This window comes from Streptomyces sp. NPDC050546, from assembly GCF_044457425.1.
Taxonomy (GTDB): domain Bacteria; phylum Actinomycetota; class Actinomycetes; order Streptomycetales; family Streptomycetaceae; genus Streptomyces.
Genome location: NZ_JBITGX010000021.1, coordinates 112,999 through 153,734, shown reverse-complemented (window position 1 = coordinate 153,734; position 40,736 = coordinate 112,999). Strand labels below are relative to the sequence as shown.

Sequence of the window (40,736 nt, the reverse complement as noted above, 5' to 3'; positions counted from 1 at the left end):
AGACTTCCTCCACGCCTACAACCACCACCGCTGCCACACCGCACTCGCAGGTCAGCCACCCATCAGCCGTGTGAACAACCCCGCGGGTCAATACACCTAGATCCCTGAGAAGTCCGTGAGGAAGGCGGAGGGCTCGCTGGTCAGCGGGGCGGATTCGGCGAGCGGGGGCTCGCTGGTGAGGGGCTCGGCGTCGGGGAGCGGCGGCTCGCTGGTGAGCGGGGGCTCGGCGCAGGTGTTCTCGGAGCTGAAGACGCAGTAGTGGGGGTCTTCGTAGCGCGGGTCGTCGTAGTGGGGGTCGAGGTCGGCGGACGTGTCCGCCACGGGTTTGGACGGGGCCGGGAGCGGAAGGAAAGTCATCGCAGCCACGGGGGCCTCCTTGTAGAGCTTGTCGCGTTCAACTTTCGAAGGGTTACCGCAGCCCTACCCAGTCGACGCGATGGCAGACGTCCCAGGCCGAACATCGTGCTCCTGCTCACATTCCACTCCCCTCCACTCTGTCAAGTTTCCGGTAAATCGGTCACAACGGCCACTCCCGTTGACACCTTCACCGGGCGGGTGGTGGGCTCGTCGTCCCGGTCGGCACATCTGGCGGACATCTGTCGTATCTGTCGGACACATCTGGAGGGGGACTGTGGGACTGCGGCGTGGAAAGCGGGCGGTGGCCCTCGCGGTCGCAGTCGTCGCCGGAAGCCTCGGCGCCCCGCCCGTCGCGGTGGCGGATCCGCCCGCCCCCGGCCGGAGCTCGACACCGGCCCCCGACACGGCCGGACCCGGCCTCTCCGTCTGGCCGCGCCCGCAGTCGCTGCGCGCCAACGGCGCCCCGGTCGCGGTCACCGACGAGGTCGCGCTGCTCACGGAGCCGTCGGCGGATCCCCACGCCCTCGATGCCCTGCGCACGCTGCTGCGGCAGGCCGGTGCCCGCCGCGTCACGGACTCCGCCCGGCCCGGCGCCCTGGTCGTGCGGGCGGGGACGGAGCCAGTCCGGCGGAACGACCGCCGCGCCCTCCCCTCCGGGGGCTATGAGCTGACCGTCGGCCGTGGCGCCGTCTCCCTCACCGGAACGGGCGAGGACGGACTGTTCCACGCCGTACAGACGCTGCGGCAGCTGCTGCGTCCCGACGGCACGATCTCGGCGGCCGTCGTACGCGACTGGCCCGGCACCGCCGTACGCGGCATCACCGAGGGTTTCTACGGCACCGCGTGGACGCACCGGCAGCGGATGGCGCAGGTCGGCTTCATGGGGCGCACCAAGCAGAACCGTTACCTGTACGCCCCGGGCGACGATCTCTACCGGCAGGCGCGCTGGCGTGAGCCGTACCCGGCGAAGCAGCGGGCCGAGTTCCGGGAGCTGGCCGAGCGGGCGCGGGCCAATCACGTGAAGCTCGGCTGGGCGGTGGCCCCGGGCCAGGCGATGTGCTTCGCGTCGGACGCCGATGTGCGGGCGCTGACGCGCAAGCTCGACGCGATGTGGGCGCTGGGCTTCCGGGCCTTCCAGCTCCAGTTCCAGGACGTCAGCTACAGCGAGTGGCACTGCGACGCGGACGCCGACCGGTTCGGCTCCGGCCCCGAGGCTGCCGCGCGGGCGCAGTCCCGGGTGACGAACGCGGTGGCCCGGCACCTGGCGGAACGGCACCCCGGCGCCGGTCTGTCGCTGATGCCGACCGAGTACTACGAGGACGGCACGACCGACTACCGGCGGGCCCTGGCGAGCGAGCTGGCCGAGGACGTCGAGGTGGCGTGGACGGGCGTCGGGGTGGTGCCCCGCACGATCACGGGCGGGGAGCTGGCCGACGCGCGGGAGGCGCTCGGGCACCCGCTGGTCACGATGGACAACTACCCGGTCAACGACTACGACCCCGGCCGTATCTTCCTCGGCCCCTACCAGGGCCGTGAGCCCGCCGTCGCGACCGGCTCCGCCGCCCTGCTCGCCAACGCGATGCAGCAGCCGGAGGCGTCCCGCATCCCGCTGTTCACCGCCGCCGACTACGCGTGGAACCCCCGCTCCTACAGCCCCGGGGAGTCCTGGCGGGCCGCGATCGCCGACCTGGCGGGCGGGGACCGGCAGCGCGAGCAGGCCCTGGCGGCGCTCGCGGGGAACGACGCGTCGTCGGTGCTGGACGACGAGGAGTCGGCGTATCTGCGCCCGCTGACCGAGGCGTACTGGCGGGACCCCGCGTCGGGCGGCGACGCCGAGCGGCGGCTGCGCGAGGCCTTCACCGTGCTGCGCGAGCTGCCCCGGCGGCTCGCGGACACCGCCCTCGCCTCCGAGGTCGCCCCCTGGGCGGAGCAGCTGGCCCGCTACGGCGAGGCGGGCACGGCCGCGCTCGACATGCTGGACGCGCAGCGCGCCGGGGACACGGCGGCGGCCTGGACGGCGTACCGCAGGCTGGGCACCCTGCGGGCCGGTCTGGAGTCGGCGCGGGCCGAGGTCGGTACGGACGTCCTGGACCCCTTCCTGCAGCGGGCGCAGAAGGCGTACGCGGCCTGGTCGGGCATCCAGCACGAGCCGCCCCGCAACCCCGGCGGCCCCTCGGACGACCGCACCCTGCGCTTCCCCCGCCCCCGCCCGCTGACCGCCGTGACGGTCCTCACCGACCCCGGCACGGAGGGCGCGGTCGAGGCACACGTACCGGGCCAGGGCTGGCGCCCGATCGGCAGGTTGTCGGGGTCGGGCGCGACCGAGGTGGGAGTGCGGGGCCAGGACGCCGCCGGGACCGCCGGTCCGGGCGCGGGCGAGGCACGGGTCGACCCGCCCGTGGACGCCGTGCGGGTCGCCGGACCCGCTCCGGCCCGGGTGCGCCACCTCGTCCCCTGGTTCGACGACTCCCCCGCGACCTCCCTGGAGCTGGAGCGCGACGAGGTGGACGCCGAGACCGGCCGGGCCCTGCGGCTGACGGCCGGTCTTGGCTCGCTGCGGCCCGCCGACGCGCGCGGCAGGCTCACCGTGGAGGCGCCCGAGGGCGTACGGGTCCGGGTGCCGAAGGGCGAGCTGACCGTGGAGCGCGGAAGGCGGGTGGAGGTCCCCGTCGAGGTGACCGTCGAGCGCGGCACGCCGATGCGGTCGTACGACATCCGGCTGGGCTTCGCGGGAGCGACCCGCACACTCACCGTCCGCGCCGTCCCGCCCACCGGCGGCCCCGATCTGGCCCGCACGGGCACGGCGCGTTCCTCGGGCGACGAGACGCCCGACTTCCCCGCGTCGGCGGCGAACGACGGCGACCCGGAGACGCGCTGGTCGTCCCCCGTCGACGACGGCGCCTGGTGGCAGGTCGAGCTCCCCCGCCCGGCGCGCCTCGGGCAGGTCGTGCTGCGCTGGCAGGACGCCCACCCCTCCGCGTACCGCGTCCAGGTGTCGGCGGACGGCCGCCGCTGGCGCACGGCGGCGACGGTACGGGACGGCAAGGCCGGCCGGGAGAGCGTCCGCATGGACGAGCGGGACGTGCGGTTCGTACGGGTGCAGGGCGACAAGCGGGCCACGCAGTTCGGGTATTCGCTGTGGTCGGCGGAGGCGTACGCCATCACCGAGTGAGCAGCCGCGCACATGCGGCCCGCATTTTCTTTTCACTGATCACTATTCACTCAGTACATGTACTCAGTGCATAATGATCGGCATGAGCACCCGCCACATCCTGCTGGGCCTGCTCGCCTCGGGTCCGAGCCACGGCTACGACCTCAAGCGACGCCACGACGACCGCTTCCCACAGGCCCGCCCCCTGGCCTACGGGCAGGTCTACACGACCCTCCAGCGCCTCGTCCGGGACGGCCTCGCCGAGGTCGAGGGCACCGACTCGGACGGCGGCCCGGAGCGGACGATGTACCGCGCGACGGACGAGGGGGCCGGCGAACTGGCCCGCTGGGCCCGGGAGATCGCACCGCCCGCCCCCTTCGTGACGAACGAGATCTTCGCCAAGGTCGTCGTCGCGATCCTGTCGGGCGGCGACCCGGCCGGGTATCTGAGCGCCCAGCGCGCCGCCCACATGGAGCGGATGCGGGAACTGACGGCGCTCAAGGCCGCCAAGGGCGCGGACCTGGCGACCGTGCTCTCGGCGGACTACGCCGTCAACCACCTCGACGCCGACCTCCGCTGGATGACCACCACGGCGGCCCGGCTCACCACCCTGACCGCGGAGGTCGACGCAGCATGAGCAGACCCGTGCCTCTTCTCACGGCTCGTGGCCTCACCAAGGCGCACGGCAGGACACCCGCCCTGCGCGGCGCGTCGGTCGAACTGCGCCGCGGCGAGATCCTCGCCGTGACCGGCCCGAGCGGCAGCGGGAAGTCGACGCTGCTGCACTGCCTCGCCGGGATCGTCCGCCCGGACGAGGGCTCGGTGACGTACGACGGACGGCGCCTCGACGACCTGCCCGAGAAGCGGCTGAGCGAGCTGCGCCGCACCGAGTTCGGCGTGGTGTTCCAGTTCGGGCAGCTCATCCCCGAGCTGACGGCCCTGGACAACGTCGCCCTGCCGCTGCTGCTGGCCGGCACCGACCGCGCCCGGGCGCGGGCCGCGGCCGGTGAGTGGCTGGAGCGCTTCGGGGTGCGCGGTCAGCAGGATCTGCGGCCGGGCGAGCTGAGCGGCGGCCAGGCCCAGCGGGCCGCACTGGCCCGGGCCCTGGTCACCGGCCCGAAGGTGGTCTTCGCCGACGAACCGACGGGCGCGCTGGACTCACTGGCGGGCGAGCAGGTCATGACGGCCCTGGTGCACACGGCCCGCGAGTCGGAAACGGCGGTCCTGCTGATCACCCACGACGCCCAGGTGGCGGCGTACGCGGACCACGAGGTGCAGCTGCGGGACGGCAGCGTGGCCGCGGCGGGGGTGACGGCATGAGCTCCCCGCGCTCCCCGCGACCCCTGCGGTCCCCGCACTCGCCGCCCTCTCCGCACCCCTCGCACTCCCCGCACGCTCCGCGCTTCCTGCGCTCCGCGCACTCTCTGCGGGCCGACCTGCGCCTCGCCTGGGAACTCACCCGCGGTTCCGACCGCGGCGAGTGGTGGCGGGTCACCCTGACGGCGACGGGCGCGGCGCTCGCGACGGGCTTCGCCCTCTCCGCCGTCGCCCTGGCCTCGCTGCGGGGCTCCTACGACGTGCCTTACGCCGCCGGCCTGCTGGACGAGCCCGGCACCCGGTCCGGTGTGATCGTCAGCCTGCTGCTCCTGCTCGTGCCGGTACTCGGGTTCCTCGGCCAGTGCGCCCGGATCGGGGCGGTGCACCGCGACCGGCGGCTGGCCGGGCTGCGGCTGGCCGGGGCCACGCCCTGGCAGGTGCGGCGGATCGCCGCGCTGGAGACCGGGCTCGCCTGTCTGCTGGGCTCGGCGGTCGCCACCGTCTTCTCGGTGCTGCTCCTGCTGCGCCTGTGGGACCGGCCGACCGCCCTGGCCTGGGCGGGGATCGCCCTGGTCGCCGTCGCCGTACCGGTGCTGGGCGCGACGGCGGGAGCGCTGGCGCTGCGCCGGGTGGTGGCCTCGCCGCTCGGCTGGGTGCGCCGGGTCGGACCGCGCGGCGGCAGGGGGCCCGGGCTGCTGTTCGTTGCGGGAGTGCTGATCGTCGGGGTGATGGCGCTGGCGGCCGTGACCACGACGTCCACGAGCGCCTCCAATCGGCCGATCGGCGGGCTGCCGCTGCAGATGACGGGCGTGGTCCTCGCGGTCGGCGCGGGCGCGGTGTGGCTCTCCGGGGCCACCGCGAAGGCGACCGGGCGGATCCTCGCGGTCCGGGCCCGCTCGGCGGCGACGCTGATCGCGGCGGAACGGCTGCGCGACGACCCTTGGTCGGCCGCCCGCACCCACGCGGCGGTGCTGCTGGTGACGGTCGTCGGGACGGGCTTCATGGGCATTCGGCAGGTGCTGAGCGATGTGGTCCACACCTCGCGCAATTTCGGCGAGCCCGCGTCCTACTACATCACCGGCCTCGACCTCACCGGCGCCGCCATCGCGATCGCCTTCGCGATCACGCTGTCCGGACTGGCCGTCGGCACCGCCGAGTCCCTGGCCACCCGCCGCCGCGGCCTCGCCGCACAGACCGCCGCCGGAGTGCCCCGCACCGTGCTGGGCCGGGCCCTGCTGCTGGAGACCGCGCTGCCCCTGGCCCCCGCGGTGCTGCTCGCCGGCCTGGGCGGCATGGCCATCGGCACCTGGTACGCCCTGCTCTCCGGCCGTCCGGTGCCCTGGGCGCCCGCCCTGGTGCCCCTCGCCGTCTACGCCGCCTGTCTGCTGGCCGCGGCGACCTCCCTGCCCCTGCTGCGCCGCACGGTGCGCCCGGGGGAGCTGCGGTACGCGTAGGAGCACCGCCCATGACAGGCCGACCCGGGGGAACGGGGGTTCCCCGGGCCGGTCCGGCCGGCCGCACGCGGCAATACGAAGGCCCGGATCGTCAGGCGGGAATGCCGTCGATCCGGGCCATGGCGTCGTCCGCGCCGTACGGCTGCAAGTACGGCAGCCAGCGCGGGTCCCTGTGGCCGGTCCCGATGATGCGCCAGGCCAGACCGGAGGGCGGAGCGGGTTTGTGACGCAGCCGCCAGCCGATCTCGAAGAGATGTCGGTCGGCCTTCACGTGGTTGCAGCGGCGGCAGGACGCCACCACGTTGTCCCAGACGTGTTTGCCCCCGCGGCTGCGCGGGATGACGTGGTCGACGCTGGTTGCGACGCCACCGCAGTACATGCACCGGCCCCCGTCGCGGGCGAACAGCGCCCGGCGGGTAAGAGGAACGGGCCCCCGATAGGGAACCCGGACGAATCGCTTGAGCCGGACCACGCTGGGTGCGGGGACTGTGACGGTCGCGCTGTGCAGAAAGGCGCCGGACTCCTCGAGGCATACGGCCTTGTTCTCGAGGACGAGGACGAGCGCGCGGCGGAGCGGTACGACACCTAGCGGCTCGTACGACGCGTTGAGGACCAGGACATGCGGCACGGATGCCTCCTTGGACGCCGGCGGCGCGTGGCTCGCGCCGGGACGATTCGTAGTCAGTCTCTCCTCATGCCTGGTGGAAGCGCCACCATGTCCCGGTAACGGGCTGGGAGTGTTTTCGACCACATCTGATTCATCCCCCAGATCATGGCCTGTTCAAGCCCAGGTGAGCACGGTCTCTCCTTCACACATTCCGAGGGAACACACACAATGCCCCGTTAGTGTGGTGGTTCTGCCCCTTCGGTGACCCAGTCGTGACCTTGACTCCCCGAAGCCCCCGAACCACCCCACCGGGGCAGACCGCTGCACCTGGAGGTACCCGCCGTGTCCATGTCCCCCGCGGACGCCGTTCTGATGGCCGCCGACCCTACGCCGTCGCCGACCCCCTCGGATACGCAGAGCCCGAGAGTGCCCTCGCTCGAGGACGCCCACGAGAGCGCGACGAACGCCGCCGGATGGATCGAGCAGAACTGGTCGACGTGGCTCGCGATCGGCCTGCGGGTCCTGCTCATCGTGGTCATAGCGGTGGTGCTGAGGATCGTCGTGCGACGGGCGATCACCAAGCTGATAGACCGCATGAACCGGAACGTCCCGTCCCTGGACGGCGGCGCGATCGGCGGACTGCTGGTCAACGTCGAACGCCGCCGCCAGCGCTCGCAGGCCATCGGCTCGGTGCTGCGCTCGGTGGCGTCGTTCCTGATCATCGGCACGGCCGCGCTGATGGTCCTGGGCACCTTCCAGATCAACCTCGCCCCGCTGCTGGCCTCGGCCGGTGTCGCCGGTGTGGCGATCGGTTTCGGCGCCCGCAACCTGGTCACGGACTTCCTGTCCGGCGTCTTCATGATCCTGGAGGACCAGTACGGCGTCGGCGACACCATCGACGCGGGCGTCGCCTCCGGCGAGGTGATCGAGGTGGGCCTGCGCGTGACCAAGCTGCGCGGCGACGGCGGCGAGATCTGGTACGTCCGCAACGGCGAGGTCAAGCGCATCGGCAACCTCTCCCAGGGCTGGGCCACCGCCAACGTGGATGTCACGGTCCACTCCGGTGAGGACCTGGACAAGGTCAAGGCCACACTCGACGAGGTCGCCGAGAAGATGGGCGCCGAGGAGCCCTGGAACGAGCTGCTGTGGGGCCCGATCGAGGTCCTCGGCCTGGACAGCGTCCTGCTGGACTCCATGGTCGTGCGCGTCTCGGCCAAGACGATGCCCGGCAAGTCCCTGACCGTGGAGCGCGAGCTGCGCTGGCGCATCAAGCGGGCCTTCGACGCGGCGGGCATCCGGATCGTCGGCGGCGCCACGGCCCCGGCGGAGGAGCAGCTCGTCGACCCGACGGCGGGGATGGCGGCTCCTTCGGTGTACGCGAACACCGCGTCTCCGCAGTCGGCGGCGGCGTCCCCGCTCGCGCCCGCGGCGCCGACGAGTACGACGAAGTAACAGCCTCACGGGAGGGCGGCATCCGGCTCGGCCGGGTGCCGCCTTCTTTTTAATGCTGTCTTGCCTCCCGAATCTTCATGCCCTCTTGACTCCCGAAGGTGCCGGGTCTAGCTTCCTCACCACCGATAGGAAACTTTCCTAACAGTAGATCGAGGGTGGTCACCGGATGGACTCCCTCCGCGATCACTGAAAAGCTGTGCGACCGAAGGGCAGGTGTGGACACGCATGGCAGGAACCGCCGGTACGCCGGGCACCCCACGCGTCCTGCGCGCCATGAACGACCGGGCCGCCCTCGACCTGCTGCTGGAACACGGGCCGCTGTCCCGTACGCGGATCGGCAAGCTCACCGGCCTGTCCAAGCCGACCGCCTCCCAGCTCCTGGCCCGTCTGGAGGCGGCGGGCCTCGTCCTGGCCACCGGCACCACCGAAGGCCGGCCGGGCCCGAACGCCCAGCTCTACGAGGTCAACCCGGCCGCCGGTCACGCCGCCGGGCTCGATGTCACCCCGCAGCGGATACTCGCCGCGGTCGCCGACATCACCGGCCGCACGGTCGGCCGGCACGAGCTGCCCACCCCCGGCAGGCGCACCGGCACCCCGGTCGTCCAGCAGGTCACCGACGCCCTGGACGGCGCGGTGAAGGCGGCGGGCCTCGCCCGGGACGACATCCACCGTCTCGTGATCGGCACCCCCGGCGCCTTCGACCCCACCACCGGCCGTCTGCGCTACGCCTCCCACCTCCCCGGCTGGCACTCCCCCACCCTCCTGGACGAGCTCGCCGCCGCCCTGCCGATGCCGTTCGAGTACGAGAACGACGTCAATCTGGTCGCGCTCGCCGAACAGCGGCTCGGCGCGGCCCGAGGTCACGCGGACTTCGTACTGCTGTGGAACCAGGAGGGCCTGGGCGCCGCCCTGGTCCTCGGCGGCCGGCTGCACCGCGGCTGGAGCGGCGGCGCCGGTGAGGTCGGCTTCCTGCCGGTGCCGGGCACCCCCCTGGTCCGCCAGGTCACCAAGGCCAACAGCGGCGGCTACCAGGAGCTGGCCGGCTCCCAGGCCGTGCCGAGGCTGGCCCGTGAACTCGGCATCGAGGACGTCCCGCAGGGGCCGTACGCCGAGGCCGCGGCGGAACTGGTGGCCCGGGCGGCGGCGCGAACCGAGGCCGCCGCGCACCCGGTGGGCGACGACGAACCCCACCGCCACCTCCTGCGGACCTACGCGACCCGGCTGGCCACCGGCCTGGCCTCCCTGGTCTCGGTCCTCGACCCCGAGCTCGTCGTGCTGAGCGGCGCGTCCCTCACCTCGGGCGGCGAGACCCTGCGCGCTCTCGTCCAGGCCGAGCTGGAAGAACTGGCCGCGTCACGCCCCCGCCTGGTCGTGGGCGACGTCCGTGAACATCCCGTGCTGCGCGGCGCGCTGGAGAGCGCGCTCGCGACGACGCGCGACGAGGTCTTCGACACCTCCCGCTGACCCCACCCCCCTCCCCGCATTCCCTTCTCCCTTTTCCTCTTCCCCCGTGCCTCAGGGAGCCTTGCCATGCCCGGAATATCCAGAAAAGCAGCCATCGCACTCGCCGCCTCCGCCTCCCTCGCCCTCCTCAGCACCGCGTGCACCGGCCAGGCGGACGCCGGCGCGAGCGACGACGCCTCGCAGGAGACGACCATCAACTTCTGGCACGCCTGGAGCGCGCCGGGAGAGGTGAAGGCCGTCAAGGACCTGGTCGCCGGCTTCGAGAAGGCGCACCCCAACATCCACGTCAACGTCGTCGGCAACATGACGGACGACAAGATGAACCAGGCCCTGCGCACCGGCGGCGCCAAGGCCCCGGACGTGATCTCGTCGTTCACCACGAACAGCGTCGGAAAGTTCTGCTCCTCCGGCGCCCTGGTGGACCTCAACCCGTTCTTCGAGAAGTCCGGCGTCGACCCGGAGAAGACCTTCCCGAAGGCGATGAACGAGTACACCCAGTTCGAAGGCGACCGCTGCGCGGTCCCCCTCCTCGGCGACGCGTACGGCCTCTACTACAACAAGACGGCGTTCGAGAAGGCCGGCATCACCGCCCCGCCCAAGACCTGGTCGGAATTCGAGCGGGTCGCCAAGAAGCTGACGATCACCCAGGGCGACACCTACAAGCAGCTCGGCTTCATGCCGAACTACCACGGCTGGGAGACCACCACCGAGCACTACCTGGGCCAGTTCTCCCCCACGTACTTCGACAAGGACGGCAAGTCGAACGTCGGCAAGGACCCGGCCTTCGAGGCGGCGTTCACGGTCCAGAAGAAGCTGGTCGACGAACTCGGCGGCTACCGCAAGCTGGAGACCTACCGCTCCAAGCTCGGCGACGAGTGGGGCCCCAAGCACCCCTTCCACACCGGCCAGGTCGCCATGCAGCTCGACGGCGAGTGGCGCCTGGGCATGGCCCTGGACACCAAGCCGAAGTTCGACATCGGCGTGGCCCCGCTGCCCGTCCCCGACGACCAGGCCGACCAGTACGGCAAGGGCTACATCACCGGCACCATCGCCGGTATCGCGGCGACCAGCAAGAAGCAGAACGCGGCCTGGGAGCTGGTGAAGTACATGACCACGGACACGGACGCGGTGGTGAACTTCTCCAACGCCATCCACAACGTCCCGTCGACGCTCGCGGCCCTGAAGTCCCCGAAGCTGAAGTACGACCCGCGCTTCAAGACGTTCCTGGAGATCGCCGCCAACCCGGACTCCACCACCGCCCCCGCCTCGATCAACGGCGGCGTCTACCTCACCACGGTCCAGGAGTTCGGCTACGCCTACGAGAGCGGCAAGGCGACCGATCTCAAGGCGGGCCTGAAGAAGACGGCCGCGCAGATCGACACGGACATCGCACAGGCGAAGTAGGCGACGAGCACGATGAGCACCTACACACTGCGGGCGAAACACCGCCGCTCGACACTACGCACCCTGGCCTTCCTCTCCCCCTGGCTGATCGGCTTCACGGTCTTCTTCGCCTACCCCCTGCTCTCCACCGTCTACTTCTCCTTCATGCACTACGACGGCTTCAAGCCGCCGGCCTGGACGGGCACGAGGAACTGGACGTACGTCTTCGAGCACTACCCCATGTTCTGGCCCGCCCTGCGCAACACCCTGTGGCTGGTCGTCATCATGGTCACCCTCAGGGTCGCCTTCGGCCTGGGCGTGGGCCTGCTGATCACCAAGATCAAGACGGGGACGGGCGTCTTCCGCACCCTCTTCTATCTGCCGTACCTCGCCCCACCGGTGGCGGCGACGATGGCCTTCGCCTTCCTCCTCAACCCCGGCACGGGCCCCGTCAACTCCCTCCTGGACCAGGCCGGGCTCCCCACCCCCGGCTGGTTCAACGACCCCGCCTGGTCGAAGCCGGCCCTCACCCTCCTGGCCCTGTGGGGCATCGGCGACCTGATGGTCATCTTCATGGCGGCGCTGCTCGACGTACCGAAGGAGCAGTACGAGGCGGCCGAACTGGACGGCGCGACGCCCTGGCAGCGCTTCCGCTACGTCACGCTCCCGAACATCTCGCCGATCGTGATGTTCGCGGTGGTCACCGGCGTGATCCAGACGATGCAGTACTACACACAGCCGCTGATCGCCGGAAAGGTCGCCTCGGGCGTGATCCAGGGCGCGGGCACGCTGTTCGAGCCCGGCTACCCGGACAAGTCCACGCTCACCCTCCCCCAACTCGTCTACAACCTGGGCTTCCAGCGCTTCGACTACGGCTCCGCATGTGTGGTGGCCCTGGTGCTCTTCGCGCTCTCCATGGCCTTCACCGCACTCCTGATGCGCCGCAAGGGCGGCCTGATCAACGCAGGTGAACGATGACGCAGGTACTCGACAAGCCCCTGGAGCTGAAGGCGCCGCCTTCTCCGGCCGAACGCACGGCCCACCGAAGGGCGCTGCTGGAATGGATCGCGATCCACTCCCTGGGCATCGCGGCGGCCCTCTTCTTCACCCTCCCCTTCGTCTTCGTCCTCCTCACCTCGCTGATGAGCGACTCCCAGGCCCTCAGCCGCGACCTGATCCCGCACACCTGGGAGTGGGACAACTACCGCAGGGTCTTCGACACCCCCGGCTTCCTCACCTGGTGGCGGAACACCCTCTTCTACGCGTTCCTGGGCACGGCCCTCACGGTGATCTCCTCGATCCCGGTGGCCTACGCCCTGGCCAAGTTCCGCTTCCGGGGCCGCAATCTGGCGTTGATGCTGGTCATCTCGATGATGATGCTGCCGCCGCAGGTCATCATCATCCCGATGTACCTGTTCTGGGCGAAGCAGCTGGACCTCTCCGGCACCCTCTGGCCCTTGATCATCCCCATGGCGTTCGGCGACGCGTTCTCCATCTTCCTGCTGCGCCAGTTCCTCACCACGATCCCCGACGAGTACCTGGACGCGGCGAGAGTCGACGGCTGCGGCGACCTGCGCACCCTGCTCAAGGTCGTCCTCCCGATGGCCAAACCGGGCATCGCCGCAGTGGCGCTCTTCCAGTTCTTCTACGCGTGGAACGACTACTTCGGCCCGCAGATCTACGCCTCTGAGAACCCGGGCGCCTGGACGCTCTCCTACGGCCTGGAGTCGTTCAAGGGCGCCCACCACACCGACTGGAACCTCACCATGGCCGCCACCGTTCTGGTCATGGCCCCCGTGATCCTCGTGTTCTTCTTCGCCCAGAAGGCGTTTGTCGAGGGTGTCACGCTCACCGGAGTAAAGGGTTAGACAGATATGAAACTCACCGTGGTCGGCGGAGGCTCGACCTACACCCCCGAACTCGTGGACGGCTTCGCCCGCCTCAGAGACACCCTGCCCATCGAGGAACTGGTCCTGATGGACCCGGCGGAGGACCGCCTGGCCCTGGTCGGGGGCCTGTCCCGCCGTATCTTCGCCCGCCAGGAACACCCCGGCCGCATCACCACCACGACCGACCTCGACCGCGCGGTCGACGGCGCGGACGCGGTCCTCCTCCAGCTCCGCGTGGGCGGCCAGGCGGCCCGCGAGCAGGACGAGACCTGGCCCCTCGACTGCGGCTGCGTGGGCCAGGAGACCACGGGCGCCGGCGGCCTGGCGAAGGCCCTGCGCACGGTCCCGGTCGTCCTCGACATCGCGGACCGCGTACGCCGCACCAACCCCGACGCCTGGATCATCGACTTCACCAACCCGGTCGGCATCGTGACCCGCGCCCTGCTGGAGGCGGGCCACAAGGCGGTGGGCCTGTGCAACGTGGCGATCGGCCTCCAGCGCAAGTTCGCGGCGCTGCTCGACGTGTCCGCCCCGGAGGTCCACCTGGACCACGTGGGCCTCAACCACCTCACCTGGGAGACAGGCGTACGCCTGGGCGGCCCGGAGGCGGAGGACGTCCTGCCCAAGCTCCTGACGGACCACGGCGAGACGATCGCGAGCGACCTCCGCCTCCCCCGCGCTCTGCTCAATGACCTGGGCGTGATCCCGTCGTACTACCTGCGCTACTACTACGCGCACGACGAGGTCGTACGAGAACTGCGGACGAAGCCGTCGAGGGCGGCCGAAGTGGCGGCGATGGAACGGGAACTGCTGACGATGTACGCGGACCCGGCCCTGGACGAGAAGCCGGAACTGCTCGCCAAGCGCGGCGGCGCGTACTACTCGGAGGCGGCGGTGGACCTGGCGGCGGCCCTGCTGGGCGGCACCGGCAGCCCCTACCAGGTGGTGAACACGTACAACCGGGGCACGCTCCCGTTCCTCCCCGACGACGCGGTGATCGAGGTACAGGCGGCGGTCGGCGTGAAGGGCGCGTCCCCCCTCCCCGTAGCACCCGTGCACCCCCTCTACGCGGGCCTGATGGCGAACGTGACGGCATACGAGCACCTGGCCCTGGAGGCGGCCCTGCACGGCGGCCGGTCGCGCGTCTTCCAGGCGCTCCTCTCCCACCCCCTCATCGGCCAGTACGAGTACGCCGAGGCGCTCACCGACCGGCTGATCGCACACAACCGGGAGCATCTCGCGTGGGCCTGACCGCAACCGTCCTCGCCATCGACGCCGGAAACAGCAAGACGGACGTGGCGATCGTGACGGCGGACGGAGAAGTCCTGGCCAGGGGGCGTGGGGCGGGCTTCCGTCCACCCGCGGTAGGCCTGGAGACGGCGATGGACACGCTGGCCGTCCCTGTCCGCCGGGCCCTGGCCGCGGCAGGCCTCACCTCGGTCACGCACGTCTCGGCGTGCCTGGCCAACGCCGACTTCCCGGTCGAAGAGGACCAGTTGACGACGGCGCTGCACGCACGCGGCTGGGGCACGACGGTCACGGTCCGCAACGACACCTTCGCGATCCTGCGCGCGGGGGTGCCGGAACCCCGGGGCGTCGCGGTCGTCTGCGGCGCCGGCATCAACTGCGTCGGCATGCGCCCCGACGGCCGCACGGCCCGCTTCCCGGCCCTCGGCAGAGTCTCGGGCGACTGGGGCGGCGGCTGGGGCCTCTCGGAGGAGGCGATGTGGCACGCGTCACGCGCGGAGGACGGCCGCGGCCCTGCCACAGCCCTGTCCCAGGCCCTTCCGGCCCACTTCGGCCTGCCGTCCATGTACGCCCTGATCGAGGCGCTGCACCTGGACCACATCGCGCAATCCCGCCGCCACGAACTGACGCCGGTCCTCTTCGCGACGGCGGCGGCCGGAGATCCGGTCTCCCTCACGATCGTCGACCGCCAGGCCGAGGAGGTGGTCTCCATGGCCGTGGTGGCCCTCACCCGCCTCGACCTGGTGGACGAACCGACCCCGGTCCTCCTGGGCGGCGGCGTCCTGGCGGCCGAGCACCCCCGGCTGAACGGCCGGATCAAGGACCTGCTGTCCGACCGGGCCCCGAAGGCGATCCCGCAGACGGTCACGGCCCGCCCGGTCCTGGGCGCGGCCCTGCTCGGGCTGGACAGGGTGGGCGCGAGGGAGGGGGCGCAGGGGCGGTTGCGGGCGCGTTTCGGGGTGTGAGGGGCGTGAGACGGGGGCTCGGTGGGCGGGAGTTCGATCAGCGTCCATGGACAGCCGCTGTGACTGGGGTACGCGCGGGCGCATACTGAGGCAATGACAAAGCCTTCCGCGAAGCGTCACCTGCCCACCAGCCCCTTCAAACCCCCGGTCGTGCCGGCTCCCAAGCACTTCGCCGTCGGCGACCAGGTCACCCACGACATCTACGGTCTCGGCCGGGTGATCGGCATCGAGGAGGGAATCGCGGCGCTGGTGAACTTCGGCGGCTCGGTGGAGCAGCGGATCCTGAGCCCGTACGCGAAGATGACCAAGCTCTAGCACGACCGCACCACCCGCTCACCGCACGCCAGGTCCCAACGGGGGGCTTGGATTCAAAGGGAGACCTCTCATCGACCTGACCTCGCCGTTCTCCGCCCCGGACGGACCGCCCAGCTGCCCTGCCACAGCATCGCCCCCGCCGGCCATGAACCCCTTCCAGGCCCCGGACTTCGGAGAGGACGAGCCGTTTGTGGCCCCGGGTCAGGACCTCGGGCCTGCATGGGTTACCCCCCGGGGGTAGCTACGAACTCGCCGACCAACTCCTTGAGATGGAGCCGCTGGACTGGCTGCACGGCACCATCGGCGAGTAGCACCCACCGGCCCCGGACGCACCGAAGAGCCCCCTCACGCCCGAAGGCAGGAGGGGAGTTCGGCCGACGGCTCAGGCCGGCCCATCGCCAAGCCCCGTGGATCGGCGAGGCCGGTGCCCGACATTCCGGCACCACCGGATCTCGCCTTCGTGCCATTCCTCGGTGGGCCTGAGCCCGGCGGCGGCCGCGACGGCGGCGGATGCCTGATGTTCGGGGTGGATGTGGGCGATAACGGTGTGGACCGGCCCCCGGCTGAGCCAGTCGACGAGTCCTCGGGCCGCTTCGGTGGCGATGCCTCTTCCCTGCCACGCGGTCCCCACCACCCAGGCGATCTCGGCGACGGAGCCGTGGCCGGAGGAGGTGATCGTCGCCTGGACCGTGCCCGTCAGGCAGGCTTCGGCTCGGAGCCGGATCACCCAGTTCAGCCAGGAGACGGCCGGATCGGGAGAGCCCGCGGTCATGCGCTGGTACCGCGAGCGCAGGGCTCGCGGGGTGTCCGGGGTGCCGCCGATGAAGGTGTGCAGAGCCGGATCGGACAGCACGGCGGCCATCTCCTCGGCGTGCTCGACGAGCAGCGGCAGCAGGTCCAGCCGTGCAGTCCTGACGGCCCGGGCCGCGATGTCACTCATACCTCGACCACCCCGGTTCGCTCTTCACCGGTGCCGGCATCAGCTCGTCCACCATGGCCGAAGACGCCGTCCGCCTCGACGAACGAGTCGAGCATCAGCCACAGGGCCGCCGTGATCTCCACGCCCGGATACTCCCACGCGCCCCCTGCCCCCAGGACCAGGACCTTTCCGGCGGATCCTGCCGGGCCGGCGTGCCCAAGGCGGATGAGGCAGTTCTCGACGGGGTCCCGCTCAATAATCACTCGACCGCCCGTCCGACCTGCGGGAGACTCCCCGCGATGACTCAACGAACCGATACGCCTCCCACCTGGGACGAGCGCACGCAGCTGATCACGTTCCTGGACTACGCCCGTGACACGGCGCGCGCCAAGTGCGAGGGCGTGTCCGCGGAAGACGCCCGCAGAGCCCCGCTTCCGAACTCACCACTCATGACCCTGTGCGGCCTGATCAGCCATCTGCGGTGGGTCGAACACCACTGGGTCCAGGTGATGTTCCTGGGAGAGGAACCCGAGGGTCCGCTCACGCTGGCGAGCGACGACGACCCCGACCCCGAGATGCGGACAGCGGTCGACATTCCGTTGCCCCGGCTTCTCGCCGAATACGAGGAACAGAGCGACCGCTACCGTCGTCTGCTGTCCGAGCATGACGTGAACTCAACGGCCAAGCGCCCCATCAGCGACGGCCGCCATGTGGACCTCCGCTGGGTGATCCTCCACCTCATCGAGGAGATCTCCCGGCACAACGGCCATCTCGACATCGTGCGAGAGCTGGTCGACGGACGGACCGGCGTCTAGACCGGCAGGCGTCCAGACCGGCAGGCGTCGAGGCATCAGCCGTAGCGGACCGCGGGTGATCGAACCGGACATCAACAGTCGATCTCAGCCACTGACTCACGAAACCCCAGGTCAGCGATCCCCCGCCCAAACGAGTTACCACCCAGACGTGGCGTTGCGGCAAGATGGGGTGTATCTGCCCACTGCCAGTTTCAAGCTGCCGGACGGTTTCTCTTGGCTGAGTTCATTTACACCATGCGCAAGGCGCGCAAAGCGCACGGCGACAAGGTGATCCTCGACGACGTGACGACGAGCTTCTACCCGGGAGCGAAGATCGGCGTCGTCGGCCCGAACGGCGCCGGCAAGTCGACGATCCTGAAGATCATGGCGGGTCTGGAGCAGCCGTCCAACGGTGACGCCTTCCTCACGCCCGGTTACACCGTCGGCATCCTGCTGCAGGAGCCGCCGCTGACCGAGGACAAGACCGTCCTGGAGAACGTCCAGGAGGGTGTCGCCGAGGTCAAGGGCAAGCTCGACCGGTTCAACGAGATCGCCGAGCAGATGGCGACCGACTACACCGACGCGCTCATGGACGAGATGGGCAAGCTCCAGGAGGAGCTCGACCACGCCAACGCCTGGGACCTCGAGGCGCAGCTCGAGCAGGCCATGGACGCGCTGGGCTGCCCGCCCGGCGACTGGCCCGTCACCAACCTGTCAGGTGGTGAGCGCCGCCGCGTCGCGCTGTGCAAGCTGCTGCTGGAGCAGCCCGACCTGCTGCTGCTCGACGAGCCCACCAACCACCTCGACGCCGAGTCGGTGAACTGGCTGGAGCAGCACCTGGCCAAGTACCCGGGCACCGTCGTAGCGGTCACCCACGACCGGTACTTCCTCGACAACGTCGCCCAGTGGATCTGCGAGATCGACCGCGGCCGGCTCTACCCCTACGAGGGCAACTACTCGAAGTACCTGGAGACCAAGGCCGCGCGCCTCAAGGTCGAGGGCCAGAAGGACGCCAAGCGGCAGAAGCGTCTGAAGGAAGAGCTCGAGTGGGTCCGGTCCAACGCCAAGGGACGTCAGGTCAAGTCCAAGGCGCGTCTGGCCCGCTACGAGGAGATGGCCGCCGAGGCCGAGAAGATGCGGAAGCTGGACTTCGAGGAGATCCAGATCCCGCCGGGCCCGCGTCTGGGCAGTGTCGTCGTCGAGATCAACAACCTCAGCAAGGGCTTCGGCGAGAAGCTCCTCATCGACGACCTCAGCTTCACGCTCCCGCGCAACGGCATCGTCGGCATCATCGGCCCGAACGGCGCCGGTAAGACGACCCTGTTCAAGATGATCCAGGGCCTGGAGGAGCCGGACTCCGGTTCCATCAAGGTCGGCGAGACCGTCAAGATCTCGTACGTCGACCAGAGCCGCGAGAACATCGACCCGAAGAAGACCCTGTGGGCCGTGGTCTCCGACGAGCTCGACTACATCAACGTCGGCCAGGTCGAGATGCCCAGCCGTGCCTACGTCTCCGCCTTCGGCTTCAAGGGCCCGGACCAGCAGAAGCCGGCCGGAGTGCTCTCCGGCGGTGAGCGCAACCGTCTCAACCTCGCGCTCACCCTCAAGCAGGGCGGCAACCTGCTGCTCCTCGACGAGCCGACCAACGACCTGGACGTCGAGACCCTGAGCAGCCTGGAGAACGCGCTGCTCGAGTTCCCGGGCTGCGCCGTGGTCGTCTCCCACGACCGGTGGTTCCTGGACCGGGTGGCCACGCACATCCTCGCCTACGAGGGCGAGTCCAAGTGGTTCTGGTTCGAGGGCAACTTCGAGTCGTACGAGAAGCACAAGATCGAGCGGCTCGGCCCGGACGCCACCCGTCCGCACCGCGCCACCTACAAGAAGCTGACCCGGGGCTGATCGATCTTGCGGCACAACTACCGCTGCCCGCTGCGTTGGTCGGACATGGACGCGTACGGCCATGTCAACAACGCGGTCTTCGTGCGCTACCTGGAGGAAGCCCGTATCGACTTCCTCTTCCGGCCGGAGAAGGATTTCCAGCAGGGGTCCGTGGTGGCACGCCATGAGATCGACTACAAGCGGCAGCTCGTCCACCGGCACCACCCGGTCGACATCGAGCTGTGGATCAGCGAGATCCGGGCCGCCTCCTTCACCATCAGCTACGAGGTGAAGGACGACGACCTGGTCTACGTCCGGGCCTCGACGGTGGTCGTGCCGTTCGACTTCGAGGCACAGCGGCCGCGCCGGATCACCGCGGAGGAGCGGGAGTTCCTCCAGGAGTACACGGATGACGCGGAGGAGGAGGCCGTCGCCGCATGACGGTCCTGCACCTCGTCGACGAGGGGGAGGCGGCGGATCTCGCGGCCTTCCTCTCCCGGCTGCTCCACTACGACCGTGGAGCCGCGGTGCGCCTGCAGGCCTCGGGCACCGCACTGGCCGTCTTCGGACGGCCGCCGTCCTTCGAGGTGCTGGCCGTGCGCGCGGTGCGGCTTGCGAAGCCGTACGAGAACGGGCTGGACGTCACGCTCGACGTGACCGTGTCCGCCGGTGAACTGCTGGAGTCGGTGGACGAGAAGGCCGCGACGGCCGTGGTGCCGGGTGCGGTGACCGGGCCGCCGTGGGCCGGTGTGCTGCCGCCGCGCGGCGGCTGGCGGGCCGAGCCGGGACTGCCGGCGCCGGACGCCCTGCGGTCCCTGGTCGCCGCCGTGGTCGCCGAGTTCCGGTCCCGTACGCAGGAGTTGCCGTCCGAGGGACGCACCAGGGCCGAGCTGGACCGGATCGGGCGGGACATCTGGTCCCGCACGGTCGGCGACACCGGCCTCCCCGTGCGGGTCGTGCACGCCGCGCAGTCGCTCGGCTTCCTGCGCCCGGGGGTGCCGCTGGGGCTGTTCTCCTCGGGCGCCTGGCTCCGGCTGCGCACGCCGTACGGATCCGTTGCCGTACGACGGGCCGGGCTCGGGGCGCTGGACGTCAGCGTCCGCTGACCACCGCGCCCCCTCCCTCGCGGGTCAGCCCGGCGCGTTCACCATCGAGGCCGCCGCGTACGTGAGGTAGCTCCACAGCGTGTGCTCGTGCTCCTCGGACAGCCCGAGTTCGTCGACGGCGACCCGCATGTGCTTCAGCCAGGCGTCGTGCGCCGCACGGTCGACCGTGAAGGGCGCGTGCCGCATCCGCAGACGGGGATGGCCGCGATTGTCGCTGTACGTCGTCGGGCCGCCCCAGTACTGGATGAGGAACAGCACCAGGCGCTCCTCGGCCGGGCCCAGGTCCTCCTCGGGATACATGGGCCGCAGCAGCGGGTCCTCCGCGACTCCCTCGTAGAAACGGTGAACGAGCCGACGGAAGGTCTCCTCCCCGCCGACCTGCTCGTAGAAGGTCTGCTCCTGAAGCGTGCCGCGCCGAATCTCATTCACGCCCTCCATGCTCTCAGACGCGAGGACATAGGACTCAAGGCCTAGGACCCGCCCGCTACCGGGCACCGCTGCCCTTAGTGTGGGGGTATGGGCGGGCATGCACCCGACAGGGAACCGGAAGGGCCGGACGGGCTCGCCGCCTCCGCGCGGGCGGCACTGGTGCGCCGGATCGACGCGAGCGGGGCCTGGGCCGCCGACCCGGTGTGGCGCGAGGCGTTCGCGGCGGTCCCGCGCCATCTCTTCGTGCCGTACTACTACGTCGGCGTCGCCGGCGGCTACGAACGACGCTGGGGCGAGAGCCCCGACCCCCGGGCGCGTGAGCGGTGGGTGCGCGGTGCCTACGAGGACACCCCGCTGGCGACGCGACTGCGCGACGGCGAACTGCTCTCCTCCAGCAGCCAGCCCTCCCTGATGGCGGACATGCTGGCCGCGCTGTGCGTGCGGGACGGGAACGCGGTCCTGGAGGTCGGCGCCGGCACCGGCTACAACGCCGCGCTGCTCGCCCACCGGCTGGGCGACGACAAGGTCACCACCGTCGACCTCGACCCGGAGATCACCGAGTCGGCCCGGCGGCACCTGGCCGCGGCCGGGTACCACCCGGTCGTCGTCACCGGCGACGGCGCCCGGGGCGTGCCCGAGCGTGCGCCGTTCGACCGGATCATCGCCACCTGCGCCCTGAGCACCGTGCCACGCGCCTGGCTCGCGCAGAGCCGTCCAGGCGGCCGGATCCTCATGCCGCTCGGCACCGGCCTGATCGTCCTCACGGTGAGCGACGCCGGGCATGCCGAGGGGCGGTTCCTGCACACGCCCGCCTACTTCGTGCCGCTGCGCGGCGGGAGCCGGTCCTGGGGTGAACCCGCCCAGCTGGGCGGAGTGCCGCGCCGGGCCAGGGAGGACGACCTCTTCCGCTTCCTGCTGACGCTGACCCGGGGCAGCCTCGATCCCCAGGAGGCGCACGCCTTGTGGGAGCAGGAGGGCATGCCGCAGCGGGAGCGCTACGGCATCACGGTCAGCGGCGACCACGAGTGGGCCTGGCTGGACGACCCGGAGGGGCCGTACGCCTGGCCCCTCCCCTCTTGATCCTGGCGGGGCTCAGCCCCGGCGGATCGTGATCGTCGTCCAGGCGCCCACGTGCACCCGGTCACCGTCCTGCAGCGGCACGGGCACGAACGGCTGGATCGGCTCGTCCGAGCCGTTGACCGTCGTGCCGTTCGTCGAGTTCTGGTCGACGACCGCCCAGCTGCCGTCCGGCTGCTGGACCAGCACCGCGTGCTGGTGCGAGACGCCCGGGTCCTCCGGCGGCACCGCCAGGTCGACGTCGGGGGTGTCGCCGGTGGAGTGCCGGCGGCGGCCGATCGTGAGCTGGTTGCCGGTGAGCGTGCGCTGCTGCTCGGGCGAGTACGCGGGCAGGTTCAGGCCCGCGGCCTCGGGTCCGGAACGCTGCATCATCGCCATGAAGTAGTCGCGGTCCGGGCCGATGGTCGCGGTCCAGGTCGCGGGTCCCTGGGGCTGCTGCGGCTGCTGCGGGAAGCCGCCGGGGCCGGGAGGAGCCTGCGTCGCACCGGGCTGCGGGTAGCCATAGCCCCCGCCCGGGCCGGGCGGGGCCTGCGTCGCGCCGGGCTGGGGGAAGCCGTAGCCACCGCCCTGGCCGGGAGCGGGCGGGGCCTGCGTCGCACCGGGCGGGGGGAAGCCATAGCCGCCGCCCTGACCGGCACCGGGGCCGCCGGGGCCACCAGGGCCGCCCGGGCCGGTGGTCGGCGGGGAGATCACCCAGTCCTCGTCACCGCCGCCGAACGGACCGCCCTGCTGCGGCCGCTGGGTCTCCTGCGGGAATCCGGGCGGGGCCGGCGGGCCGGACTGCTGGAAGGCCTGCGGAGCACCGGGTCCGCCGGGGCCACCGGGTCCGCCGGGGCCGGGCGGCGGCGGGACGGGCCGTGAGGGGTCGGCACCGAATCCGGGCGGGCCGGGAGGTCCACCAGGACCGGAGGGACCGCCGGGGCCGGGAGGCCCACCAGGTCCGGGAGGGCCGCCGGGACCGGGGTAGCCGCCGGGGCCACCAGGGCCTCCAGGGCCACCGGGTCCGCCCGGTCCGGGGAAACCGCCGCCGGGAGGAGGCGGAGGGCCCGAGGGATCGCTGCCGAACGGCGGGATCGGCTCGGCCGGACGGTTCATCTGCGACGGGCGGGAGCCCTGGTACTCGTAGGAGTCACCGCCGCCGTAGGAGGGGCCCGACGGGCCGGGGCCGGGCTGGCCCGGAGGCTGGAAACGCATGCCCGGGCCGGGTGCCTGCGGGGGCGGGGCCGCGGGGGTGTACGAGGTCGCCGTGTTCGTCAGGAAGTTCCACCGGCACTCCTCGCAGAACGGTGCGCCGCCCTCACGCGGCGTACGGCACTGCGGGCAGAGCTCCGGCTCGGCGTTCGGTACGGCGGACAGGTGCGGAGGGCGCCCACCGGGGCCGCCGGGCGGGCCACCGGGGCCACCCGGACCGCCGGGGCCACCAGGACCGCCGGGCGGCGGGAAGCCGTAGCCGCCGGGCGGGGGCGGTGGAGGGGGCGGAGGCACGGCACCCGCCATGCGGTGACCGCAGACCTCGCACCAGTCGTCGGAACCCGACTGGTGTCCGTTCGGGCAGGTCGGCATGTCGGCCCGTCCCTCCTTCGATCTCTTCTAGGTCACTTCTTTACACGAACGGTCTTGGTGGACCGGGTCTCGAGCGTCATCTCGTCGGCCTCCTGAACCTTCGCCTTCAGTCGCACAGTACCGGTCGCGGCATCGACCACGTCCACCACCTTCGCAAGCAGTTTCGCAGTATCGGCGTTCCCGGAGGCACTCGCGAGCTGAACGGCCCGGCCCAGTTTGGCCGTTGCTCCATCCATATCCCCAGATTTGCGAAGGTCCAGCCCTTGCTGGATGACCTGTGCCAGTTCGGCCTGCCCGGTGTAGTGGGCGACCTGGGGGTTGATCGACGTCGAGGCGACCATGTCGTCGGTCCACACGGCCCGCACCAGGCCCTGCGCGCCGAGGTTCTGGACGCTGCCGTCGGACTGCGGAATGACCAGCGAGATCCGCGCCGCGAGCATCTCCTGCCCGATGTGCGCGGCCGGCACCTCGACACAGACGTGGTAGTCACGGGACTCATCACCCCAGGAACCAAGGGGGTAGTCGCCCGCGTGGGGGCCCGCCTCGGTGCGCCTGCCGGTCAGTTCCTCGACCGTCGGCGCGACCTGCTTGACGAACTTCACCGTGGTGTCGACCGGGGTCCACAGCCGCAGGGAGACGTCCGCGACCTCCTTGCCCATCGCCGTCTCCATCATCTGTGTGAAGTCGGCGGCGAGCCCGGCCGGATCAGCGACGATGTCGGCGGTGCCGAGCAGGGCGGAGGCGATCCCTGTGACTTCTTTCACTTCCCAGTCGGTTCCCACGCCGCGCGCGTCACAGGTGAAGCGCCCGGCGCACGCGTCGAGCGCGGCCTTCAGGTCCTCGGGCGATTCGTGCTCATTTCGACCGTCGGTGAGCAGGATGCCGTGCCGGATGGCGACGTCCGCGGAGGAGAGCAGGCGGTCGGCGAGTTTCAGCCAGGTGCCGATGGCCGTGCCGCCGCCCGCGCTGAGTGAGCGCAGCGCCTGCTTGGCCTGCGCGCGGGTGGTGGCGTCGGCGACCGCGACGCGCCCGCCGCCCGGGTAGACCTCCTTGGCCACGTGCGTCCCGCCGATCACCGCGAAGTGCACGCCGTCGCGCAGGGTGTCGATCGCGGCGGCCGTGGCGTCCCGGGCGTTGCGCATCTTGGTCGGCGGGTAGTCCATCGACCCCGAGCAGTCGACCATGACCGCCACGGCCGCGGACGGGCCCTGGCCGGGCGAGTAGAGGTGGGGAGCCGCGGCCGCGCTGCCGATCGTGCCGCCGCCGGTCGCCGTCACCGTGACGATGGCGTTGACCTCGACGGCACCCTCCGGCAGGTACTCGTTCTGGTACACGTCCACCGAGAACTGCGGCACGTTCGACTTCGAGAAAATGGCCATGCCTGCTTCGATCCCCCTCGAAAGCACCCGCCGGAGCGGGGTGATGACGGTAGGCGGACCGGTCCCCTCCGGTCCGCCGAGGCGTCCCCGTACGTGGCCTCAGGCCGATCCTGCCCCCTGGGGCACGGCGGGGAACGGCACGAGGGCCACTGTTACGTTGTCGTGGCCCCCGCCGTCCAGGGCGTGGCCGACGAGCACCCGAGCGCTGTGCAGCGGCTGCGCGGTGGCGTCGAGCGGGAGGACCCGGGCCATCTCCTCGGCCGCCTCCGCGTAGTTCCACAGCCCGTCCGTGCAGACCACCACCACGCCCGGCCGGTCCGGCTTGAACGCGGCGGTGTGCGGCTCCAGCTCGTAGGCGTCCGCGCCGAGCCAGCCGGTGATCGCGTGGGCGCGCTCGTCGGCGTAGGCCTCGGCCTCGTTCATCAGGCCCGCGGCGACCATCTGCGCGGCCCACGAGTCGTCCTCGGTGAGCCGGGCGGGGGGAGCGCTCCGGTCGACCGGGACCCAGTAGGCGCGGCTGTCGCCGACCCAGCCGACGATCAGCAGGCCAGAGGTCACCACGGCGCCGACGATGGTGCACGCCGGGGCGTTCTGGTGCGGGGCCTGTTCGCGGGCCGTGGCGGGCTCCTCGGCGAGCGAGTTGACGGCGCGTGAGGCGGCGACGATCGCGTCGTGCATCGCCTGCTGCGGGTGCGCGCCGCGCGGCAGGGCGGCCAGCACCGCCTCGCTCGCGGCCCTCGACGCCGCCTGGGAGGCGTCGTCGGGGCGGGTCGCCGAGGAGACGCCGTCGCAGACGATCGCCACGGAGGCGGGAGTGCCGTCGGGCAGCGCCGTGGTGCCGATGGCGAACGCGTCCTCGTTGCGGTGGTGGCGCAGGCCGCGGTCACTGACCGCGGCCATCGGGCCGGACTCCTGCTCCATGTGGTCCCGTTCACGCGGCTGGGCGTGGCCGCAGTTCTCGCAGTAGCCGTCGTCGTCCACGCGGCCGGCACGGCAGGCCACGCAGACCTTGCCGCCCACGCCGGCGGCCGGGGCCGCGGGCTGGGCGGACACCCGTGGGTCCGGTGCCTGGAGGAGGTACTCGTCGGGGTGGGGCTGATCGGGCTGGGGCTGATACGTCTCCGGCGGCGCGGCAGGTCCGTCGGGCCGCCGGTCGAACCGGACACCGGCGGCCGGGGGCGCCTCCGGTGGCATGGGGCCACCCGCGGGCGGGGCCTGAGGGTCCGCCGGGCCTGGCGCCGGCCAGGGCGCGCCGGAGGGTGGCGCCGGCGGGCGCTCGGGATACTCACCGGCCGGAGCGCCCTGGGCGGGCACCGAGCCGTTCATGGTGATGGTCGGGTTGTCCTGCGGCCGCTCGGGCACGGCGGACAGGTCATATCCGCACGCGCCGCAGAAACGGTCACCCGATTCGAGGGGTTCCTCGCAACTCGGGCAGGCGGACAACTGGGGCATCTGCGACATCAACTACACCCACGTCCGGGGGCGGTAACGATTGGCACGTTCCACCAGGTCGATCCTCTCCTCGCCGCCCCGCGCCAGCCGGGCCAGCGTGCGGTACGAGCGTTCCAGGCCGAAACGCAGGCCCCGCTCGTCCAGGCCGCTGCCGAGCAGCGTCCGTCCCCCGGCGGCGGGAGGGACGGAACCCTGGCCCCCGGAGAGTACCCAGTCCAGCGCGCTGCCGAGGACTTCGGCCGACAACTGCTCCCGTCGCGCCGGGTCAAGACCGTACGCCTCCAGCGCCTCGACCTGCGCCGCGGCGGCCGTGAGATCCTCCAGGAACGGTACGTCGGAGGCGGCCGCCGTGCGCTGCCTCAGCCGCGCCCGTACGGCCGCCACGCGCGCGGCCGTGTAGTGGATGGAGGACTCCGGGACCGACTCCAGCGTCGTCACGGCGCTGTGCCGGTCACCGGTGGCCAGTTGTACGCGGGCCAGCCCGAACGCGGCGCTCACATAGCTCGGGTCGGTCGACCACACCAGCCGGTAGTACTCGGCGGCGTTGTCGAGCTGGCCCAGTACCTCCGCGCACAGGGCCAGCGCCAGCTTGGGCGCGATCTCGCCGGGGAAGGCGTCGTAGATCGCGTCGAAGGCGAGCGCGGCGCCCTCGTGGTCGCCGGTGACCAGCGCGGTCACGCCCCGGTACCAGACCACCCGCCAGTCGTCGGGCCGCTCGCCCTCCAGCGCGACCAGGGCCTCCAGCGCGGCGGCCGGTTCACCGGTTTCCAGCCAGGCCCGGATCTGCCGCAGCCGTGTCTCGGTCGACCGGGCCGGGGCCGCGGCGAGGGCTCCGAGCAGCTCGGCCGGCGCGGAGGTCATCAGGCCCGCCAGGAAACCGGCGTTGGGGTCGGACGGGTCGACCCGGGGAACGGGCAGGGCGAGGGTGGCGGCGGGGGCGTCGACGGCTCTGACGAGGCCGGTGGGAAGCGGGGCGTGGGATTGCCGCCCGCCGGTGGGGAGCTGGGCCGCGGCCTGGCCCTGTTCCCCACCGTCGGGGTGCTGGGCGTGAGGCTGCCGCCCGCCGGCGGGAAGCTGAGCTGCGACCGGGCCGGAGGCGGCGGTCGGGGAACCGCGCCGGGTCCGCACCACCCGCGCCCCCAGCCGGGACACCTCACCGTCCAGCCTCGGGAACAGCTCCGTGTCCGTGACCCGCAGTTCGGGCCCGAACAGGGTGGACAGGGCGGGCCGGGCGCGGCCCGTCTGGAGGGAGACGACCTCCCGCAGGACACCGGTCAGCTGCTCGGTCATCTCCTGTGCGGAGGCGAACCGGCGGGCCGGGTCGGGGTCGGTGGCGCGGACCAGGAGGCGGTAGAACGACTCGTACTGCCGGAAGACCTCGATGTGGTCCGGGTCGGGCAGGGAGTCCGCGTAGACGTTCGTGTAGCCCTGGAAGTCGAAGGTCAGGACGGCGAGCGTACGGGCGACGGTGAAGAGGTCGCTCGCCACCGACGGGCCGGCCTCGGCCACCTCCGGCGCCTGATAGCCCACCGTGCCGTAGATGGCCGACTCCTCGTCGTCCATCCTGCGCACCGCGCCCATGTCGATCAGCTTGAGCTGGTCCTCGGTCTGGATCGCGTTGTCGACCTTGAAGTCGCAGTACAGCAGGTTGCGGCTGTGCAGATGACCGAGCGCCTCCAGCGCCTCGATGCCGTACGCGCAGGCCTGCTCCACCGGCAGCGGATCGCGTCTGCCCTGCGCCGTGCGGCGGCCGTTGGCGATCTCCTTCAGCGACTTGCCGCCGACGTACTCCATGACGATGTAGCCGTCGAGGGAGCCCGTGCGCTGGTCCAGGTGCTCCACGAAGTTGTAGATCCGCACGATGTTGGCGTGCTCGATCTCCGCGAGGAAGCGCCGCTCGGAGATCGCCGCGGCCATCGCGTCCTGGTCACCGGTGTCCAGCAGGCCCTTGAGGACCACCCAGCGGTCCGAGACCGCCCGGTCGACGGCGAGGTAGATCCAGCCCAGGCCGCCGTGCGCGAGGCAGCCGACCACCTCGTACTGGCCGTGCACGACGTCACCGGACTTGAGCTTCGGCACGAACGAGTACGGGTGGCCGCACTTGGTGCAGAACCCCTCCGTGCGCCCCTGCCGGTCACCGCGCGCCCGGCCCACCTGAGCCCCGCAGTCGGAGCGCGAGCAGAACCGCTTCCGCTCGGGCACCTCGGGGTTGTCCAGGACCATCTCGCGCGGGTCGGGCCGCGGGATCGGCGGCACCTGGACAAGACCGGCGCCCAGCCGGCCCCGGGACGAGGAACCGGCGCCGGAACCGGAACTGCGCACCGACACCGAGCGGCTCGTCGACTTGCCCGACAGGGAGCGCGAGAGGCGTCCCGACACCGAGCGGCGGGACTTCGACGACTGGGACGACGTACGCGAACTACGGCTGCTGGAGCGGGAGCTGCCACTCGCGCCCGAGCCTCGCGAGCCGCCCTTGCCGCCTGCGGTGATGCCGGTGGGGGGCGAGGCGACCATGCCGTTCGCTGCCACGACCGGGGCGAGGCCGCAGGTGTCGCAGTACAGCTCGCCGCCGCCCACATCTTCGTAGGTGCCCGTGCAGGTGGGGCGTTGACAGGTGCGTGCCTCGGTCATGGACTCCCCCTCGTCGCTCATGCGCCCGGCCCCCTCCGGTCGTCCTCGCGTACGCCCTGGTCCGGCACTCGCGGGCCGCCGAGCAGCTCCAGGGCGGCCTGCTGGTAGCGCAGCACGGCCCCTTCGGCGGCGCGCAGGTCGCAGGGGGCGCTCCACAGCATGCGGCGCGCCTTCTCGTACCGCTCCACCAGCAGCGCGTCCTCCGCGAAGCCGTGTCGCGCGACCTTCGCCTTGTACGCGTCGAGCCGGCCGCGCAGCTCGGCCCGGACCGCCAGGGGCGCGGTGACCGCGGTCAACGACTCGCGGGCGCGCAGCAGTTCGTCCTCGGCCTTCTGCTCGAGCGACTCCAGCAGCGGGGACAGCCGGTGCCACTGCCCCTGCCTGCGGTAGTCGGCTGCCGCCGCCACCTGCTCCTGCAACACCGTCGGCGGCCCGCTGACGACCGGTACCTCCGTCGCCGCGATCTTCGCGAGGACCTCGCCGCGGGCGGTGCGCGCCTCGGCCAGTGTGCGGTCGGCACGGCTGAGGATGTCCCGCAGCCTGACGATCCGCTTCTCGGCGTCCTGCCGGACCGTGAGGACCGCGTCGATCTCCCGGCGGACGTCCTCCAGGGCGCGCGCCTCGCGGTCGTAGACCGTCGTGTCCGGTCTGCCGCCTCCCGGGGCCGAACTGCCCTCCGCCGCCAGCCAGAACTCCAGCGGGTCCGAGACGACCTGCTCGCGCAGCTTCGTCAGCGTGCGTGTGATGCGCTCCAGGTCGTCGCCCGCCGGGTGCTCGCCGGGGCGCACGCCCACCGAGTGCGCGAGCCGGCGGGTGCGCTGCAGTTCGGCCGCCAGCAGGTCGATCCGGGCGGGCAGCGCCGACCAGACGGCGTCGGCGGCGACGACCATGTCCAGGCTCGTCGCGTACAGCTCGTTCATCCGGTCGACGAGGGTGGTGAGCGAGTAGCGCTCGCTGAGTCTGCTGGCGGCGCCGTGCAGGGTGGGGGCGTTGGCCGTCGCGGTGGCGCTTCCCGCGACCGTGACGGACTCGCCGTTCAGCAGTTCCGTCAGCTCCACCAGGTCCTCGCGGCTGGACCAGCGACGGCGCGAGCGGATGTCGCGGGCGGTGCGCAGGGCGTCCGTGTACGCGTCGAAGTACGTCCACAGCAGCGTGATCGACGCCTCCGTGGACGTCCAGCGCTCCTGGGTGACGCCGGTGAGCTCCGCGCCCTCCAGGAGTCTGCGGCCCGCGTGGTCCTGCAGGGCGAGGAGCGAGGTCTCGATCGCCTCGTGCTCCGCGCCGAGCCGCGCCAGCGCACGGTCCACCTCGTCCCGGTCCATCACCGGCCCGGTGGATCCCGTGACGCCCATCGATCACCTCTCGCTGCGGTAGTGCCGGTCGGGTTGGTGGTTGGGGGGTGGTGGGGGTGGTGGTCGGGGTGGTGGTCAGGTTTCGGTCGGCTTGCCGGTTGAGGTTGGCGGTCGGGGCTGGCGGTCGGGTTCGGTCAGGGTGGGCGGTCGAGTGGTCAGGTGCTGCGGAGGTACTGCGGAGCCGGTGGTTCCGACTTCTTCGCATCCTTGCCCAGTGTCGCCGACAGCCATTTGTCGTACGACGCCTGCCAGCCCTTCGCGGTGTCCTTGCGGTAGTCCACCAGGATCTGGTTGACCCGGCGTACCAGATCGTCGGCGTCCTTCTTCATCGCCACGCCGTAGTACTCGGCAGTGAACGCGTCGCCCTTGAGCTGGACCGTCGGATCCTGTGCCGCCTGGCTCGCGGCGAGCGCGCCGTCGGTGACCACGGCGTCGACCTCACCGAGCTGGAGCCTTACCAGGCAGTCGAGTTGGTTCGGGACGGTGGTGGAGATGTCGGTGGTGGCAGGGAGTTTGCCGTCCTTCTGGTCTGCCTCCAGCGTGGAGTACGCCGTCGAGCCGGCGGCCGTGCAGACCTTGCGGTCCGCGAGCGTGTCGTCGTAGCCCTTGACGGGCGAGGACTTCGGGGCAAGGACCTGCTGACCCGTCTTGAAGTAGGGCGCGGAGAAGGCGACGTCCGCGATGCGCGCGCAGTTGATCGTCATCGTGCGGACGACCATGTCCACGCGGCCGTCCTGGATCGCCGGGATGCGCTGGTCGGTGGGGATCGCCTTGAACTGGACGGCGTCCGGGTCGCCGAGTATGTCCTCTGCGATGCGGTGGACCAGGTCGATGTCGAAGCCCTCGAGCTCCGCGGTCTTGCCGCTGTTGGGGTTGCGGTAGCCCCAGCGGTAGCTGTTCTGGTCGACGCCGACGATCAGCTTGCGCTTCTCGCCGGCGCGGTCCTTGATCGCCTTGATGGTGTCGCCGTCGGCGGAGGAGGGGGACAGCGTCTGCTTCTCGGGGGCCTCGCAGTCCTCTTCGGCCTTTCCGACCGTGGCCCGGGAGGCTTGGGTGACGGACCGGCCGTCACCGATACCCGGTCCGGACAGCGGGACGCACAGCGCGAAGACCGCCACCAGGGCGCAGACGACCGCCATCGTGGCCACCCCGCCCCAGCCCTTCAGGCTGGCCCGCAGACGTCGTGCTCGCATGCTCACGCCCCCTTTCACGTCTCGCCGTGTATCCCGTGTATCCCGCGCCCCGTTCATCGGTACTCCGACAGCCTGCGGCCGATGCCCAGGACCGCGCCCGCGGCGCCCAGGACCGCGAGGACGGCCGCGCCCGCCGACAGGCCCGTCAGGGCGTCCCGGCCGTCGCCGGCCGCGCGCTTGAACTCGGTCTCCTCGTGCGCGAGCGCCGTGCGCAGGTTCGCGTCGACGCTGTCGAAGCACTCGCCGGTCGCGTTCTTGGTGCCGATGACCCGGTCCAGCGCCTGCTGGTAGTTGCCGTTCTCGTCCTGCTCGCGGGCGGCGGTGTGGCGCTTCTTCCACTCCGTCATGTTGCCTACGGCGGCGGTGACGGGCTGTTCGCCCGAAGTGTCGTCGGCGAGGTTCGCGGCGGCGGCCAGATACTTGCCGAGGTCGGTCATGTCCGTACGGAAGTCGTGGTCGTAGGCGTCGTAGGTCTGCGCGCCGACCTTCTTCGTCTCGGCCCCGCGGGCCACCAGGGTCAGGTTCTCGTTCCCCCGTGCCTTGAGGGAGGCGATGCGGGCGTCGTGCAGCACGTTCAGGGAGCGGACGCCGTGGTCGTAGGAGTCGTTCAGGCCCACGCGGGCGATGCTGTGGCCGACGACCAGCCAGAGCAGGACCACCGTCGCGGTGGCCGTGGCGGCGACCAGGCCGTGGTTCAGCACCCGGTTCGTACGCCGGTAGTTGCGGTGCTGGGCCCAGGCGAGGGCGGCCAGGGCGGCGAGGCCGAGGGCGATGGCCGCCCAGGGGTAGGGCGTGGCGTCCGCGTAGTCCGCGCGCAGACGCTGGTTCTCCTTCTTGTACAGGTCCTCCGCCGCCGGGAGCATCTGCTGCTGCATCTTCTCGTTGGCGTAGCGGAGGTAGGCGCCGCCGACCGGGAAGCCCTGGCGGTTGTAGGTGCGGGCGCGTTCGACCAGGCCCTTGTACTCCGGGAGGAGCTTGTTGAGCTTGGCGATCGTCGCGGTGGACGGGGAGTCCGGGTCGGCGTTGGCTGCGGCGTTGACGAGTTTGTCGGCGGCCGTGCGGATGTCCTGCTCGTAGCGGTCACGGGAGGCGGCCGATTCCTGGCCGCCGGCGAGGAAGCCGCTGGACGCGGCGGTGTTGGCGTCCGCGAGGGAGCGGTAGATGTCGGCCGCGTCCGAGCTGAGGGGCTGACTGCTGGTGAGGACGTCGTCGGCGGCGGCCGCGCGGTCGGTCATCTGCCAGGCGGTGACGGCGCCGAAGGCGACGACGAGGAGGGCCAGGAAGGCGCCGATGATGCGCAGGCGGCCGGGCTCGGTGGTCGCGGCGGCGCGGAGTTGGTCGAGGCCCTCCGCGAAGGCTGTGCGACGGGGCGCCGGGGGTGTGGAGGCGGCGGGGCCGCTGCTGCCCGGAGGCCTGGCCGGTGGTGCCGGCTGTGCCGGAACGGCCGGCAGAATGGGCGTGCTGGGGCCCGGTGGTGGTGAACTGCTCTTCGGCAGGTGTGTCACTGTGACCTCCCCCATGGTCATCCGTCACCGCAAGTATCGCTGCCGGCACTGACATCCGCACCGGCCTTGCCTCGATCTTGATCGGATCGCAGCGTGAACCACCACCCCCGCACTGGAACACGTCAGGGCGATCGGTTCGGTTCCCCCGCGCGGATGCGCGCGGCTACTCGACGTAGCGGCGAAACCCTTGTGCCAGGGCCTTGAAGCCGCACGCCTCGTAGAAGCTGTGGACATACGCGTCGTCCGCGGCCAGCAGCTGCACCTTGTAACAGCCGGCGGACTCCCCCAGCCGTACGGCCGCCTCCATCAGTTGCCGCCCTATGCCACGCCGCTGATACCCGCCGGCCACCACGACGTTCTCCACGAACAGGATGGCCCTGCCCCCGCGCGTGAGGTTCGGCATGACAACGCAGTCGGCCGTACCGGCCACGGTGCCGTCGGCATCCGCGACCAGAACGGTCCGCCCGTGCTGCCCGGACATGGCCGCCCAGATGCCTTCCGCAACCGCCTCGGACAACGGCGCGTCGTCCGGGTTCAGTTCGCGGTAGAGAGCCAAGAGCGCCGTCAGGTCAGCGTCGGCTGCCGGCCGCACCGTGATCTTCATGGACTGAGCCTATGGCGAGCACAACTCCGAGCCGCCATAGGCCCGTCCGGGCCGGTCAGTGACTCGTCCGGGCCGGTCAGTGGCTCGTCCGGGCCGGTCAGTGGCTCGTCGGGGTCGCCTTGCGCCGGAGGACGATCAAGGTTGCCCCACCGATGACGACCAACGCGATGGCGATGCCCGCGATGAGCGGGGTGACGCCGGAGGAGCCGGTTTCGGCGAGGTTGGTGTCGGAGGCCGTGCCGCCCACCGTGGCCGGGCTCGGTTCACTGAGGGTCTGCGTGGCCGTGCCCGTCTCGCTGCTCCGGGTCTGGCAGTCCAGCATGCCCGTGAAGCGCTGGGTGAAGCCGCCGGGGCCGTGGATCGTGAAGTCGTACGCCTGGTCCTCCTGGAGCGGGACCGTCACCGTCCTGGTCTCGCCCGCGGCGATGGTGTGCTCCAGCCCTGCCAGTTCGAAGGTGAACGGCTCGTCGCCCTTGTTGGACGCGATGATGTCCACGCCGCCCTTGTCGCAGTTCTTCGCCGCCGACAGTGCCGGTATCGCACCCTGCTTCGCCCAGGTCGCTCCCGCCGTCGCGGACACCGTCGACTCGCTGGAGCCGGCCAGGATCTGCGTCTGACTCCGGCTCTCGGAGGCGAAGGCCCGGCCGACCGGCACGGTGGTCGAGGCCTGCACGGTCAGTTCGGCCGAGCCCGCCGCCGCGTCCTCGGGCACGTCGAAGAACACCTGCCCGCCGTCGGCCGCGGACGTGATGGCCCTGCCCTGCTTGTCGACGATCCGCACGCCGCTCGTGGCGGCGTCCGCGGGCGGCGCCACCGACACGCCGCTCGCGTTGGTGTGCACCGTGACCGGGCCGAGCCGCTCGCCCGGCCGGCCGGAGACCGCGGGCGGGTCGAGGGTGAGCGAGGCCCTGGGCTCGGGCAGGTTCCGCGCACTCTTCTCCAGGTAGTCCGCGAGCTGTTCGGCCTGCGGGTCGAGCGCGTCGACGGCCACGTCGTCCGAGTAGCGCCAGATCGCCACCTGCGTGCCGGACGCGGCGTCCTGCTCGGTCAGCGCACCGCGCACGCCCGCCTTCCGCGCGAGCGCCGCGAGGTCGTTCACCTGCGGGTAGGAGTTCTGCAGGATCCAGCGAATCCGGCCGGCGTCCTTGTTGGCGCCCAGGGACGTGCCGCCCCAGGGCGTCTCGTGGTACCTGGCGTCCCGCTGCGTGGGGTTGTGGAGGTCGACGCAGTACGTCTGCAGCATGCCGCCGCCCTCGACGGACATCTGGAACAGGCCCGCCGACACCTGCTGGTCCCCGGTGCCGCCGTGTATCACCGCGGTGCCGTACGTCTTGAGTCCGGCTATGGTCGCGGTCGCGCCGCCCTCACCCTGCGTCGTCTCGTCGGCGGACGCCTGGCCGGCACCGGCCAGCACGCCCGCGGCGACGAGCCCGGACACCAGCGTCGTGGCGCCGAGGCGGGCCGCCCCTCGCCTGCGTACGAACACCGCCGAGAACGAAGCAAACACCAAATTTCCTTTCGAGCAGGACCCGTTGACGTGGGGGGTACGGTCCCACCAGCAGAAATCAGAAGCCTCACAGGCATCGAGAGCCCCGAGAGTCATGTCCCGGCATCCTAGGGAGGCGTCGGAGCCCGCCCGCCGGTCAGGCGGTCGGATGCGTGATCCGACTCGGAATCGTTATCACCAAGATCCCTTACGGACAGGGCTTATCGACAAATCCACCGCTGGTCGCATGGTGCGAACTCATCGATAAGCCGTAGTTCGGACAGGGCGGCGGTGACTGACGTCACGTCAAGACAGCGGGCTCCGGCTGCTGTTGAGCGGACGCGTTCGAGCGCACCGCTGAATCGTCCGGGGATGTCTCCCAGTTGGGCTCCGGTGAAGTCGGCGAGGCGGCCGTCTCAGGCTTGCCGCCGCGTCGGAAGGCCGACGTGCCCCAGGCGAGATCATGGCCGATCGCGACCGCGTCGATGTCCGCCGAGGTCCAGTTCTGCCCCTCGCGGACATCGGTCCGCACCTTCAGCCTGCCCTGCACGATCACGGGCTCGCCCACCGTCAGCGACGCCGCCGTGTTCGTGGCGAGCTGGCGGTTGGCCCACACCGTGAAGAAGTTGGTGTGCCCGTCCGTCCACGTGTTCTTCTCGCGGTCCAAGTAGCGCGCCGTCACCGCCAGCCGGAACCTCGCCGACGGGCCGGACGCCATCTCCCGGTACACCGGCTGCGTCGCCACCCTGCCTACCGCGCAGACCATCGTCTCGTTCATCGCGAACCCCTCCCTCGCCCGGATTTCGACGCCGGGCCGACCCCCGTCCGGGCCCGTCCCGTACGGCTGTGTCCGCCAGACTGCCGTGCCCGGGCCGAGGCCGCTGAGCGCTGTGGATCACCGCCGGCCTGTGGACAACGCCGCCACCCCGACGGGTGAAGCCGAGCCACACGTCGAGCCCGCCGCCCGGCCACACGCCGAGCCCGCCGCCCAGCCCGACGCCGAGCAACGCGCCGTGTCCGACACCGAGCAACACGCCACGCCCGCCCCCGTGCCCGACACCGATCCGACCACCGATCCCGACACGGATCCGGGCACGGGCACGGACGCGGGCACGGGCACGGACGCGGGCACGGACGCGGGCACGGGCACCGACGCGGCGAGGGCGACGCCCGGACCGGACGCCGCCCTCGCCGTACCCGCGCATGCGGCCCGTCACAGCCGCCACGCCCTCGCCGTCACCGCCCGGCCCCCACCACCCTCCCGTACTGCTCCCGTACCTCCAGATACCGCAGCAGCTCCGCCGCCACCGGATCCAGCACGCGGGCTCTTCCGCAGCCGGCCGCCGCCTTGCGTAGTCGGCGTTCCGCCTCCAGGCCGTAGCGACGGGCCGGGCCGCGGGCCGCCATCCGGCAGCTCCACTCGATCAGCGGACCGCCGACGATGCCGATCACCATCAGCAGCACCGGCACGCCCAGGTTCGGCGACATGACCTGGAAGATCTGGCCCAGCAGCCACAGGCCGCCCAGGAACTGAAGGATCGTCATGGAGGCCTGGGACAGCACAGCCATCGGCCACCACCCCGGGCGCGGCGGCCGCCCCGTCGGCACTCCCGCGCGCACGGTCAGCTCGTCCAGCGCCTCGGGCAGCCCCTGGGAACCGCGGACGGCCGCCTCGCGCACCGCCTGCGCCCAGGGCACGGGCAGCCCGGCCGAGGCCCGGTCGGCCACCGTACGGACCGCCTGCTCCACGCGCTGTCTCGCGGTCGCCTCCTCGTCGGCCTGCGTGCGCGAGGGCAGCCGACCCGTGGTGGCCTCGCCATGGTCCTGGTACCAGCGCCACAACCGCAGCCAGGGCGTGCCGCACGCGCGGTTGGCGTTGCGCAGCCACGCGCGTTCGGCCGCCTCGCCCGCCGCCGTGGCGCCCACCGCGTCGGCGAGCCGGTCCGCGAACTCCTCCCGGGCCTGCTCGCTCAGCCCCGTCCGCCGCCGGGTGGCGTAGACGGGCCACAGCCGCGCCGCCGCGACGTCCACATCGGCCGAGACACGGCGGGCCGGCGCCCCGCGCTCCCCTACGAACTGGCCGAGCACCTCGCGCAGGTCCCCGATGCCCTCCCCGGTGAGCGCGGACACCGGGAGCACGGTCGTACCCGGTTCGCCGTACTCCCCGAGGGCGATGCCGTCCTCGTCGAGGAGTCGCCGCAGATCGTCGAGGACCTGATCGGCGGCCTCCCCGGGCAGCCGGTCGATCTGGTTGAGGACCACGAACATGACCTCCGCGTGCGCCGCCATCGGCCGCAGATAGCGCTCATGGAGGACGGCGTCGGCGTACTTCTCCGGGTCGACGACCCAGATGACCGCGTCGACGAGGGCCAGGATGCGGTCCACGTGCTCGCGGTGCTGTACGGCCGCCGAGTCGTGGTCGGGCAGGTCGATCAGGACCAGCCCGTGCAGCCGGGACTCCGCGTCCCCGGTCGGCAACGGCCGCCGGCGCAGCCGGGGCGGGATGCCGAGCCGTTCGATGAGGCTCGCCGCCCCGTCGCTCCAACTGCACGCGATGGGCGCCGCGGTGGTGGGACGGCGCACTCCGGTCTCCGAGATGGCCACACCGGCGAGCGCGTTGAACAGCTGTGACTTGCCGCTGCCGGTGGCGCCCGCGATGGCGACGACGGTGTGCTGCCCGGAGAGCCTGCGCCGGGCGGACGCCTCGTCGAGCACCCGGCCCGCCTCCGACAGCGTCCTGCTGTCGAGCCGCGTGCGGGAGAGCCCCACGAGTTCGCGCAGCGCTTCGAGGCGCGAGCGCAACACCCCGTCGTACACCAGTGGTCTCATCGCGGGCGGGGCGGCGGACCTGCCGTCCGTGACGGCGAACTGGCCTCCGTCCGGCGTCTCGTTGACGCGGCGCGCGATGAGCCCGTCGTCCCAGGCGCCCGTGGAGTCCGTACGGGCGTCCTCCACGCGCGCGTGGGGGTCGTTGCCCACGCGCGCGTGCTGGGCGGCCTGAGAGGCGCGCGCGGAGGGGCTCCCGGCGGATCCTGCCTTGTCCCCGTCGCCCGGCTGATCGGCGTGCTCGGTGTGGTCCTGGTCAGTGACGGCGGTCACCGGTCACCTCTCCTTCTGCAGTACGGACAGCGCGGCGATGAGTTCGGCCTGGTGCTCGGGGTGGACGTCGAGCGCGTCGAGCGGGGCGAGCCGGCGCTCGCGTTCGGCGTACAGGACCCGGTCGACATGCTGGGTGAGCAGCCGGCCGGCCCGGTCGCGCAGCCGCAGTGCGCCGTGGGCGCCGATCCGCTCGGCGAGCCCCTCCCCCGCCATCCGGCCCCGGCGGCCGCCCAGCAGCCCGGTGGCGACCAGGGCGGCGACCAGCTCCGGGTCGGGCGCGACATTGCGCTCGAGTTCGCTCACCTCGTCCTCGGCGTACTCCTCCAGCTCCCGCCGCCACCGCCGTACGGCCAGCCCGATCCGGTGCTCGGCGCTCTCCGCCGCGGAATCGCGCGGCGCGAGCTCCGGCGCCGCCGCGGCAGGTTCGCGCCGCCAGGCGTCGTCGACGCGCTCGTCGGCGGCGGTGACGGCGCACAGCAGCAGCGCGCTGAGGCTCTCCACGAGCGCGTCGAGGAGCTCTCCGGCGGTGCAGTCCAGGGGGAAGGCACGCCACCGCTTGAGCGCGTCCCCGGCGAGCACCGCCCCGGCCTGCAACCGGCCTCGCACGCGCTTGTGCTCGCTGTCGTACGCCCCCTCGACAGCGCTGGTGAGCCGCAGCGCGGCCGAGTACTGCGCGGCTGCGGCGCCGGCCAGCTCGGGCATCCGGGACTTGAGCGAGTCGAGGACGCCGTACGCCGTGCGGGCCAGGACCTGCTGCCGGGCCCCCGGCTCCTGGGCCTGGTGGATCAGCCAGGTGCGCAGCTGGGCGACGGCGGTGACCGGCAGGAGACCGCCGCCGAAGGCCGACTCGGGCAGCTCGGGCACGGTGAACCGCGGCACGTGTCCGAGACCGGCCTTGGTGAGCAGCGCCCCGTACTGCCGCGACACCTCGGCGACCACCTGGTGGGGCACCCGGTCGAGCACGGTGACGAGGGTGACGTCGTACTCCTTGGCGGTGCGCAGCATGTGCCAGGGCACTGCGTCGGCGTAGCGGGCGGCCGTGGTGACCATGACCCAGATGTCGGCCGCGCAGATGAGCTCGGCAGCCAGGACACGGTTGTCGGAGACCAGGGAGTCGATGTCGGGCGCGTCGAGCAGGGCGAGGCCGGGCGGCAGCGTGTCGGCGCTCTCGATGCGCAGCACGCGCGCGGGGTCCTCGCCGGGGAGCAGCAGATCGTCCGTGTCGTTGCGCTGGGGTGCCCACACGCGCGTGAGATCGGGCAGCACCCTCATTCCGCCGAACCAGTGATGGTCCTCCGGATGGCAGACCAGCACGGGGGTCCGGGTCGTGGGCCGCAGCACGCCCGCCTCGCTGACCCGCCGCCCCACGAGGGAGTTGACCAGCGTCGACTTCCCGGCTCCGGTCGATCCGCCCACGACGGCCAGAAGCGGTGCTTCGGGCTCCCGCAACCGGGGCACCAAGTAGTCGTCGAGCTGCGCGAGCAGTTCGTCGCGGTTGGCACGCGCGCGTGGGGCCCCCGCGAGGGGCAGCGGGAAGCGTGCGGCGGCGACACGGTCGCGCAGGGCGGAGAGTGCGTCGAGCAGCTGAGGCCTTACGTCCAAGGTCACCACATGTGAAGAATGCCCAATTTTAGGGGAATTCTGAAGCATATGAGCATGTCTGCGCGCCGACAGGACACAAGGGATGGAAGGGGCGACTGGGACACAGGCACACTCCAGGCATAACGAGTGCACAACACCCGGCGCCTGAGACTTCAAAAGCGATGCACGATTCGTACCTGCCTGCGATTATCAGGACCGCTTCACTGAACCTCCACATCGAGCCACGGAGGCGAAGCAACAGGGGCAAGGACGCGGGAGCCCTATCCTTGTCCCCGGCAACGTCACGGATCAGCCCGCACCAGGGCACCACGACAGAGGCCACCACACCCGGCCCCCGTAGCTCAGTGGATAGAGCAGGCGCCTTCTAAGCGCTTGGCCGCAGGTTCGAGTCCTGCCGGGGGCGCACACACCCTCTTCCTGCGGAAACGCGTGAGGGGTTCTTTGATGTCCGGATGCACATCGCTGTGAGACCAAGCGCCTTGGCTGCCCACGATCGTGGACAACCCCGACATCGGGGTTGTAGTTCGCGCCAACGGACGCCTGGCTACCCCTCCTCGTCGTCCAGCACCTGGGCGGCCGCGCTTGGGTCCATGAGGTTGGACCACGCCTGTTCCGCCGGGAGCAGGTCCCGCTCAGGCAGGGCGTACTCCGGATACCAGCCTTCAGCCTCGCAGCCGGGGACGTTGCGCAGGATCAGCACGGTCAGGTTCGGGGGAACGGAGCCGGTGATCCGGACGGCGAGGTAGGTCTCGTGGCCGTCGTCCGCCCGCACCTGGAGGCCAAGCGTGAAAGTGTCGAACTCGCGCGTGTGCTCTCGGCCGTCGCGCAGCGTGGCGTGCGCCAGGTCCAACAAAGTCGCCCGCAGGCGGCGCACGAAGCGGACACCCGCCTCGGCGCGGTATCGGACGTGGTCCTCGCGCGCGGGCAGGAGGTAAGCGGTGTGCGTCGTGGTCTTCAGACCGTCGGAATGTTCCGCGTTGTAGCGCGCCCGGGCGGCGCGGCCATCGGCCTCAAGGGCTGCATAGAAGTCATCGCCCGAGCCGTCCTCTCGCCGACCCGCCGCGA

35 protein-coding genes, 1 tRNA gene and 1 pseudogene (1 of these 37 running past the window's edge) are annotated in these 40,736 nt (G+C 71.6%); 19 read left to right on the top strand and 18 right to left on the bottom strand.

Annotation, left to right across the window (positions count from 1 at the left end; all coding sequences use genetic code 11):
- A pseudogene (locus ACIBK5_RS37905) lies at positions 1-100 on the top strand (IS481 family transposase); the annotation flags it as partial.
- On the opposite strand, the gene ACIBK5_RS37900 reads toward ACIBK5_RS37905, so the two are convergent.
- Positions 97-366, bottom strand: coding sequence for a hypothetical protein (locus ACIBK5_RS37900; protein WP_399027064.1), 270 nt, complete (start codon positions 364-366; stop codon positions 97-99). The pseudogene ACIBK5_RS37905 and the gene ACIBK5_RS37900 sit on opposite strands and share 4 nt — an antisense overlap.
- A gap of 265 nt (positions 367-631) precedes the next feature.
- Between ACIBK5_RS37900 and ACIBK5_RS37895 the strand changes: the two genes are divergently transcribed.
- From ACIBK5_RS37895 to ACIBK5_RS37880, 4 genes are all read left to right on the top strand, one after another.
- Positions 632-3,529 (top strand): beta-N-acetylglucosaminidase domain-containing protein, encoded by a 2,898-nt coding sequence (locus ACIBK5_RS37895; RefSeq protein ID WP_399027063.1) that lies wholly within the window; start codon positions 632-634, stop codon positions 3,527-3,529.
- A gap of 82 nt (positions 3,530-3,611) precedes the next feature.
- Positions 3,612-4,145 carry a PadR family transcriptional regulator gene (locus tag ACIBK5_RS37890; RefSeq protein ID WP_399027060.1) on the top strand — a complete coding sequence of 178 codons (534 nt, stop codon included), beginning with the start codon at positions 3,612-3,614 and terminating at the stop codon, positions 4,143-4,145.
- On the top strand, positions 4,142-4,828 hold the full coding sequence (locus tag ACIBK5_RS37885; RefSeq protein ID WP_399027058.1) for an ABC transporter ATP-binding protein: 687 nt from the start codon (positions 4,142-4,144) through the stop codon (positions 4,826-4,828). Before ACIBK5_RS37890 ends, ACIBK5_RS37885 begins: the two co-directional genes overlap by 4 nt.
- Before the next feature lie 104 nt (positions 4,829-4,932).
- Positions 4,933-6,279, top strand: a complete 1,347-nt coding sequence (locus tag ACIBK5_RS37880) for an FtsX-like permease family protein (protein ID WP_399027070.1) — start codon at positions 4,933-4,935, stop codon at positions 6,277-6,279.
- A 91-nt stretch (positions 6,280-6,370) separates the two neighbouring features.
- Here ACIBK5_RS37880 and ACIBK5_RS37875 read toward each other — a convergent pair whose 3' ends face one another.
- Positions 6,371-6,907, bottom strand: coding sequence for an HNH endonuclease (locus ACIBK5_RS37875; protein WP_399027056.1), 537 nt, complete (start codon positions 6,905-6,907; stop codon positions 6,371-6,373).
- A 327-nt stretch (positions 6,908-7,234) separates the two neighbouring features.
- Here ACIBK5_RS37875 and ACIBK5_RS37870 point away from each other — a divergent pair, with 327 nt between their 5' ends.
- The 8 genes from ACIBK5_RS37870 to ACIBK5_RS37835 all read left to right on the top strand — a co-directional run bounded on the left by ACIBK5_RS37870 (position 7,235) and on the right by ACIBK5_RS37835 (position 15,602).
- Positions 7,235-8,338: a mechanosensitive ion channel family protein gene (locus tag ACIBK5_RS37870; RefSeq protein ID WP_399027068.1), complete on the top strand. Its 1,104-nt coding sequence runs from the start codon at positions 7,235-7,237 to the stop codon at positions 8,336-8,338.
- Positions 8,339-8,563: 225 nt separating this feature from the next.
- Positions 8,564-9,802, top strand: coding sequence for an ROK family protein (locus ACIBK5_RS37865; protein ID WP_399027055.1), 1,239 nt, complete (start codon positions 8,564-8,566; stop codon positions 9,800-9,802).
- A gap of 66 nt (positions 9,803-9,868) precedes the next feature.
- Positions 9,869-11,206 (top strand): ABC transporter substrate-binding protein, encoded by a 1,338-nt coding sequence (locus tag ACIBK5_RS37860; protein ID WP_399027053.1) that lies wholly within the window; start codon positions 9,869-9,871, stop codon positions 11,204-11,206.
- Positions 11,207-11,218: 12 nt separating this feature from the next.
- Positions 11,219-12,163: a carbohydrate ABC transporter permease gene (locus tag ACIBK5_RS37855; protein WP_399027051.1), complete on the top strand. Its 945-nt coding sequence runs from the start codon at positions 11,219-11,221 to the stop codon at positions 12,161-12,163.
- Positions 12,160-13,053, top strand: coding sequence for a carbohydrate ABC transporter permease (locus tag ACIBK5_RS37850; protein ID WP_399027049.1), 894 nt, complete (start codon positions 12,160-12,162; stop codon positions 13,051-13,053). Before ACIBK5_RS37855 ends, ACIBK5_RS37850 begins: the two co-directional genes overlap by 4 nt.
- A gap of 6 nt (positions 13,054-13,059) precedes the next feature.
- On the top strand, positions 13,060-14,325 hold the full coding sequence (locus ACIBK5_RS37845; RefSeq protein WP_399027047.1) for a 6-phospho-beta-glucosidase: 1,266 nt from the start codon (positions 13,060-13,062) through the stop codon (positions 14,323-14,325).
- The gene (locus ACIBK5_RS37840) at positions 14,316-15,287 is read left to right on the top strand and encodes an N-acetylglucosamine kinase (protein ID WP_399027045.1); all 972 of its coding nucleotides are present in this window, start codon (positions 14,316-14,318) and stop codon (positions 15,285-15,287) included. The genes ACIBK5_RS37845 and ACIBK5_RS37840 overlap by 10 nt, the downstream gene beginning before the upstream one ends.
- A gap of 93 nt (positions 15,288-15,380) precedes the next feature.
- Positions 15,381-15,602 (top strand): hypothetical protein, encoded by a 222-nt coding sequence (locus ACIBK5_RS37835; protein ID WP_184592772.1) that lies wholly within the window; start codon positions 15,381-15,383, stop codon positions 15,600-15,602.
- Between the two features lie 382 nt (positions 15,603-15,984).
- On the opposite strand, the gene ACIBK5_RS37830 is transcribed toward ACIBK5_RS37835, so the two are convergent.
- Positions 15,985-16,542 carry a GNAT family N-acetyltransferase gene (locus ACIBK5_RS37830; RefSeq protein ID WP_399027043.1) on the bottom strand — a complete coding sequence of 186 codons (558 nt, stop codon included), beginning with the start codon at positions 16,540-16,542 and terminating at the stop codon, positions 15,985-15,987.
- The gene (locus ACIBK5_RS37825; protein WP_399027041.1) at positions 16,539-16,664 is read right to left on the bottom strand and encodes a hypothetical protein; all 126 of its coding nucleotides are present in this window, start codon (positions 16,662-16,664) and stop codon (positions 16,539-16,541) included. Before ACIBK5_RS37825 ends, ACIBK5_RS37830 begins: the two co-directional genes overlap by 4 nt.
- Before the next feature lie 156 nt (positions 16,665-16,820).
- Here ACIBK5_RS37825 and ACIBK5_RS37820 point away from each other — a divergent pair, with 156 nt between their 5' ends.
- The 4 genes from ACIBK5_RS37820 to ACIBK5_RS37805 all read left to right on the top strand — a co-directional run bounded on the left by ACIBK5_RS37820 (position 16,821) and on the right by ACIBK5_RS37805 (position 20,299).
- A complete protein-coding gene (locus tag ACIBK5_RS37820; RefSeq protein ID WP_399027039.1) occupies positions 16,821-17,336 on the top strand; it encodes a DinB family protein in 516 nt (171 codons plus the stop codon).
- A 213-nt stretch (positions 17,337-17,549) separates the two neighbouring features.
- Entirely contained in the window at positions 17,550-19,214 is a 1,665-nt protein-coding gene (ettA, locus tag ACIBK5_RS37815) for an energy-dependent translational throttle protein EttA (protein WP_399027037.1), read from the top strand.
- A gap of 6 nt (positions 19,215-19,220) precedes the next feature.
- The gene (locus tag ACIBK5_RS37810; protein ID WP_391097609.1) at positions 19,221-19,634 is read left to right on the top strand and encodes a thioesterase family protein; all 414 of its coding nucleotides are present in this window, start codon (positions 19,221-19,223) and stop codon (positions 19,632-19,634) included.
- On the top strand, positions 19,631-20,299 hold the full coding sequence (locus tag ACIBK5_RS37805) for a hypothetical protein (protein ID WP_399027035.1): 669 nt from the start codon (positions 19,631-19,633) through the stop codon (positions 20,297-20,299). Before ACIBK5_RS37810 ends, ACIBK5_RS37805 begins: the two co-directional genes overlap by 4 nt.
- A gap of 24 nt (positions 20,300-20,323) precedes the next feature.
- Here the strand turns inward: ACIBK5_RS37805 and ACIBK5_RS37800 are convergent, their stop codons facing one another.
- Positions 20,324-20,737 carry a globin gene (locus ACIBK5_RS37800; RefSeq protein WP_215121340.1) on the bottom strand — a complete coding sequence of 138 codons (414 nt, stop codon included), beginning with the start codon at positions 20,735-20,737 and terminating at the stop codon, positions 20,324-20,326.
- A gap of 78 nt (positions 20,738-20,815) precedes the next feature.
- Here ACIBK5_RS37800 and ACIBK5_RS37795 point away from each other — a divergent pair, with 78 nt between their 5' ends.
- On the top strand, positions 20,816-21,808 hold the full coding sequence (locus ACIBK5_RS37795; protein WP_399027033.1) for a methyltransferase domain-containing protein: 993 nt from the start codon (positions 20,816-20,818) through the stop codon (positions 21,806-21,808).
- A 12-nt stretch (positions 21,809-21,820) separates the two neighbouring features.
- Here the strand turns inward: ACIBK5_RS37795 and ACIBK5_RS37790 are convergent, their stop codons facing one another.
- The 12 genes from ACIBK5_RS37790 to ACIBK5_RS37735 form a co-directional block, all read right to left on the bottom strand.
- Positions 21,821-23,368, bottom strand: a complete 1,548-nt coding sequence (locus ACIBK5_RS37790; RefSeq protein ID WP_399027031.1) for an FHA domain-containing protein — start codon at positions 23,366-23,368, stop codon at positions 21,821-21,823.
- Between the two features lie 32 nt (positions 23,369-23,400).
- On the bottom strand, positions 23,401-24,747 hold the full coding sequence (locus tag ACIBK5_RS37785) for a VWA domain-containing protein (RefSeq protein WP_399027029.1): 1,347 nt from the start codon (positions 24,745-24,747) through the stop codon (positions 23,401-23,403).
- 99 nt (positions 24,748-24,846) lie between these two features.
- Positions 24,847-26,208, bottom strand: coding sequence for a protein phosphatase 2C domain-containing protein (locus ACIBK5_RS37780; RefSeq protein WP_399027028.1), 1,362 nt, complete (start codon positions 26,206-26,208; stop codon positions 24,847-24,849).
- 3 nt (positions 26,209-26,211) lie between these two features.
- Entirely contained in the window at positions 26,212-28,830 is a 2,619-nt protein-coding gene (locus ACIBK5_RS37775) for a tetratricopeptide repeat protein (RefSeq protein ID WP_399027066.1), read from the bottom strand.
- 17 nt (positions 28,831-28,847) lie between these two features.
- Positions 28,848-30,182, bottom strand: a complete 1,335-nt coding sequence (locus ACIBK5_RS37770) for a hypothetical protein (protein ID WP_399027026.1) — start codon at positions 30,180-30,182, stop codon at positions 28,848-28,850.
- A 155-nt stretch (positions 30,183-30,337) separates the two neighbouring features.
- Complete coding sequence (locus ACIBK5_RS37765; protein WP_399027024.1) at positions 30,338-31,375, bottom strand: glutamate ABC transporter substrate-binding protein; 1,038 nt, start codon at positions 31,373-31,375, stop codon at positions 30,338-30,340.
- A gap of 53 nt (positions 31,376-31,428) precedes the next feature.
- Positions 31,429-32,880, bottom strand: a complete 1,452-nt coding sequence (locus ACIBK5_RS37760; RefSeq protein WP_399027022.1) for a hypothetical protein — start codon at positions 32,878-32,880, stop codon at positions 31,429-31,431.
- Between the two features lie 163 nt (positions 32,881-33,043).
- Positions 33,044-33,484, bottom strand: coding sequence for a GNAT family N-acetyltransferase (locus tag ACIBK5_RS37755; protein ID WP_399027020.1), 441 nt, complete (start codon positions 33,482-33,484; stop codon positions 33,044-33,046).
- A gap of 97 nt (positions 33,485-33,581) precedes the next feature.
- A complete protein-coding gene (locus tag ACIBK5_RS37750) occupies positions 33,582-34,991 on the bottom strand; it encodes a Cys-Gln thioester bond-forming surface protein (protein WP_399027019.1) in 1,410 nt (469 codons plus the stop codon).
- Between the two features lie 280 nt (positions 34,992-35,271).
- Positions 35,272-35,748, bottom strand: a complete 477-nt coding sequence (locus ACIBK5_RS37745; RefSeq protein ID WP_399027017.1) for a single-stranded DNA-binding protein — start codon at positions 35,746-35,748, stop codon at positions 35,272-35,274.
- A 458-nt stretch (positions 35,749-36,206) separates the two neighbouring features.
- Positions 36,207-38,069, bottom strand: a complete 1,863-nt coding sequence (locus tag ACIBK5_RS37740) for a GTP-binding protein (protein ID WP_399027015.1) — start codon at positions 38,067-38,069, stop codon at positions 36,207-36,209.
- Between the two features lie 3 nt (positions 38,070-38,072).
- Positions 38,073-39,680 carry a dynamin family protein gene (locus tag ACIBK5_RS37735; protein ID WP_399027013.1) on the bottom strand — a complete coding sequence of 536 codons (1,608 nt, stop codon included), beginning with the start codon at positions 39,678-39,680 and terminating at the stop codon, positions 38,073-38,075.
- 321 nt (positions 39,681-40,001) lie between these two features.
- On the opposite strand from ACIBK5_RS37735, the gene ACIBK5_RS37730 reads away from it, so the two are divergent.
- A tRNA-Arg gene (locus ACIBK5_RS37730) sits at positions 40,002-40,074 on the top strand.
- A gap of 141 nt (positions 40,075-40,215) precedes the next feature.
- On the opposite strand, the gene ACIBK5_RS37725 is transcribed toward ACIBK5_RS37730, so the two are convergent.
- On the bottom strand, positions 40,216-40,736 hold the 3' portion of the coding sequence (locus ACIBK5_RS37725; RefSeq protein ID WP_399027011.1) for a hypothetical protein. Its footprint extends 259 nt past the window's final position; the window shows 521 of its 780 coding nt (coding positions 260-780); the start codon falls outside the window, past its right edge; it ends in the stop codon at positions 40,216-40,218.

Excerpts from the sequence above, each read along its gene's own strand:
- ACIBK5_RS37890 (WP_399027060.1), top strand. The coding sequence starts at position 3,612 with ATGAGCACCCGCCACATCCTGCTGGGCCTGCTCGCCTCGGGTCCGAGC.
- ACIBK5_RS37885 (WP_399027058.1), top strand. The coding sequence starts at position 4,142 with ATGAGCAGACCCGTGCCTCTTCTCACGGCTCGTGGCCTCACCAAGGCG.
- ACIBK5_RS37870 (WP_399027068.1), top strand. The coding sequence starts at position 7,235 with ATGTCCCCCGCGGACGCCGTTCTGATGGCCGCCGACCCTACGCCGTCG.
- ACIBK5_RS37865 (WP_399027055.1), top strand. The coding sequence starts at position 8,564 with ATGGCAGGAACCGCCGGTACGCCGGGCACCCCACGCGTCCTGCGCGCC.
- ACIBK5_RS37860 (WP_399027053.1), top strand. The coding sequence starts at position 9,869 with ATGCCCGGAATATCCAGAAAAGCAGCCATCGCACTCGCCGCCTCCGCC.
- ACIBK5_RS37855 (WP_399027051.1), top strand. The coding sequence starts at position 11,219 with ATGAGCACCTACACACTGCGGGCGAAACACCGCCGCTCGACACTACGC.
- ACIBK5_RS37850 (WP_399027049.1), top strand. The coding sequence starts at position 12,160 with ATGACGCAGGTACTCGACAAGCCCCTGGAGCTGAAGGCGCCGCCTTCT.
- ACIBK5_RS37845 (WP_399027047.1), top strand. The coding sequence starts at position 13,060 with ATGAAACTCACCGTGGTCGGCGGAGGCTCGACCTACACCCCCGAACTC.
- ACIBK5_RS37835 (WP_184592772.1), top strand. The coding sequence starts at position 15,381 with ATGACAAAGCCTTCCGCGAAGCGTCACCTGCCCACCAGCCCCTTCAAA.
- ACIBK5_RS37830 (WP_399027043.1), bottom strand. The coding sequence starts at position 16,542 with ATGAGTGACATCGCGGCCCGGGCCGTCAGGACTGCACGGCTGGACCTG.
- ACIBK5_RS37820 (WP_399027039.1), top strand. The coding sequence starts at position 16,821 with ATGACTCAACGAACCGATACGCCTCCCACCTGGGACGAGCGCACGCAG.
- ACIBK5_RS37805 (WP_399027035.1), top strand. The coding sequence starts at position 19,631 with ATGACGGTCCTGCACCTCGTCGACGAGGGGGAGGCGGCGGATCTCGCG.
- ACIBK5_RS37800 (WP_215121340.1), bottom strand. The coding sequence starts at position 20,737 with ATGGAGGGCGTGAATGAGATTCGGCGCGGCACGCTTCAGGAGCAGACC.
- ACIBK5_RS37795 (WP_399027033.1), top strand. The coding sequence starts at position 20,816 with ATGGGCGGGCATGCACCCGACAGGGAACCGGAAGGGCCGGACGGGCTC.
- ACIBK5_RS37790 (WP_399027031.1), bottom strand. The coding sequence starts at position 23,368 with ATGCCGACCTGCCCGAACGGACACCAGTCGGGTTCCGACGACTGGTGC.
- ACIBK5_RS37785 (WP_399027029.1), bottom strand. The coding sequence starts at position 24,747 with ATGGCCATTTTCTCGAAGTCGAACGTGCCGCAGTTCTCGGTGGACGTG.
- ACIBK5_RS37780 (WP_399027028.1), bottom strand. The coding sequence starts at position 26,208 with ATGTCGCAGATGCCCCAGTTGTCCGCCTGCCCGAGTTGCGAGGAACCC.
- ACIBK5_RS37775 (WP_399027066.1), bottom strand. The coding sequence starts at position 28,830 with ATGACCGAGGCACGCACCTGTCAACGCCCCACCTGCACGGGCACCTAC.
- ACIBK5_RS37770 (WP_399027026.1), bottom strand. The coding sequence starts at position 30,182 with ATGGGCGTCACGGGATCCACCGGGCCGGTGATGGACCGGGACGAGGTG.
- ACIBK5_RS37765 (WP_399027024.1), bottom strand. The coding sequence starts at position 31,375 with ATGCGAGCACGACGTCTGCGGGCCAGCCTGAAGGGCTGGGGCGGGGTG.
- ACIBK5_RS37755 (WP_399027020.1), bottom strand. The coding sequence starts at position 33,484 with ATGAAGATCACGGTGCGGCCGGCAGCCGACGCTGACCTGACGGCGCTC.
- ACIBK5_RS37745 (WP_399027017.1), bottom strand. The coding sequence starts at position 35,748 with ATGAACGAGACGATGGTCTGCGCGGTAGGCAGGGTGGCGACGCAGCCG.